This is a genomic window from Pseudarthrobacter phenanthrenivorans, assembly GCF_000813845.1.
In the GTDB taxonomy this organism is placed as follows: Bacteria; Actinomycetota; Actinomycetes; order Actinomycetales; family Micrococcaceae; genus Arthrobacter; species Arthrobacter phenanthrenivorans_B.
In genome coordinates this window covers 55,495-106,098 of record NZ_JWTB01000031.1, presented here as the reverse complement: position 1 = coordinate 106,098, position 50,604 = coordinate 55,495, and the positions used below count along the sequence as shown (strand labels likewise).

Here is a 50,604-nt window from a genome sequence, read left to right as displayed (position 1 = left end):
CTCGCCGGGGGCGGCGCCGCGCGCCGGGGTGGGCGCGGCCGGGTCGAAGAAGTGCGCCACCAACCCCGCGGCCCCGGCCGGTGTGAGGCCCTCGGTCTCGTCCGCCACAATGCGGGCGTGCTGCCAGGACAACTCACCGGCAGCCAGGGCGTCCAGGACCGGCGGCAGGGAGCAGACCCGGCGGGACTGCTCCACCAAACCGCCTGCGGCCGGGGAACTGATGGTCAGGACCCCGGCGATCTCCTCCACGGCCGACATCGCCGCAAAGGTCCGCTCATGCCCTGGGACGTCCGGGGCCAGCATCGCCTGCTGAAACTCAACAGCGTCGGCAACATCGCGCGCCTTCACCGCGGCGAGCCGGCCCTCCAGCCGCTTCACCACCTCCAGCCGTTCCAGCCGGAGCTCATACCGCCGCTGCAACACATCCACATCACTGCCAACATGGGCGCCGGAAGCCAAAGCAGCATCCTCCCGGTCCAGCGCGCGAAGGGCGGCGACAGAGGCAGAAATACCCTCCGTCACAACCCGAACACCGCTGCCGATTCCCATAACCACATCATCCAACGAGGCACTGACATTCAAAGCCGAGGATGCACCCGCAGGGAAGACGCCACGGTTAAACAGTGAGGGAAAACAAAGGAGGCAAGGTAAAAAACCTTGCCTCCTCTGTTCACTCGTGTGCCTAGCGGGAACCGTAGTTCGGCGCCTCGACGGTCATCTGGATATCGTGCGGGTGCGATTCCTTCAGGCCGGCGGAGGTGATCCGGACGAACTTGCCACGGGCCTTCAGCTCGGGAATGGTCGGCGCGCCGGTGTAGAACATGGTCTGGCGCAAGCCGCCCACCAGCTGGTACGCCACGGAGGACAGCGGGCCGCGGTAGGCCACCCGGCCTTCGATGCCTTCAGGGATCAGCTTGTCGTCACCCGATACGTCGGCCTGGAAGTAGCGGTCCTTGGAGTAGGAAGTGTTCTTGCCGCGCGACTGCATGGCGCCCAGCGAGCCCATGCCGCGGTAGGACTTGAACTGCTTGCCGTTGACGAAGATCAGTTCGCCCGGGGACTCGTCGCAGCCGGCGAGCAGGGAGCCGAGCATGACGGTGTCGGCTCCGGCCACCAGGGCCTTGCCGATGTCGCCGGAGTACTGCAGGCCGCCGTCGGCGATCAGCGGCACACCGGCCGGGATCGCCGCCTTGGCGGACTCGTAGATGGCGGTGATCTGCGGAACACCAACACCGGCAACCACGCGGGTGGTGCAGATGGAGCCGGGGCCGACGCCCACCTTGATGCCGTCGGCGCCGGCGTCGATCAGTGCCTGGGCCCCCTCACGGGTGGCAGCCTGGCCGCCGATAATGTCAACGTGCGCGGCAACCGGATCCGACTTCAGCCGGCGGATCATGTCCAGCACACCCTGGGAGTGGCCGTTGGCGGTGTCCACGAAGAGGGCGTCGACGCCGGCGTCCACCAGTGCCATGGCGCGTTCCCAGCCGTCACCGAAGAAGCCGATGGCGGCACCGACGCGGAGGCGGCCCTCGTCGTCCTTGGTGGCCAGCGGGTACTGCTCCGCCTTGGTGAAGTCCTTGGTGGTGATCAGGCCCTTGAGCCGGCCCTGCTCGTCCACGAGCGGAAGCTTTTCGATCTTGTTGGTGGCCAGCTTGTGCGAGGCTTCCTCGCGGCTGATGCCTACATGCCCGGTGACGAGGGGCATCTTGGTCATGACGTCGCTGACCAGCCGCAGCGGGAAGTCGGACTCCGGCACGAAGCGGGTGTCGCGGTTGGTGACGATGCCCAGGAGGCGATTGTCCTCATCCACCACGGGCAGGCCGGACACGCGGTAATGCGCGCAGAGGTCATCCAGTTCGCGCAGCGTGGCTTCGGGACGGATGGTCAGCGGGTTGGTGATCATCCCGGACTCGCTGCGCTTGACCCGGTCCACCTGGTCAGCCTGGTCGGCGATGGAGAGGTTGCGGTGCACCACGCCCAGGCCGCCCTGGCGTGCCATGGCGATGGCCATGCGGGATTCGGTCACGGTGTCCATGGCGGCGGAGAGCAGCGGGGTCTGCACGGTGATCCGCTTGGAGATCCGCGAAGAGGTGTCGGCCTCAGAGGGGATGACGTCGGTGTGGCCCGGCAGGAGCAGGACGTCGTCGTAGGTCAGGCCGATAAAGCCAAAGGGGTTGTGTTCGGGCTCGGTCATGAGTGCGCCTCTTACCTTGGTTGCTGGGTCACGGGTAGGGGTTGCAGCCGATGACCAGCCCGTTATTACGGAACTGGCCTGTGCAGATGATCCTGCGGGAACACCGTGCAGCACGGCGCTCCGGGGGCAGAAAGTGTTGAGTAAATATTAGAACCTCGGCGCCGATCCCCCTATTCCACGCCGCCAATGTGAGCAACCGCACTAGCTCCAGCCGGTTGCCGCCAGCAGCCTTTGTTCGAACATGGGGATCATCGTCTCCACATAGGTCCTGCTGAGGTGGTTGTCGTCCTTGTAGACATACACGTTGCCCACCACCGCCGGGCAGACACCGCGGGCACAGATGAAGTCGCTCATGTCCATCAGGTGCAGGCCCGGCAACCTGCCCCGGTAATTCTCCAGCGGCGACGGTTCCACCAGGGACTCGGCCAGCGGCGGATTGCAGGCCGGCGCCTGCGGGCCGTTCCGCTGGGCGCATTGGGGCATGTTGAAGGTGAACCGGGGGTTGTCCCGGATGCCCACGATCTCGATGCCGGCGTCCGCAAACGGTTTGACGCCGTCCAGGTATCCCGGTACCTCCGTTTCGAAGGGCGCTTCCTCGTGGGTCAGCGAGGCCACCGTGAACACGGCATCGGGCCGGTGTTCCAGGACGTAGGCGGAACTTGCCCGGTTGTAGGCGTTGCATTCGGCGTTCCTGGTGTCCGATTGAGCGCCGAAGCGGCAGGCGGGCATGAGCAGGGTGACCAGTTCCCACCCGCGGGCGGCTGCAACCGGCGCCAGGGCCGCCAGGTATTGCTGGGCGTGCGAGTCGCCCAGCACCACGATCCGCCGCGTGGCCGGTTCCTCCGGAAGCGCCTGCCGGCAGCCTTCCAGGATTGGATCGCCCGTGGCATTGGCGCCCGTGCAGGGAGTGTCGATGCCGGCCCAGTCGTTGTCCAGGGCGGTGGGCCCGGGGATGGTGCGGGCCGCAGGGGCGGGATTGTTCCCGTTCTCCGGGGTGAGTGCCAGCGCTCCCGGCGTGAGCTCGCGGGGCTGCGCCGCCGTCGCGCTTTCCTCCGCCGTGAGCGAGGTCTGCCAGACAGCGACGGGTCCTGCCAGGACGGCCCCGCAGGCAACAATGACGACGGCGGTGCGCCAGGCGCGGAGCTTGGGCCAATGCCACTCCCGCAGCGGCTTTTCGACAAAGCGCGTGGTCAGGATGGCCAGCACGACGGAGGCCCCAACGATGCCGAGCCCCTGTTTGATGTTGGGCGCCTCGACGCCGGTGGCGGCGAGCGCCAGGACCAGGACGGGCCAGTGCCAGAGGTACAGGGCGTAGGAGTTATCCCCCAGGGCGACGGCGGGCCGGCTGCTGAGGAGGCGGTCCACGCCGAACCGGCTGCCGCTCTGTCCCGCGAGGATGATGGCGGCCGCGGAGAGCGTCGGCCAGAGGGCCACATACCCCGGGAAGGAGCGGTCCACGGCGAGCAGAAGGCCGCAGGACACCATGCCCGCCAGCCCGGCCCAGCCCAGCAGCACGCGCAGCAGGCGGCCGGGCTTGAGGTATGGCAGCCCCAGTGCCAGCAGGGACCCGAGGGCAAATTCCCAGAGCCGTGCCCGGGTATCGAAGTAGGCGTACGCCTGGTTGGTGGCCGTCTGGTCGACGGAATAGGCCAGCGACACCGCAAACACTGCACCGAACACCACGGCCAGCAGGCCCGGATATGTCAGCCGCTCCAGGCCGCGGATCCTGCGGAGCGTGGACAGCAGGGCAGCCGAGGCGGCGAAGATCAGTGGCCAGAGGATGAAGACCTGGCCCTGGATGGACAGCGACCAGAAGTGCTGCAGCGGGCTGGCTCCGGCGTGGTCCTGCGCGTAATAGTCCACGGAGAGGTCGGCCAGGAGCCAGTTCTGGTTGTAGAAAAGGGAGGCCCATGCCTGGTTGAGCACCTGCGGCCAGCGGCCCTGCGGAAGGATGAGCCAGGTGCCGGCCAGTACTCCCAGGATCACCACGACAGCGGCAGGCAGCAGCCGCTTGAACAGGTGCAGCCAGTGCGCCAGGAGCCGGAAAGGCTGCCCCGACTCCGCTTTGCGGACGAACGACAACGTGAGCAGGAACGCCGAGATCAGCAGGAAGATGTCCACGCCGCCGGACACGCGGCCGAGCCAGACGTGGTAGGCAACGACCATGAGTACCGCAAGGGCGCGGAGCCCCTGGACTTCCGGACGGAAGGTGGGCTTTCGTGGCCGGCCGGCGCTGCTTCCGCCGGTGGCCGGTGCCTCCTTGGTTTCCAAAGTCGGCACGCAAACCCCTTTTCACCCGTGGCCGGTCAAAGGGTTAAGCGTACGCACCGGCCTCGAACGGGGCCAATCAAGAGAGCTGGGCCACGTCGCGTCCGGCTGTTGAGTCGGCGGAGAAGGCGCGGCCTGTGGCCTGGCACGGACTATGCTGGGCCCAACCATGGAAGGGAGTGGGCGTGGTTGTCCAGCTGCGGATTTGTGTGCCCGGTGAGCTGTCCGCCGTGACCCTGAAGACCTGCCGCGAACAGCGGGGAACGGCAGAAGTCGCCGTGGTCCCGCGCGCCTCCGTGGTGCCCGAGGGCGACGTCATTGAAGTCCTGGTTGCCCGGGAGTCGGTCGAGGAACTGCTCGAAAAGCTGGAGATCCTGAAGATCCGGGACGTGGGCTCCATTTCCATGTCCACACCGGAATTCGTCCTGTCCCGGAACGCGGACCAGGCGGAGCGCGCCGCCCCGGGTGAGGGCGCGGACGCCGTGATCTGGGAGGATGTCACGCGGCAAACGGGCGAGGACTCCCGGCTGACCTGGAACTTCCTTGCTTTCCTGGTGCTGGCCACCCAGCTCGCCGGAATCGGCATCGTGACGGACTCCCCCATTGCCATTGTGGGCGCCATGGCAGTGGGGCCTGAGTTCGGACCACTGGCCGCGCTCGCCGTCTCGATCGCCACCCGTAAGTGGAGGCTTGGCCGCCGGGCTGCGGTGGCCCTGGCTGTGGGCTTCCCGGTTGCGATGCTGCTGGCGGCTCTGACGGCGTGGCTGTCGATCCCGCTGGGCCTCTTCCCCCGCGATGCCCTGGACAAGGGTTCCGCAGTCGAGTTCATCTACCATCCGGGCCCGTATTCGTTGATCGTTGCCATTCTGGCCGGAATCGCCGGGATGCTTTCCATCATCGGCCGGCGCTCCGCGGCACTGATCGGCGTGTTCATCTCCGTGACCACCGTCCCGGCTGCCGGCTACGTGGCGGTGGCTTTGGTGCTGGGCGAATACCAAAAGGCCACGGGCTCTGCGCTCCAGCTGCTGCTCAACCTCGTCGGCATCGTGGTGGCCGCCGTCGCCGTCCTGCTCTTCTACCGCATGGTCGCCAGGCGCCTGCCGGATGGCGAAGCCCGGATCCTGAGACGCCAGCGCAGCGGAAGCCGCAACTGACGGAACACCGGGTCCCTACCGCTATGGGCGCAGCAGGGAGCGGAGGGTCTGGATGGTGTCCGCGTCGGCGGGTGCCTTGTCCTCCCGGTAGCGTTTGACGCGGGCGAACCTGAGGGCGATGCCGCCCGGGTAGCGCGGCGACTGCTGCACGCCGTCGATCGCTATTTCGACGACGGTGACCGGCTCCACCCAGACCGTGCCGGCCGTGCGCCGCACCTCAAGTTCCTGGAATCTCTCCGTCTGCCAGCGGAGCAGTTCGTCCGTGAGCCCCTTGAAGGTCTTGCCCACCATCACGTAGCCGCCCGCTTCGCCGAACTCGCCGGCAGGGTCCAGTGCGCCCAGGTGCAGGTTCGACAGCAGGCCGGTGCGGCGCCCCGATCCCCACTCGCAGGCGAGCACCACGAGGTCATAGGTGTGCACCGGCTTCACCTTGACCCAGTTGGAACCGCGACGGCCTGCGGCATAGGCCGACCCGATGGCCTTCACCACCACTCCCTCGTGCCCGGCGGCCAGCGCCTCCCGGGATATCCGCTCAGCCACGGCAGGGTCCGCAGTCACCTGCCCCGGGATCCGGTGCCCCGGCGCCACCTGCTCCAGCACCTCGAGGCGCGTGGACAACGGTTCATCGAGCAGGTCCCGCCCGTCAATGTGGAGCACATCGAAGAACCATGGATGAAGCAGGGTTTCCCGCACGGCGTCGGCACCGAACCGGGACATGGTTTCCTGGAACGGCCGCGGACCGCCCTCCTCATCCAGGGCGAGGGTTTCACCGTCCAGGATCACGTCCCGCAGCGGCAGCCCCCGGACCACCTCCACCACCTCGGGGAGCCGGTGGGTGACGTCGGCAAGGTTGCGGGTGTAGATGCTGACCTCGTCCGCGGCGCGGTGGACCTGGATCCGGGCGCCGTCCAGCTTGTATTCCACCGACGCTTCCCCTGTGGCTTCCAGGGCTGCTCCTACGCTGGCCGCCGTCGCGGCGAGCATAGGCTGCACGGGCCTTCCCACCCTCAAGCCGACCGCGTCAAGCTCGGTTTTGGTTCCCGTCAGGGCCAGCAGCGCGGTTCCGCCGAGGTCGCCGGAGAGCATCGCCGCACGCCGGACTGCTTCCACCGGTTGCTCCGAGGCGCGGGCGATGGCATCTGTCAGCACTCCTTCAAGGGCGCCTGTACGCAGTTCACCGAGCAGGACGCCGGCGATGAACGACTGCTCCGATGCGGTGGCGGCTGCCATCAGGTTGCCGAGCGTGGCCGCCCGCTCCGCCCCGGACCCTGTGCCTGCGGTGGCCAGCAGCCGGTCCAGCGCGGCATCAAGGTCGGCGACGGTAAGCCGCGCCTTCGTGGCCGGTGACGGCTTGGCCGCCGCAATGGCGGCCCATCCGACGCCCACCCGCCCCTGCCGTGGCCTGGCACTGAGCAGGCCAACCGCCGTCGGGATCTCCTCCGGTTCAAGCCGGCCCAGCAGGCCCGCCAGGGCAGCCACCTTCGCCAGCCGGGAGCGGGTCGAGGCGACGGCTTCCGAGGTTTCCACGAGCTCAAGGAGCAGCATGGCACCATCCTGCCACGGACACTGGACAGCACCCCGGCGCGGGTCCAAGATGGGCGCGTGGGCATCATCATGGCAAACCTGTTCATCACCCTCGACGGCGTGTACCAGGCGCCCGGCGGCCGGGAGGAGGACACCGAGGGTGCCTTCAACTTCGGCGGCTGGCAGGCGCCCGTGTCCGACGACAAGTCCGGCGCGGCAATAGCGGAAGGCATCGGCCGCATGGACGCCCTCCTTCTCGGCCGGAAGACCTATGACATCTTCGCCGGGTACTGGCCGCACCAGAGCGGTGACATCGCGGACACGCTGAACCGGGTCCCCAAGTTCGTGGTCTCCGGTTCCCTGGCCGATCCGGCCTGGGCGGGAACCACCGTGCTGCCGGATGCTGCGGCGGCAGGCAGGATCCGGGATGAGTACCAGCAGGTGCACATGTTCGGCAGCGGCGTCCTGATCCGTTCGCTGCTGGAAGCGGAGGTGCTTGACCGGCTGCACCTCTGGCTGTATCCGGTCGCGCTGGGGCAGGGCAAGCGGCTGTTCGATACCGGCACCCTGCCGGCCACCTTCCGTTTGGCGGAACCGGCGCGCAGCTTCCCCAAGGGTGCGGTGTCTCTGGTGTATGAGCCAGCCGGTGGCGTGGAGACGCAGGAGATGGCGGCAAGCTAGTCCCCTTAACCCCGCTACGTTCGGCGAGGGAACCCGGACGGCATGGGCCCGTTCAGGCATGCAAAAAACCGGCCCAGCGGATGCTGGACCGGTTTCCTGGCCTCAAAAGGGCCTACGCCGGCGAGGGCCCCACGTCGGGCGAAGCGAGACTTGGGAGCCGGCGGGGACCGCTAGTGGCTGTGGCCTGCGTGCTCGTCCTCTTCGGCCGGCTTCTCCACGACCAGGGTCTCGGTGGTGAGAACCAGGGCGGCGATGGAGGCCGCGTTGCGGAGGGCTGCACGGGTGACCTTGACGGGGTCGATGACGCCCGCACCAATCAGGTCCTCGTACTCGCCGGACTTGGCGTTGAAGCCGTTGTTGACCTCAAGGTCGGCCACCTTGGAGGTCACCACGTAGCCGTCGAAGCCTGCGTTCTGGGCGATCCAGCGCAGCGGCTGGACCAGCGCGCGGCGGACGATGCCCACTGCAGCGGCGGCGTCGCCTTCGAGGGCCTTGACCGAAGCGTCCTCATCCAGCGCCTTGAGGGCGTGGATCAGAGCGGAGCCGCCGCCGGCCACGATGCCTTCTTCGAGGGCAGCGCGGGTGGAGGAAACGGCGTCCTCGATACGGTGCTTCTTTTCCTTCAGCTCAACTTCGGTGGCTGCGCCGACCTTGATGACGCCAATGCCGCCGGCCAGCTTGGCCAGGCGCTCCTGGAGCTTCTCGCGGTCCCAGTCGGAGTCGGTGCGGGCGAGCTCAGCACGGAGCTGGGCAACGCGTGCCGCTACGTCCTCGGCCGTTCCGGCGCCGTCCACGATGGTGGTGTTGTCCTTGGTGACGGTGATGCGGCGGGCAGTACCCAGCACCTCCAGGCCAACGGAGTCCAGGCTCAGGCCCAGTTCCGGGGAGACAACCTGCGCGCCCGTGAGGGTGGCGATGTCCTGCAGCATGGCCTTGCGGCGGTCACCGAAGCCCGGAGCCTTGACGGCAACGACGTTCAGGGTGCCGCGGATCCGGTTGACGATCAGCGTGGACAGGGCCTCGCCCTCAACGTCCTCGGCGATGATGAACAGCGGCTTGGAAGCCTGCAGCGCCTTTTCGAGCAGCGGCAGGAACTCCTGGATGGAGGAGATCTTGCCCTGGTTGATCAGGATGAGGGCGTCCTCGAGGACTGCTTCCTGGCGCTCCGCGTCGGTGACGAAGTACGGGGAGAGGTAGCCCTTGTCGAACTGCATGCCCTCGGTGAGGACCAGTTCGGTCTGGGTGGTGGAGGACTCTTCGATGGTGATGACGCCATCCTTGCCCACCTTGCCAAAGGCCTCGGCGAGCAGCTCGCCGATTTCGTCGCTCTGCGCCGAAATGGCGGCAACGTTGGCCACCTGGCCGCCTTCGACCGGACGGGCGTTCTCCAGCAGGCGCGCTGCCACGGCCTCAACCGCGACCTCGATGCCGCGCTTGATCTGGCCCGGAGCGGCGCCGGCTGCCACGTTGCGCAGGCCTTCCTTGACCAGTGCCTGGGCCAGGACCGTTGCGGTGGTGGTGCCGTCACCGGCAACATCGTTGGTCTTGGTGGCTACTTCCTTGGCCAGCTGTGCGCCAAGGTTCTCGTAGGGGTCGTCCAGCTCGACTTCGCGGGCGATGGTGACGCCGTCGTTCGTGATGGTGGGGGCACCCCACTTCTTGTCCAGGACGACGTTGCGGCCGCGGGGGCCAAGCGTCACCTTGACGGTGTTCGCGAGCTTATCGATGCCGGCCTCGAGGGACCGGCGGGCAGCGTCGTTAAACGCAAGCTGCTTTGCCATGGTTTTGTCCTTTCAAAGACAGAACCCCGCACTGCCGGCCAGCAAGAGCGTGGCCGGCGGCACGGGGATCCGAAAGAGTTACTTAACGACGACAGCCAGGACGTCGCGGGCGGACAGCACGAGGTACTCGGTGCCGCCGGTCTTGACTTCGGTTCCGCCGTACTTGGAGTAGATGACGACGTCGCCAACTGCTACGTCAACGGGAACGCGGTTGCCGTCCTCGAAGCGGCCGGGGCCTACTGCAACAACTTCGCCTTCCTGCGGCTTCTCCTGTGCGGAGTCCGGGATGACCAGGCCGGAAGCCGTGGTCTGCTCGGCTTCGAGCGGGCGGACAACAATACGATCCTCAAGAGGCTTAATAGAGACCGACACTCGGACCTCTCCTTTTCGTCAGCAAATTCGTGGACTGGAAAGCTTTCCGCCGTAGCTGGCAAACCGTCGTCGCGGTGCCGGCAGCAGCCTGGCTGGCAGCTCTTCATGTGTTAGCACCCTCCTAGGGAGAGTGCTAATGAAGACTCTATGTAAGGGTTAGCACTCGGTCAAGGTGAGTGCCAACGTTTCGTCATGGGCGTACTGCTTTTCGCGGTTTCCGACGCCGTCCTTCCGGCATCACGGCGGACTCGCTACTGGCCCAGGTCCTCGAAGTGCACGTCCTCGCCGTCGGTGTCGCCGCCACCCTGCTGACGTTCGCGGTACAGCACCCAGCCGGCCGCCGCTGCCGCGAGCACCGCCGTGACCAGGAAGAAGATGCTCCCGGTCCGCGCGCCGTCGTACAGTCCGCGGATATCCCGCGATTCCTGGGTGTCGTCATGGATGTCGTGGCCGCCAACGGAGTAGACCGTGGCGTTGAAGGTGTCCAGCAGGAAGATGATGACCAGGAGGGCGATGCAGACCACGGCCACTATCGAGGCGGCGATCAGGACAGGGCGGGCGAACCTGGCAATGCCGCGGGACCCTGGCTCGTGGCTGCCGGTGGACCCGGGGGCTGCGCTCTCATCCATGGTTCAACAGTATCCGCATCCCCGTACGCGCTCCTCCACTAGGCTGGAACCCATGGCTCATGCTCCCCAAGACCAGATGGCACAGGACCACATTGCACCGCTGCTGACCCCTGAAGGCTGGGAGTTGCTGGCATCCCTGGGCCCCTACCGGGATGAGGACTCGTTCGAGCTCAACGCCGCGCTCCGGAAGGCAGGGCATCCGGCGGAACTGGTCACCGCCGTCCTGACCCAGTCCCGGCTCCGGACCAAAGCGCAGGCAAAGTTCGGCGAATTCGCCGGCCAGATGCTCTTCACGCAGGCCGGACTGGAGCAGGCTACGCGCCTGAACGTGGCCGCACACCACGCGCAGCGGTTCGCCGCCGCCGGGATCCGCAAGGTGGCCGACCTGGGCTGTGGGCTGGGTGCCGATTCCCTGGCCCTGGCGTCGCTGGACATCGACGTGACCGCGGTGGAAATGGATGAAACCACCGCGGCGTGCGCCACGGTGAACCTGATCCCGTTTCCCAACGCCACCGTGGTCCACGCCGACGCCGTGTCCGTCCCGTTGGAAGGGGTGGACGGCGTGTGGCTGGATCCGGCCCGCCGGACCACCTCCACTTCCGGCACCAAGCGGATCTGGGATCCTGAGGCATTTTCCCCGCCGTTGTCCTTCGTGGAGTCGCTGGCGGCGGACGGCAAGGCGGTGGGCGTGAAGATGGGTCCCGGCATGCCGCACGAGTCCGTGCCCGCCGGCTGCGAGGCGCAGTGGGTGTCCGTGTCCGGGGACGTCACCGAGGTGACCCTCTGGTTCAACGCGGTCCGCAGGCCCGGCGTCCGCCGTGCCGCCCTGGTCCTGGGTGCGCAGGGCCCCGCCGAACTGGGCAGCGCAGATGACTTCGGCGCCGGCCCCGCCGCCCCCGTGGGACCGGTGGACGGTTACCTTTATGAGCCCGACGGCGCCGTGATCCGCGCCGGCCTGGTGGCGGACGTGGCCCTGCAGCTGGGCGGCCACCTGGTGGACGAGCACATTGCCTATATCTGCGCCCCGGAACTGGTCCAGACCCCGTTCGCCAGGGCCTACAGGGTCCTGCAGGTGATGCCCTACAACGTGAAGGCGCTCAAGGCTTGGGTGAAGCAGGAGGGCATCACGGTGCTGGACATCAAGAAGCGCGGCACCGCCGTGACGCCGGAAGAGCTGCGGAAGCAGCTGCTCCCCGGCGCCAGGAATTCCGGCAAGAAGGGCACCGGAAAGACAGCCACCCTGGTCCTGACCCGCATCGGGGAGGACCGGGTGGCCATCGTGGTGGAACCCGTCCCGGCCGCGGCGGCGTAAGCCGGGCCGGCGCGGAAACCCAGCCGCTACTGGGCGCGCATGAACTCCTCGGCGGCGCGCACCTGCTCCGGCGTGGGCCGTACTCCGGTGTAGAGGACGAACTGCTCCAGGGCCTGGATGGTGGCCACCTCGGCGCCGGTGATCACGGGCTTACCCGCCGCGCGGGCGGCACGGATCAGCGGGGTTTCGGCGGGCAGCGCCACCACGTCGAACACCAGGCGGGCAGCGTCGATGGCCTCAGCCGGGAAGGACAGCGTTTCCGCGTCGGCGCCTCCGGCCATGCCCAGCGGCGTGACGTTGATGATCAGGTCCGCCGTGCCGCCGTCGAGTGCTGCCCGCCATTGGAACCCGTACTGGTCGGCGAGCGCGCGCCCGGCAGCCTCGTTCCGGGCGATGACGGTGACGTCCGTGAAGCCTGCGTCCCGGAGGGCAGCGACCGTGGCCTTGGCCATGCCGCCGGCCCCCTGGACCAGCACCGAATAGCCGGCGGGGACGTTGTTGGATGCCAGCAGTTGCTCGATGGCGGTGTAGTCGGTGTTGTAGGCCTTGAGGTGGCCGTCGGTGTTCACGATGGTGTTCACCGAGTCGATGGCCTTGGCGGAGGGGTCCATCTCGTCCACCAGCGCGATGACATCCTCCTTGTACGGCATGGAGATGGCGCAGCCGCGGATGCCCAGGCCCCGCACGCCGGCGATGGCCTGTTCGAGGTTGGTGGGCGCAAACGCCTTGTAGATCCAGTTCAGGTCCAGTTGCCCGTAGAGGTGGTTGTGGAACCTGGTCCCGTTGTTGCTGGGCCGGGCCGAGAGCGAGATGCAGAGGGTCATGTCTTTATTCAGAATGGGCACCTGACCATTAAAGCGGTCCCGCCCAGCCGGTAGCGCCATGTGCCGCTGAGACGCCTCCAAACAGCAGTTCGGGGTACTTGGCTGGGTCAGGGGCAGCCGGTTCCTGCGGGAAAGGGCCCGACGGCGGCGGGCAGCTTCCCGGGGGCGGCAGCCTTTCCGGCAAGGACGGCGGCGAGCGCGTCGAAGGCGGTGTCCGTGCGCCCGTACAGCGCCAGCTTGACCGGTGCGCTGGACCCCTGGAGCGGCCACGGAGCGTCGAGGGAAACGGCGATGTCCCCGCCGGCCGGTTTGCCGCCAAAACCGATGAGGTTCACCAGCGGCCCTGATCCCACACCGAGTCCGGCACGGGCGGCCGCGGCTTCGAAGCGCTCCCGGTCGCCCGGTCCCCCGCCGGCCACCCGCACCGAGCCCGGCACCAGCGGTCCGCCGCAGGGGCCGGCCAGGACCGTGACGGCTGACGCCGAGACCTGGGCGGACAGGGCTGCCCCGCTTCCGGCGGGCGCACCTGCGCCGGGTGTCCCCGCCGGTGGCGTGCTGCGGGCACGCCAGATCATCATGGTGGCCACCCGCTGCGCGGCCTCATCCAGGCGGGCAGCGGGAAGGGTCCCGGCCGCCAGCGCCTGGAGGATGGCGGCGTGCGCCTGTTCGACGTCGGCGGGCATCAGCAGCAGGTCCGCGCCGGCGGCCAGCGCTTTCACGGCGGCCGCGCCTGCCGGGTACTGGTTGTCCACGGCGCCCATGTTCAGAGCGTCCGTCACCGCCACGCCTTTGAATCCCAGGCTGCGCAGTGCGGCATAGCTTGGCGCCGAGAGCGACGCCGGGACGCCGGGTTCCAGCGCGGGCACGGCGATGTGCCCGGTCATGACGATGGGCAGCCCGGCGTCCACCGCGGCCTGGAAGGGCTTCCAGTCCCTGCCCCGCAATTGGTCGATGCCGGCTGGCTGGACGGGCAGGCTGAGGTGGGAGTCCGTGGTGACGGAGCCGTGGCCGGGGAAATGCTTCACGGTGGGAAGGACCCCAGCGTCCAGCATGCCCTGGGAGAAGGCCACCCCGTGGGCTGCGGCCGCCGCAGGATCCGCGGACATGGAGCGGGCACCGATGGTGGGGTCTCCGGGGCCGATCGTGACATCCGTATCCGGAGCGAAGTCGAGGTCGAAACCCAGGGGCACCAGCTCGGCAGCCAGGCCCTTGCCGGCCTCGCGCGTGAGCGCCGGGTTGTTGGCGGCGCCGTAGCTCATCGGGGTGGGCCACTCGGTGAGCGGGGCGCCGAGGCGTGCCACGGCCCCGCCTTCCTGGTCCACACCGATGATCCCCGGCCAGCTCCGGCCGTCGGCGGACGTGGCCTGCTGCAGCCGCTGGTTCACAGCGGCCATGGCCGCCACATCCACCCCGCCCTGCGGGCCGCGCGGAACGTTGTCGCCCATAATGATGCTGCCGGCCAGGTGCAGCCGCTGGATGAGAGCGGCATGGGCCTCCACCTGGCTGCCCTTGTAGAACGGAAGCAGGACCTGCCCGGCCTTCTCCTCAGGGGTCATGGCCTTGACCGCGGCGGCTGCGGCCTCCTGGTCCCGCTGCTCCGGTCCCCACCCAAGGGGCCGGGAACCCGCGTCAGGTGAGGGTGACGCCGCAGGAGGTGCCGGCGTCGTACTTTCCGGCGCGGAAGGGGAGGCGGTGCTGGCCGTCGTGGCGGCCGACGGCGGTGCGGACGTTGGGGAGGCCGTGCAGGAAGCCAGGGCAAGGGCCGACAGGGCCAGGAGGAGGGGGAAGGATTTGGCAGAACTGGTTTTGGCGGCGCTGTGACGCAGCAGGAACGGGGCCATCAATACGATGCTACCCCTGCACTAGACTTGAACCACCCGTTCGCCAGCCGGCGCAGCCTGTGAGCGGCATCAGCCAGCGGCAAACCGGACAGTAAGGAAGCGTGTGAAGATCGACTTCGCCCCATCGAGGCAGTCAACCCTCGGTGTTGAGTGGGAACTGGCACTGGTGGACGGAAAAACTGGCGAGCTCGCCTCCGTCGCCAACCAGGTCCTCCGCGGCGTGGCCTCCCGCCACCCGGAACTCAATGAGGACGACGAGCACCCGCACATCAAGCAGGAACTGTTGCTGAACACGGTGGAACTGGTCACCGGCATCTGCGAAACAGCCGCCGAAGCCAAGGAGGACCTCAGCCGCTCCGTGGCCGCGGTCCGCGAGATCACCGATCCCATGGGCGTGGAACTGTTCTGCGCCGGCAGCCACCCGTTCAGCCCGCCGCAGCTGCAGCCGGTGACGGACAAGGCCCGGTACGCGAAGCTCATCGACCGGACCCAGTGGTGGGGCCGGCAGATGGTCATTTACGGCGTCCATGTGCACGTCGGCCTGGACCGCCGCGACAAGGCCCTCCCGGTGCTGGACGGCCTGGTCAACTACTTCCCGCACTTCCAGGCGCTCTCCGCGTCAAGCCCGTTCTGGGGCGGCGAGGACACCGGCTACGCCTCGCAGCGGGCGCTGATGTTCCAGCAGCTCCCCACCGCCGGCCTGCCTTTCCAGTTCACGTCCTGGGCGGAGTACGAGTCCTACGTGCAGGACATGTTCACCACCGGGGTCATCGACACCATCTCGGAGATCCGGTGGGACATCCGGCCCGTGCCGGCCCTTGGCACCATTGAGATGCGGATCTGCGACGGTCTGGCCACGCTGGAGGAAGTGGGGGCGATCGCGGCCCTCACCCAGTGCCTGGTGGACGAGTTCTCCACCACCCTGGACAACGGCGGCACCATTCCCACCATGCCGCCATGGCACGTGCAGGAGAACAAGTGGCGCGCCGCCCGTTACGGCATGGACGCCATCATCATCCTGGACGCCGCGGGCCGGGAGCAGCTGGTCACGGACCACCTGCTGGAGACGCTGAACCGGCTGGAGCCGGTGGCGGCCAAGCTGCGCTGCGCTGACGAACTTGCCGACGTCGAGAAGATCATCCGCCGCGGCGCCGGATACCAGCGCCAGCGCCGTGTGGCCGCGGAGAACGGCGGGAACCTGCAGGCCGTGGTGCTGGACCTGGTCAAGCAGATGCGCAACGGCCCCACCGCCTGAGCGGTCCGCCCCGAAATTCGACGCAAAAACGGGGCACTTGGACGCGGACACGCCGGCCGCCGTCGTAAGGGACGACGGCGGCCCGCCAAAGTGCCCCGCGGCGGCCGGCCGGGGCCGCTGGTTTCAGGCCGGGATCGACACCGAGGTGACGGGCATGGACGAGTCCGGGGCGAAGCCGATCCCGCTGGGTTCCACGCCGGCCATCACCAGCTGGGCTCCGAGCGCGGCCACCATGGCGCCGTTGTCCGTGCACAGGTCCAGTGGCGGCACGTGCAGCCGGATGCCGGCGGACGCGCAGCGCTGCCCGGTCAGTTCCCGGAGCCTCGAGTTGGCCGCCACTCCCCCGCCCAGCAGGACGTCCTTGATGCCGTGTTCGCGGCAGGCCAGGACTGCCTTGGACGACACCACATCCACCACGGCCTCCTGGAAGGCCGCAGCGATGTCGGCCACGGGGATCTCCCCGCCGCGGGCCTCGAACTGCTCCACGCAGCGGGCCACCGCGGTCTTGAGCCCGCTGAAGGACCAGTCGTAGCGGTGCGGTCCGGGGGCATCCGCGGTGCCCATGTACTTGGGCTGCGTGAGGCCACGGGGAAAGCGGATTGCCTTGGGGTTGCCGCTGCGGGCCATCTTGTCGATGGCGGGGCCTCCGGGGTACCCCAGCCCCAGGATGCGGGCCACCTTGTCATAGGCTTCGCCGGCGGCGTCGTCGATGGTGGAGCCCAGCAGCTGAACGTCACTGGTGATGCTGTTGATCCGCAGGATTTCGGTGTGGCCGCCGGAGACCAGCAGGGCGCCGAGGTTTTCCGGCAGCTCCTGCTTCCGGCCGCTGGCCCGGTCATCCAGGAGCCCGACGCCCACGTGCGCCACCAGGTGGTTGATCGCGTAGAGCGGCTTGCCGGTGGCAACGGCGAGCGCCTTGGCAGCGCAGACACCCACCATGAGTGCGCCGGCCAGTCCGGGGCCGGAGGTGACGGCAATGGCGTCCACGTCGTCAAGGGTCACGCCGGCGTCGGCGAGTGCTTGCTCGAGGGTGGGGACGAAGGCGTCCAGGTGCGCCCTGGAGGCGATCTCCGGGATCACGCCGCCGAAGCGGACGTGCTCGTCCATGGAGGAGGACACCGTGTTGGTCAGGAGCGTGGTGCCGCGGACCACGCCCACGCCGGTTTCGTCGCAGGAGGATTCGATGCCCAGGACCAGGGGCTCTGTCCGGTTCATGGCTGGCCTGCTTCCGTTGCTTGGTCACCGTCGATGTCGGCAGCCGGTTCCACTCCCGCGAGCTGGAGCCGCATGATGAGGGCGTCCACGCCGTCGCGGTAGTAGCGGGGGCGGATGTGGATCTGCTCGAAGCCAAAGCGCCGGTAGAGCTGCTGTGCGCGCGGGTTGTCGGCCCGGACCTCGAGCAGGACATCCGCGGCGCCCCGGTGCCTGGCCTCGTCGATGAGCTGCGTGAGCAGCGTGGTGCCGATGCCCCGCCCTTCATAATCGGGGACGACGGCGATGGTCTGGACGTCCGCGATGGGCTCGATGCACATCAGGCCGGCATAGCCCACGATGCCGTCGCCGGCTTCCGCCACCAGGTAGCGGCGGGTGTCCGGCTGGGACAGCTCGTCCAGGAACATCTGCACAGGCCACGCATCAATGGGGAAGAGCTGGTGTTCCAGCAGGCCGACGGCGGGCACGTCGTCCAGCGTCATGTCGCGGATGGTGATTCCCGCCATCCGCGGATCCTCGGTGGCGCTCATAGGGCCCGCTTCCGTGGTCCGGGCACCTGGGCGTCCGATTCGCGCAGGTACAGGGGGGTGGAATCCAGCAGGGTGCCGCCGGAGGCCAGCCGGGCCAGGGCAAACTGGCCCAGGTACAGCGCGTCCGGCTGCTCCATGGCGAACTCCGGATGGGCCTTCAGCACGTCGGCGTACAGGCCGGCGCCTGCCCCGAAGGCCGGAAGGTCAGGCAGGTCGGCCGCGAAGCCAACGTGCGGGCCGTCCTCGAGCACGGGCAGCTGGCCGCCGCCCAGGCTGTAGCGGGCCCAGTAGACCTCCTTGCGGCGGGCATCGGTCACCACCAGGAACTCGGGCTCGGCGGCGGTGGATTCCGCCACCTCCAACGCCACGGCGTCCAGGCTCATCAGCCCGTGCAGGGGCTTGCCCCAGACGAAGGCCAGGGTACGGGCGGTGGCAATGCCGGAGCGGAGCCCGGTGAAGGGGCCGGGCCCAACCCCTACCACCAGGGCGTCCACATCCTGTCCGCGGACGCCTGCCGAGGCGAGCATGCAGTGGATTCCCGGGGCCAGGACCTCGGCGTGGCTGCGGGTGTCCTCGGTGGCGAAGCCGGCCACCACGCTTTCCGGGGCATCATCCGAGACCAGCGCTGCGCTGGCCACGGCAGAGGTGTCGATGGCGAGGATCAGCACGGGGCTTCCCCGTCCCTGCTGCCCAGTTCGGGAGCGGATGTCCACCGCGGCCCGTACCCGCGCATCACGATGGTGCGGGGCTCGTCGGTGTCTTCGGCGTCGAAGTCGAGGTCTCCCGGCAAGGCCTCCGGGGATCCGGCACCACGCGTGCCGGCATCCAGCCCGATGGCACGGTGCAGGTCGATTTCCAGCCGGCTCTCACTCAGGTGTTCCACCCGGTCGTGGCCCCATTCCACGACGGTCACGGATGAGTCCATGGTGTTTTCGAGGTCGATGTCGTCCACCTCCGCGGCCGAGCCCAGCCGGTACGCGTCAACATGCACCAGGTCCGGGCCGCCGGGGCGCGGGCCGTCCGGCAGGTTGGGGTGGATCCGCACCAGGACGAACGTGGGCGAGATGATGCCGTCGCGCACGCCTAGCCCCTCCCCCAGGCCCTGGGTGAAGGTCGTCTTCCCGGCACCCAGCTCGCCGGACAGCACCAGCAGGTCCCCGGCCCGAAGTACCTCCGCCAGGCGCCTGCCGAACGCGTGGGTCTGGTCCGCCGTCGTCGCCGTGAACGTCTTTTCCCAGTTGGCGGCCAACTGCTCCGGCGCGCTCATGCGGCCCCCGCCCTGCCCGGTGCGCCCACCAGGCCCTGGCCGTTGCCTGCCGGTGCGTCCTCGTTTATGAAGCGGCGCGGCACGCGGGGGCTGATCCGGGTGACGATCTCGTAGTTGATGGTCCCGGCGGCGCGTGCCCAGTCGTCAGCCGTGGGACCGCCGTCGGCACCGTTGCCGAACAGTTCGGCTTCCGCCCCGTGCAGGTCGGCGGCGGAAGCCTCCGGGCCAAGGTCGATGACCATCTGGTCCATGGCGATGCGCCCCACCACGGGGTAGGTCCTGCCGGCCACCCGGACGGGTCCGCCGGTGCCGATGCGGGGGACGCCGTCGGCATAGCCCATCGGAATCAACGCCAGGGTGCTCGCTTCCCTGGTGCGGTAGTGCAGTCCGTAGGACACGCCCTGCCCCTCGGGAACCTGCTTGCACTGCGAGACCAGGGTGCGCAGGGTCATGGCGGGGCGGAGCCCGAGTTCCGCGGAGGTCTGGCCGTCGAACGGCGAGAGCCCGTAGATGCCCAGGCCCACCCGGACCAGGTCGAAGTGGGTGTCTGGCCGCGACAGCGTGGCCGGGGTGTTGGCAAGGTGCCGGACCTCGGGGTCCACGCCCGCGTCCTCGGCGATGGCCAGGGCTTCACGGAACGCCGCCACCTGCTGGTCCGTCTCCGGCCGCTCCGGTTCATCGGCCACTGCCAGGTGGGAAAAGATGCCCACCACGCGCAGCAGGCCCTGGTCCTGGTACTCCACGGCTTCGCCTACCAGGCGGTCCCAGGTTTCGGGCGTCGCACCGTTGCGGCCCAGCCCGGTGTCCACCTTCAGATGCACCCGCGCCGGGCGCTCCTGCTCCCGGGCTGCGGCCACGATGCGTTCCAGTTCCCAGCCGGAGCAGCCAATGTCGACGCCGGCGGCCACGGCGGCGCCGAAGTTGCTGTCCGTGGTGTGCAGCCAGGCAAGGAGGGGCGCGTCGATGCCGGCGGCGCGCAACGCGAGGGCCTCGGAGATGTGCGCGACCCCCAGCCAGGAGGCGCCGGCCTGCAGGGCCGCGCGGGCCACCGGAACGGCGCCGTGCCCGTACGCGTCGGCTTTCACGACGGCCATGACTTTCGCGGGGGAAGCAGCGGCGGCGAGCCTGCGGACGTTGTGCCGGATGGCGTCCAGATCGATCACGGCGGACCGCTCATGGCGGGGGTCCGGCCCGGAGGCAGCGCTGAATTCACCTGTTTTTGCGGGGTAGGTCACCTAAGTGATTCTAGTGCGGGCACTTGGCGCCGAATAATCGGCGCCTCCACGGCTCCTCAGGCGTCCGAGAGGTGGGCGATGGTGGCGGCCGCCCTGCGCTGGGCTCCCGGCGGCACGTCCTCGATGATGTCTGCCAGGAAACGGAAGCGGCGCAGCCACTGGCTCATCTGCCGTTCGGGGCGGGCGTTGGCGCGTTTCCACCAGTCCGCGATGTCCCCCCAACCGGGCGCAGCCAGCGACCCTCCCACTTCCTGCACGGCAAGCGACGCGCACAGGTTGGCAAACCGCAGCCTGTCCCCCAGCGGCCAGCCTGCCAGGGTCCCGACAATGAACGCCGCGTCGAAGCAGTCGCCGGCACCGGTGGGGTCATGGGCCTTGACTGGAAGAGACGGTACCCACTCCTCCTCGCCGGTTTCCGAGTCCACCGCCATGGCACCCTGCGCGCCCAGCGTCACCACCGCCACGGGAACCCGGTCGGCCAGCGCGTACAGCGCGCTCCACGGATTGTCCTTGCCGGTAAAGGCCATGGCCTCCCGCTGGTTGGGCAGGAAGGCGTAGAAGTACTGCAGGTTGTCGAGCCTGACCGGCGCCCATTCCCCGCTCGGGTCCCATCCGATGTCGCCGAAGAGCTTTACTCCCGAGTCGCGGGCCGCCTTGGCCCAGGGCTCCATCTCCACGCCCACCTCCGCGATGCCGGCGAGCGCCTTGGGCGGTTCGCCAATGAGTTCGGAACTTGTCACCGGCGCGGAGTGCCCGTGGGTGACCATGGAGCGGTCCTGGTCAACGCAGAGCGAGACGGTCACCGGCGAGTGCCACCCGGGCACGCGGCGGGAAAGGCTGAGGTCAACATGTTCCTGGCCGGAGAGGATCTTCCAGTTGAAGTCCCCGTAGCCGTCGTCACCAAAGGCAGCCGCCAGCCCGGTGCGCAGCCCCAGCCTGGCAGCGGCGATGGCCTGGTTGGCCACCCCGCCGGGGCAGCTGCCCATCCCGTCGCTCCAGATTTCGGTTCCGGGTTCCGGCCCGTGGGGCAGGCCGGTGAAGATGATGTCCTGGAACACTGTCCCGGCCAGCAGCAGGTCGAATCCCGGCTCGCGGGCGGACCGGACGGCCGCCAGCGGATCGAAGGGGCGGGCTGGGGTGGCGTCCATAGTGCGCAGGATACGCCGTGGGGCTGGGCAGCGGTAGGGCCTTCGGGACGGCTTATGGGCAGTGTCGGGGGCGGGTCCTAGACTGCATTCATGCGGCTGTTGATTGCCGGCGGCGGGGGTTTTCGGGTGCCGCTGATATACCGGGCCCTGCTGTCCGGAACCTTTTCCGGGCTGGTCACCCGGCTGGTGTTGTACGACGTCGATCCCGCACGCCTCGCTGCGGTCGCCGCCGTGCTGAAGAGTATGCCCGGGGGCCAGGACGGGCGGGTGGCTGTTGAGTGCACCACCGATCCTGCTGCTGCCCTGGACGGCGCCGGCATGGTGTTTGCCGCCATCCGCCCCGGCGGGACGGCCGGCCGGGTGGCCGATGAGAAGGTGGCGCAGGATCTTGGGCTGCTGGGCCAGGAGACCACAGGCGCCGGTGGTATCTCCTACGCGCTCCGTACCATTCCGCGCATGCTGGACCTGGCCCGGCTGATGCGGGACCGGTGCCCGGACGCGTGGCTGATCAACTTCACCAACCCCGCAGGGATGGTGACCGAGGCCCTGCTCCCTGTCCTGGGGCACCGGGTGATCGGGATCTGCGACTCGGCCGGAGGTCTGGTTCACCGGGCGGCGCACGCTGCCGGCGTCCCCTTGGCGGAGGGACGGCTCGACGGCGTGGGCTACTACGGACTGAACCATTTGGGCTGGTTGTACCGGCTGGAGTCCGGCGGCCGCGACGTGTTGCCGGACCTGCTCGCGGATCCGGCGGCGCTGCAGCGGTTCGAGGAAGGCCGGTTGTTCCCGCAGCCGTTCCTGGCGGAGCTGGGCATGCTGCCCAACGAGTACCTGTATTACTACTACCGGAGCGAGGAAGCCCGGGCGGCGATGCAGGGCATGGCAGAGACCCGCGGCGAGACCATCGACGGCCAGCAGCGGGCGCTGTATCCGCGGCTGGCCGTCGCAGGGGACGACGCCTACCGGTTGTGGGAGGAGGCACGGCGGTCCCGCGAGGAGGGATACCTGGCCGAGGCCCGGCAGGATGGCGGGCACCGGGATGAGGAGGACCTGGCCGGTGGCGGCTACGAGCGGGTGGCGCTGGCGGCCATGCGGGCCTTGGCCGGCCGCGGAGACACGCAACTGATCCTCAACACCCGCAATACCCTGCCACCGGGCAGCGCGCCGGACCGGCAGGCACCCCTGCCCGCCATGGCAGACCCAAGCGCCGTCCGGCCGGCCATTCCCGGCCTTCCCGCGGACGCCGTCGTCGAAGTCCCCTGCGCGGTGACACGCAACGGCGCCGTACCGCTGCCCCAACAGGCACCGGCGGGCGCGCAGCTGGAACTGCTGCAGCGGGTCAAGGACGTGGAACGGCTCACCGTCCTGGCCGCGGCGACCGGCAACCGTGCAGCCGCCATCGAAGCCTTCGCCCGGCATCCGCTCGTGGACTCCCCGGAGCGTGCCGGGCGGCTTCTGGCCGGTTATGAGCACGCATTCCCGGATGTGGGGAAGATGTGGGAGGGCGGCGGGCGTTAAGGGAAGGAGTAATGTTTTATCGAATGCGCTTTGAACCGGCTCCCCTTGCACGCGCCGGCGGCCGGAAGGAGGTCCCGTGGCACTGATCCGCAGGGTCGCTTTGCTTTCCCTCCACACCTCACCCATGGAACAGCCCGGCTCCGGCGACGCCGGCGGCATGAACGTCTACATCCGCGAACTGGCGTCGGCGCTGGCCGAGGCAGGTGTGGAGGTGGAGATCTTTACGCGCGCCACCTCTGCCGACCAGCCCGCCGTCGAACACCCCGATCCCGGCGTATGTGTCCACAACGTCCTGGCCGGCCCGCCCCGCAAGATCCCCAAAGAGGAACTGCCCGGGTTGCTGCATGCCATGGTGGCCGAGATCGAGCAGATCCGCCGCCGCCAGCCGCACGGCCGGTACGACGTCATCCATTCGCATTACTGGGTGTCCGGGATCGCAGGGCTGGAGCTGTCCGAATTGTGGGGCGTGCCGCTGGTGCACACCATGCACACCATGGCCAAGGTCAAGAACCTGCTGCTCGAATCCGGTGAAAAGCCGGAACCCCGGCGGCGCGAACTGGGCGAACACCGCATCGTCGACGGCGCGGCCCGGCTCATTGCCAACACCAGCTCCGAGGCCGCAGAGCTTGTCTCGCACTACGGCGCCACCTACGACCGGATCGACATCGCACCGCCCGGGGTGGACCTGGCCACGTTCACTCCCGCGTTCCGGGCGCGTTCGAGGGCCGGGCGCGGCATCAGCCCGGATACCTTCCACCTGGTATTTGCGGGCCGGATCCAACGGCTGAAAGGCCCGCAGGTCCTGGTGAAGGCGGCTGCGCTGCTGCGGAAACGCCGGCCCGACATCGACCTGAAGGTCACCATCCTGGGCGCATTGAGCGGCAACAAGGAATTCAACCTGCGCTGCCTGGTGGCGGAGGCAGGAATGGACGACGTCGTCACGCAGCTTCCGCCGGTAAAGGCGCCCGAGCTGGCGGACTGGTTCCGCGCGGCCGACGTCGTGGTGATGCCGTCCTTCAGTGAGTCCTTCGGCCTGGTGGCACTCGAGGCGCAGGCCTGCGGCACGCCCGTGGTGGCCACCCGGGTCGGCGGCCTGTCCCGGGCCATCTTCCATGGCCGCACCGGGCTCCTGGTGGACGGCCACCACGCCGCGGACTGGGCCGATGCCCTGGAAGCCCTCTACGACGACCCCGCCACCCGCGAGGACCTGGGCCGCGCCGCCGCCATCCGTGCCCAGAACTCCGGCTGGCAGCGAACTGCCGCCATTACCCTTGAGAGCTACCACGCCGCCGTCGACAATTTCGTGGGCCGCCGCCTGGCTCCGGCGGTTCCCGCCTCCTGACCCTTTCCCGCGGAGCGCGCTTCTCCTGCTTTTCCTACGTCCCCTGCCGCCGGGCTGTTAGCTTTAGGACAGGTGCCGACGTTGGCCCGTGCAGGAAAGGACAAGGATGTCTGCTCTCCCTTCTGATCTTCAGATAGCCCGGGCTGCCCGGATCCGGCCGATCAACGACATCGCGGCTGCCGCAGGGATCAACCCGGAGGCGCTGGAGCCGTATGGGCGGTTCAAGGCCAAGGTGGACCCCGCCCGGCTGGACGCCCCGCCGCCTGCGGGCAAAGTAGTGCTCGTGTCTGCCATGTCCCCCACTCCGGCGGGCGAGGGAAAGTCGACCACCACGGTTGGGCTGGCGGATTCCCTGGCACGCGCCGGCCACAAGGTGATGATCGCTTTGCGGGAGCCGTCCTTGGGCCCGGTCCTGGGGATGAAGGGCGGGGCCACCGGCGGGGGCTACTCACAGGTGCTGCCGATGGACGAAATCAACCTGCACTTCACCGGCGATTTCCATGCCATCACCTCGGCCAACAATGCGCTGATGGCGCTGGTGGACAACCACATCTACCAGGGCAACGCCCTGAACATCGATCCGCGGCGGATGACCTTCAAGCGGGTGCTGGACATGAACGACCGTGCCCTGCGCGAAGTGGTGATCGGCCTGGGCGGACCCTCCCAGGGAGTTCCGCGGCAGGACGGGTTCGACATTACGGTGGCGTCCGAGATCATGGCCGTCTTCTGCCTGGCCACGGGCCTGTCCGACCTCCGTGAGCGACTGGGACGGATTACCTTCGGCTATACCTTCGACCGGGTTCCCGTCACCGTGGCCGACCTGGGTGTGCAGGGCGCCCTGACCCTGCTGCTGAAGGAAGCCATCAAGCCGAACCTGGTGCAGACCATCGCCGGGACCCCCGCACTGGTGCACGGCGGCCCGTTCGCCAACATCGCCCACGGCTGCAACTCCCTGATTGCCACCCAGACGGCCCGGCGGCTGGCGGACATCGTGGTCACGGAGGCTGGCTTCGGGGCGGACCTGGGCGCGGAGAAGTTCATGGACATCAAGGCCCGGGTCGGTGGCCTGGCTCCCTCCGCCGTCGTGGTGGTGGCGACGGTGCGGGCGCTGAAGATGCAGGGCGGGGTGGCCAAGGGCGAACTGACCCGGCCGGACCTTGCCGCCCTGGAAGCCGGCGTGGAGAACCTGCGCCGGCATGTCCGCAACGTGGAGAAATTCGGTGTGACACCCGTGGTGGCCATCAACAGGTTCTCGTCGGATTCGGCCGAGGAACTCGACTGGCTGCTCGCCTGGTGCGCGGCCCAGGGCGTGCCGGCTGCTGTGGCCGACGTGTGGGGACGGGGCGGCGGCGGGGACGGTGGGGATGAACTCGCAGCATTGGTGGCGCAGGTGCTGGCGGGGCCCAACAGCTTCCGGCACCTCTACTCGCTGGGGTTGTCGGTGGAGGACAAGATCCGCACCATTGCACAGGAAATCTACGGGGCGGACGGCGTGGACTTCTCGGTCCCGGCACTGAAGCGGCTCGCCGATATCGAGCGCAACGGCTGGTCCGGGCTGCCGGTCTGCATGGCCAAGACGCAGTACTCGTTCACGGACGACGCCTCCCGGCTGGGGGCGCCCAAGGGCTTCAGCATCCACGTCCGCGACCTCCTGCCAAAGACCGGTGCAGGCTTCATCGTGGCCTTGACGGGGGCGGTGATGACCATGCCCGGCCTCCCGGCGGTTCCCGCGGCCCTGCGCATGGATGTCGACGCCGACGGCAACCCGGTGGGCCTCACCTAGCCCAACGCCCCATCACATCCTGCCTACCATTCAAGAATCCCCCATCAGATTCCGCCCCAATTCACCAACCCGCCATCAGATTCCGCCCCCAATTCACCAACCCGCCATCAGATTCCGCCCCCAATTCACCAACGCGCCATCACCTTCCACCCCGAATAAACCGACCCGCCATCACCTTCCACCCCCAATTCACCAACGCGCCATCACCTTGGAACCATCGAGGGCGGTTGCTGTGGATAACTCCTGCAGTGGTCTAGCCTTCTACGCCAGAATGCCAGCATGCATAAGCGCGCTGATTTACCGTCGAACCTGGCAAGCTGTCCGTTCACATACGACTCGGCGGTGACTGCCGGTGTGTCAGCGAAGCGGCTGCGGAAGGATGACGTGGTCCACGTCAGCAGGCGGTTGTACCGCCCGTCGACTTGGAACTTCGAATTGGAAGCCGCGGCACGGGTCCTCTCCGAAGTTTCGCCAGGCGCGTGGATTTCACACGTCACGGCTGCACGTTTGCACTGTCAGCTGCTCCCCGCGTGGCTGTCGGATTCAACTGAACTGCACATGAGCAAACCAAAGCATTTGCCGCAGGTTCGCCGGAAAGGTGTCATTGCCCATAAGGTCATGGCCAGTGCCGACGAAATCGAAACTGTCGACGGCATCCCCATCACCACCCGTTCCCGAACCTGGCTCGACTTGGCACGGCGGCTGTCGCTGGCTGAGCTGGTCTGCCTTGGAGACCAAATCATTCGCATCCCTCGAGCGGAGTTTGAAGCCAGGTCACAGCCCTTTGACACATTGGAGGGTCTCAGCGCTTTAGTCGGCCGGCACCCCAATCTTCAGGGGGTCGTGCGTGCACGGGAAGCCTTGGAGCTGATGCGGGTCGGCGCTGATTCCGCACCGGAATCGATGCTGCGGCTGGCCATGATTGACGCGAACTTGCCAGAACCTGACCTGCAAATAGCACTTCGACCGAATGATGCGGCTTCCCCTACGGCCGACTTGGGCTACCGTCACCGGCGCCTTGCAGTCCAGTACGACGGCGGCCACCATCTTCTTGAGGCCCAGCGATTGAGTGATCGACGGCGCGACAAAGCCTTCGAGTCGGCCGGGTGGACGGTTCTGGTATTCACCAAGGACGATGCCACGGACGGTTTCCGACGAGCTGTAGCGGCAATCAAACGGCACCTTCGCACGGCGTGGAGTGACCATTCCTACTCGGCCGGTTTTGCCGGAAGCGGGTGAAACAAAACCCCACCGCTATCTCCAGAATCGCAGCCCGCCGCGTTTACGCTCCCGAGGGGACGGGAAGTGATGGCGCGTGTCGGGAGAATACGCAGGAAGTGATGGCGCGTCGCGGAAAAGCCGGCAAAAAGTGATGGCGCGTTTCGGGAGAAAACGCAGGAAGTGATGGCGCGTCGCGGAAAAGCCGGCAAAAAGTGATGGCGCGTCCCGGAAAAGCCGGCAAAAAGTGATGGCGCGTCGCGAAAAAGCCGGCAAAAAGTGATGGAGCGTGTTAACGCAGGACGCTCCCCCACCCGGTGAGGGCGAGGGAGCGTTCAGGCAAGGAGGACGCGGTTAGCGGTCCAGGTCGCCGCGGATGAAGGCTTCGACCTTTTCGCGGGCGAGGTCGTCGTTGAACTGCTCCGGCGGGGACTTCATGAAGTAGCTCGACGCCGACAGCAGCGGGCCGCCGATGCCGCGGTCCAGGCCGATCTTGGCCGCACGGATAGCATCGATGATCACACCTGCGGAGTTCGGGGAGTCCCAGACCTCCAGCTTGTACTCCAGCGACACCGGGGCGTCACCGAAGTTCCGGCCCTCCAGGCGCACGAACGCCCACTTGCGGTCATCGAGCCACTGCACGTAGTCGGACGGGCCAATGTGGACATCCTTCGCCGCGAGTTCAGCCTCGACGTTGGAGGTCACGGCCTGGGTCTTGGAAATCTTCTTGGACTCCAGCCGGTCCCGCTCCAGCATGTTCTTGAAGTCCATGTTGCCGCCGACATTCAGCTGGTACGTCCGGTCCAGGGTCACGCCGCGGTCCTCGAACAGCTTGGCCATGACGCGGTGCGTGATGGTGGCGCCGATCTGGCTCTTGATGTCATCGCCCACGATCGGAACACCTGCGGCAGTGAACTTGTCAGCCCACTCTTTGGTCCCGGCGATGAACACGGGCAGCGCGTTGACGAACGCCACGCCGGCGTCGATGGCTGCCTGGGCGTAGAACTCCGCGGCCTGCTGCGACCCGACCGGCAGGTAGCAGACCAGGACGTCAACCTTGGCGTCCTTCAGGGCCTGGACCACGTCCACGGGCTCTTCGGTGGATTCCTCGATGGTCTCGAGGTAGTACTTGCCCAGCCCGTCCAAGGTGTGGCCGCGCTGGACCGTGACACCGGTGGGCGGGACGTCGGCGATCTTGATGGTGTTGTTTTCGCTGGCCAGGATCGCATCAGCCAGGTCAACGCCGACCTTCTTGCCATCAACGTCGAACGCGGCGACGAACTCAACGTCACCCACGTGGTAGCGGCCAAACTCAACGTGCATCAAGCCCGGAATAGTGGACTGCGGGTCAGCGTCCTTGTAGTACTGGACGCCCTGCACCAGCGAGGCGGCGCAGTTACCCACGCCAACGATTGCAACACGGATCGGATGTGAAGACACAGAACTCCTTTGGGGACAAACGTTCGCCCGCCGGAGGGGCCTTCGCAGGAATAACGACGGCGGCCGGCTGGCACGGCGCCGCGCGGCGCCTTTTCATACTACCCAACAGGCCGGGGCCGGGGATTGTTCCCCCGGCCCCGGCCGGTTGGGTAACGAAACATTCAGTCTCAGGCGTTCTGCTTCCAGAGGTTGATGTCCGACTCCACCGCGAATTCATCAATGGCGGTCAGCTCCTCATCGGTGAAGCTAAGGTTGTTGATGGAGGACAGGGTGTCTTCGAGCTGGCGGACGCTGGAGGCACCGACCAACGCTGAGGTCACGGGTGAGCCCTTGGGCTGGTCCCGCAGGATCCAGGCGATGGCCATCTGCGCCAGGGACTGCCCGCGGCCTTCGGCAATCTTCCGCAGCCCGCGGACCCGGTCCAGCTTCTCCTCCGTGATGGATTCCTCGGAGAGGAAACGGGCCTTGGCGGCCCGGGAGTCGGCGGGGATCCCATGGAGGTACCGGTCGGTGAGCATCCCCTGCGCCAGGGGCGAGAAGGCGATGGAGCCGGCACCCACCTGGTCCAGGACCTCGTACAGGTTGGGTGAGCCGTCCTCTGTCCACCGGTTGAGCATGGAGTAGCTGGGCTGGTGGATCAGCAGCGGCGTGCCCAGTTCCCTGAGGATGCGGGCCGCCTCGAGCGTCTGCTCGGGGGTGTAGGAGGAGATGCCGGCGTACAGGGCCTTGCCGGACCGGACGGCGTAGTCCAGGGCGCCCATGGTTTCTTCCATCGGCGTTTCGGGGTCGGGCCGGTGGCTGTAGAAGATGTCCACGTAGTCCAGGCCCATGCGCTGCAGCGACTGGTCCAGGCTGGAGATCAGGTACTTGCGGGATCCCCATTCACCGTACGGGCCGGGCCACATGTAGTAGCCGGCCTTGGTGGAGATGACCAGTTCGTCGCGGTAGGGCTTGAAGTCGTCGCGCAGGTGCCGGCCGAAATTGGTTTCAGCGGAGCCGTCCGGCGGGCCGTAGTTGTTGGCAAGGTCGAAGTGGTTGACCCCAAGGTCGAAAGCCCGCCGCAGGATGTCGCGCTGCTCTTCGAACCGCTTGTCGTCGCCGAAATTGTGCCACAGGCCCAGGGAGATGGCCGGAAGCTTCAGGCCGCTGCGGCCCACCCGGCGGTAGGGCATGGATTCGTAGCGGTTGTCCGCTGCTGCATAAGTCATGGGTCAATCCTGCCAGCTGTGACCCACGCTACACGTCACGTGTTAGCGCTCAGCAGAAAAGTTACGCCGCGGGCCTGCCCGCGGCGTAACCTCCCCTGCCTAGGGCTTCAGGACCGCCGCACTCCATGGCGCCAGGTCCAGCGAGCCGCTGGCCAGACCGGTTCCTTCGTCCGTGGCCAGGAGGACCGTGCTGGCAGCCCCGTCCAGCCGGACCTTGGAGTCCGAAAGGTTGAGCAGCACCTCGATGGATCCGCGCCGGAACCGCAGCCAGCCGGCGTCGTCGTCGAACGAAACCTCCGTCTCGCCAAAGCCGCCCGCCGCCAGGTCTGGGTGCTCCCGCCGCAGGGCCGTCAACGAGCGGTACAGCTCCAGGAGCCGCGCGTGGTCGCCCGTTGCGGCCTGGGACCAGTCCAGCTTGGACCGGCGGAAGGTCTCCGGGTCCTGCGGGTCGGGCACGACGGCGGGATCCCACCCCATGCGCTCGAATTCCTTGATGCGCCCTTCCGCGGTGGCCTTTCCGAGCTCCGGTTCGGGATGGGAGGTGAAGAACTGCCACGGGGTGGTGGCCCCGTACTCCTCGCCCATGAACAACATGGGCGTAAAGGGCCCGGTCAGGGTGAGGACGGCAGCCACGGCCAGCTGCCCGTAGGACAGGGACTGCGAGAGCCTGTCTCCGGTTGCGCGGTTGCCGATCTGGTCGTGGTTCTGGTTGCAGACCACCAGTGCCGCCGGGTGCGCCAGGGAGGCGTTGATGGGGCGGCCGTGATGCCTGCCGCGGAAGCTGGAGTAGCTGCCGTCATGCAGGAAGCCGTCCTTCAGCACCTTGGCCAGGACCCCCAGGGACTCGAAGTCCGAGTAGTAGCCGGTGGTTTCACCGCTGACGCTGACGTGCACCGCATGGTGGAAGTCGTCGCTCCACTGTCCGGCCAGGCCGTAGCCGTTAACGTCCCGGGGGTAGATCAGGCGCGGATTGTTGAGGTCCGATTCCGCGATCAGCGTCTTGGGCAGCCCGGTTTCGGCCGAGACGGCATCGCCCAGGGCACCCAGCTCCTCCAGGATGTGCACCGCGCGCTCGTCGCGCAGGGCGTGGACGGCGTCGAGCCGGAGCCCGTCCACGTGGTAGTCCCGCAGCCAGAGGGCGGCGTTGTCCAGGATGTACTCGCGGACCACGTCGGAGCCGGGCCCGTCCAGGTTCACCGAGTCACCCCACGTGTTGGCATCGCCCTGCTTGAGGTACGGGCCGAACCGGGGCAGGTAGTTCCCGCTGGGCCCCAGGTGGTTGTAAACCACGTCCTGGATGACGCCCAGCCCTGCGGCGTGGGCGGCGTCGACGAACCGCTGGTAGGCGGCAGGTCCACCGTAGCCTTCATGCACGGTGTACCACTGGACGCCGTCGTAGCCCCAGTTGTGCGTGCCGTTGAAACCGTTGACCGGCAGCAGTTCCACGAAGTCGATGCCCAGCTCCATCAGGTAGCCCAGCTTCCCGGCGGCAGCATCGAGGGTGCCTTCGGGGGTGAAGGTTCCCACGTGGAGTTCGTAAATGACCGACCCCTGCAGTTCCTTGCCGCGCCAGCCGGCATCCTGCCAGGCGTAGGAGGCGGGATCGTAGGTGCGGGACTGTTCATGCACCCCCGCGGGAAGGCGGCGGGAGCGCGGGTCCGGGACGGGCCTGGTGTCCGCGTCCAGCAGGTAGCCGTAGTCCACGTCGCCGTCCGCGGGGGCGTCCGGTGCAGTCCACCACCCTTCAGAGCCCGGCGCCGTCTCCTTCTTCCGCATGGGGTATTGCAGGCCGTCGGCCACCAGAACCACCGATGATGCATCCGGCGCCCACACGTCGAAGCGTTCGGGTCCAGCGTTGACCAGGGTCATGCGTTTTCTCCATCCACGGGTACCAGCAGGGCCACGGGGTAGGTACCCAGGACCTCGGCCAGCGAAACCCGGCCGGGGCCGTAGGCGGCTCCGGTCAGTTCGTCGCGCATGGCAACGGGAAGGTCGACGGCGGTGTCCCGCCAGCCGCCGCCGGCGTCCAGTCCTGCGGGGAGCCGGGTGGCCAGCGTCAGGGCGCCGGAGGAGGCATCGGTTCCGCGGGAGAACGCGAGCAGGTGGCCCGCGGCGGCACCGGTGGCGTCCACCGGCACGTATCCCTGGAAGAGCTCCGGCCGGTCGCGCCGCAGCCGCAGCGCCCTGGAGGTGACCAGCAGCTTGCTGGCCTCCGTGCCTGCATCCGGCAACGTGCCGGCGTCGAGCTTGCCAAGTTCGGCCCGCCGCGCGTTGAAGTCCACGGGGCGCCGGTTGTCCGGGTCCGTCAGCGAACGCTCCCAGAACTCGCTGCCCTGGTATACGTCCGGCACGCCCGGCATGGTCAGCTGCACCAGCTTGGCCGAAACCGAGTTGGCGGCGGAGAATGCATCAATCCGGGAGACGAAGTCCTCAACCACCCTGGTCACCCGGGCGTCGTCGAAGACGGCGTCCACGGCCGCCTTCACCTTGTCCTCGAAGTCCTCGTTGGGGTCCGTCCACTTGGTGGAGTTGCCGGCCTCACGTGCCGCTTTTTCCGCGTACCCCTGCAGCCGTTCCCGGCTGGCCGGCCAGGCTCCGACGATGGCCTGCCACAGCAGGTTCTCGTAGGGGCCGTCCGGGATTGGCGCCAGGCCCCGCAGCGTCTCCAACGTATCCGCCCATTCCTGCGGCAGCTCGGCGATGACGGAGATCCGGGCCCGGGCGTCCTCGCTGCGTTTGGTGTCGTGCGTGGACAGGGTGGTCATGGACAGCGGCAGGTCCTGCTGGCGCCGCTGCATCCGGTGGTGGAATTCCTCCGGGGTCACCGCGAACTCGGTGGGCTCGGCGCCGACTTCGGTCAGGGTGCCCAGCCGGGTGTAGCGGTAGAACGCGGTGTCCTCCACGCCCTTGGCCATGACCATGCCGGAGGTCTGCTGGAACCGGATGGCGATGGGGTTCGCGGGATCCAGCAGCAGCGGAAGGAGGGTGCCCACCGCCACGTCCAGGTCCGGCCGGTGCGCCGCGGCGGACTCGCACGCCTCTTTGAGGACGTCGGCACCCACGGGCAGGTACGACCGGTAGACCGGGAAGGATGCGATGATCTCGGCGATGGCATCGGCTGCCTGCTCGACGGACAGCCCGCGGGATTCGGGAACCAGCCGGGCCAGCCGCAGCACCTCGGACCGCAGGATGCCGTCCGCGATCATGCGCTTGGTGCCGCGGATCATCTCCGCGTAGTTGGCGGGCTCTGAGGCTCCCCGCAACGAAGCGTCCAGCGCGTCCAGCGCCTGCTCCCCCGAGGGGTCCACAAAGACCCGGTCCACGTCCGCCAGCGCGTCGTATCCGGTGGTGCCTTCGCAGGCGAAGTCCTGCGGCAGCACTTCGCCGGGTTCCAGGATCTTCTCCACCAGCACGTAGGCGCCGCCGCTGAGGTCCTTGAGCCACCGGAGGTAGCCTGCGGGATCGGCCAGGCCGTCCGGGTGGTCCACGCGGAGCCCGTCAACCAGCCCCTCGGTAAACCAGCGGCCCACCTCGGCATGGGCCTCTTCAAACACGGACGGTACTTCCACCCGGATGCCGGCCAGGGTGGTGACCGCGAAGAAGCGCCGGTAGTTCAACTCGGCGTCGGCCCGGTGCCAGTCCATCAGCTGGTAGTGCTGCCGGCTGTGCACGTCCTGCGGGGAGTCGCCGTCGGTGTACGTGCCCTCGGCCAACGGGAACCGGTGCTCGTAGTAGCGGAGTTCGCCGTCCTTGACCTCCAGCTTGTCCAGGTCCGCGTCCGAGCCCAGCATGGGAAGCCGGACCTTTCCGCCGCCAAGGTCCCAGTCGACGTCGAACGCTTCGGCGTAGGGTGATTCGCGGCCCTCCTTGAGCAGGGACCACCACCACGGGTTCTGCGCCGGCGTGGCAACGCCCACGTGGTTGGGAACGATGTCCACGAGGACGCCCATGCCGTGTTCGCGGGCTGCCTTGGACAGGGCCAACAAACCTTCGGGCCCGCCCCGGTCCGGATCCACGGCGGAAGGATCGGTCACGTCATAACCGTGGTCCGAGCCCTGCTCCGCGGTGAGGATGGGTGACAGGTACACCCAGTCCACGCCAAGGTCCTTCAGGTAGGGAACCGTGGCGGCGGCGTCGAAGAGGGTGAAGCTGCTCCTGATCTGCAGCCGATAGGTGGAGACCGGCGTCCTCATGCTTCGGTGGCCCTTGCCTCGCTTGCTTCCGCTGCCTTGGTCTGGGCTTCCACCATCTCCTCCTGGGCTTCCTCGTGTTCCGCCCTCGATGCCAGGGAGGCGGCTGCGGAGGTGTCCACTTCGGCTTCCGGGCCGGAGTAGGCGCGCAGGACCACCATGGACTTGGCGTCCAGGGTCAGGGTGGCCTTCGCCTTGAGCGGCTCGTATGCGTCTGCCTGGGCGGCGGTGTCGATCAGGACCTCCCAGTACTGCGAGTATTCCTCGTCCGGAAGGCAGAACTCCACCGTGTCGTCGTGGGCGTTGAAGGCCATGATGAAGCTGTCATCGGTGATGCGCCGGCCGCGTGCGTCCTGTTCCTGGATGCCGTCGCCGTTGTAGAAGACGCCGATGGTCCGGCCGAAGCCGCTCCCCCAGTCCTCGGGCAGCATTTCCGTGCCGTCGGTCTTCAGCCAGACGATGTCCGGCAGCTTTTCGCCCTGGCCACGGCGTACCGGGCGGCCGTCGAAGAAGCGGCTGCGGCGGAAGGTGGGGTGGTCGTGCCGGAGCTTGTTCACAAAGGCCGTGAACTCCACCAGCGGCTGGTCCATGGCCTCCCAGTGGATCCAGCTGAGCTCGGAGTCCTGGCAGTAGGTGTTGTTGTTGCCCTGCTGGGTGCGGCCGAGTTCGTCGCCGTGGAGCAGCATGGGCACGCCCTGGGAGAGCAGCAGGGTGGCGATGAAGTTCCGCTGCTGGCGGGCGCGCAGGGTCAGCACCTTGTCGTCGTCGGTCTCGCCTTCCACGCCGCAGTTCCAGGAGCGGTTGTGCGATTCGCCGTCGTTGTTGCCTTCGCCGTTGGCCTCGTTGTGCTTTTCGTTGTAGGAGACCAGGTCCCGCATGGTGAAGCCGTCGTGCGCGGTGACGAAGTTGATGGAGGCCACCGGACGGCGGGCCGAGCTTTCGTAAAGATCGGCAGAGCCGGTCAGGCGGGACGCGAATTCGCCCAGGGTGGAGGGCTCGCCGCGCCAGAAGTCCCGGACGGTGTCGCGGTACTTTCCGTTCCATTCGGTCCATTGCGGCGGGAAGTTGCCCACCTGGTAGCCGCCGGGACCCACGTCCCACGGCTCGGCGATGAGCTTGACCTGCGAGACTACCGGGTCCTGCTGGATGAGTTCGAAGAAGGTGGAGAGCTTGTCCACGTCGTAGAACTCGCGGGCCAGCGTGGAGGCGAGGTCGAAGCGGAAACCGTCCACGTGCATCTCGGTGACCCAGTAGCGCAGGGAATCCATGAGCAGCTGCAGCGAGTGCGGGTGCCGGACGTTCAGGGAGTTGCCGGTGCCGGTGTAGTCCATGTAGTGCTTGAGGTCGCCGTCCACCAGGCGGTAGTAGGCCTGGTTGTCGATGCCCTTGAAGGACAGCGTGGGGCCGAGGTGGTTGCCTTCGGCGGTGTGGTTGTAGACGACGTCGAGGATGACCTCGATGCCGGCCCGGTGGAGGTCGCGGACCATGGCCTTGAATTCCTGCACCTGGTGCCCCACGTCGCCGGTGGCGCTGTAGGTGTTCTGGGGGGCGAAGAAGCCAATGGTGTTGTAGCCCCAGTAGTTGCTGAGGCCCTTGTCCACGAGGGTGCCGTCGTTGACGAACTGGTGGACGGGCATGAGCTCGATGGCGGTGACGCCGAGCTTCTTCAGGTGCTCGATGACGGCCGGGTGCGCCACGCCGGCGTAGGTGCCGCGCTGCTCTTCGGGGATCTCGGGGTGCAGCTCGGTGAGGCCCTTGACGTGGGCTTCGTAGATCACGGACTCGTGGTAAGGGATCTTCAGCTGGCGGTCGCCGTCCCACTCAAAGAAGGGGTTGATGACCACGCCGTGCATGGTGTGCGGTGCGGAATCGGCGTCGTTGCGGGAATCGGGATCGCCGAAGTTGTACGAGAACAGCGCCGGGTCCCAGTCGATCTGGCCCTGGATGGCTTTGGCGTAGGGGTCCATCAGCAGCTTGTTCGGGTTGAAACGGTTTCCGCTCGCGGGATCGTAGGGTCCGTGGACCCGGTAGCCGTACTTCTGGCCGGGCTGGATGTGCGGCAGGTAGCAGTGCCACACGTAGCCGTCCACTTCGGTCAATTCGATCCGGGTTTCGGTCAGGTCATCGGCCAGGAGGCAGAGTTCGACACGCTCGGCCCGCTCGCTGAACAGGGCGAAGTTGGTGCCGGTGCCGTCAAAGGTAGCTCCCAGCGGGTAGGCATTTCCAGGCCAGACTTCCATCGTGCTCCTCATTTATTGGTCAGCAGCAGAGGGCATCGGGACGCCCCTGCTGCTGGTGCGAACTAATGCCTACCGTAGTGGTTGGCTGTGACTATTACGTTTCCGCGCTCCATAGTTACTAAGCATGCTGACTTTACCCCAAACTTCGGGTAGGGCATCCGCAATTCCGCCAGCGGCGATCGGCCCGCCAAAAACTGCCTCCGACGCCGCCCTCCCGGCCCGGCCATGCAAGGCGGCACCCAGCGCGGCCAGGGCGGCCCACCGCGCGTCCTCGCCGATGCCCACTTCACTGAAGCGGCCGACGTCGGGCCCGGCCTGGGCGAGCAGCGCTCCGATGACGCCGGCCAGGACGTCGCCGCTGCCGGCCGTGGCGAGCCACGGCGTCCCGTCCGCCTGGCTGAACGTGCTGCCCGAGGGCGCGGCCACGAGGGTGGTGGCCCCCTTCAGGAGGACGGTTGCGCCGGTGCGGGCGGCCGCCTGCCGGACGGCGCCGAGCGTGGCGGCTTCCACGGCTTCCCGGTCTTCGCCGCCGCCCAGTCGCTGGAAGAGCGACGCGAGCTCGCCGGCGTGCGGCGTCAGCACCATGTGCGGGGCCAGCGAGTCGGGAAGTGCCGGCAGCGCGCCGGCGTCGGCCACCACCGGAAGGCCGGAATCAATGGCATCCCGTGCGCGGGCCAGCTGTTCGTGGTCCTGCGGTCCCATGCCGGAGCCCACCAGCCAGGCCTGGACCCGGTTGTCGGCCACTCTTCCCGTGCTGCAGACCACCTCGGGGCAGGACTGCCGGACCAGGTCTGCCACGGAGGACGGGCCCAGGTACCGGACCATGCCGACTCCGGCGGCGAGCGCGCCACGGCAGGCCAGGACGGCCGCGCCCGGGTAGTCCTCGGATCCGGCCACAACGCCCAGCACGCCGCGGGAGTATTTTTGCGCCCGCCGTTGAGGGTGCGGCAGGAGGTGCGCCAGGTCGGCGTCCTCCAGCCGGTGCAGCGGCGCCTGCGGCAGGTGCAGCGGCGCCTGCGGCAGGTGCTCCTCGATCCCGATCGGCACCACCAGGACCCGCCCGGCGTAGTCCGCGCCGGGGTCGGCCAGAAGCCCGGCTTTCGCTCCACCAAACGTGACGGTCACGTCAGCGGGCAGGACCGGGGCGCTGGCCTCGCCCGTATCGGCATCGACGCCGCTGGGAAGGTCGCAGGCCACCACCACGCCGCGCCTGTCCGCGTCGCTCACCGCCTCGACCAGGCCGGCGGCACTCCCCCGCAGCCCGCCCTTGGCACCGGTCCCCAGCACGGCGTCAATGACGACGTCGGCCCGGGCCGTTTCCGCCACTAGTTCCGGACGTGCCGCGTCCGTGAGCCTGTGGACCCGCCCGCCGGCCCGCTCAAATGCGGCCAGGCCGGCCGGATGGGCGGCATCGCCGGTGAGTACCGCCGTCGTACGCATGCCGCGGCCAGCGAGGAAGGCGCCCGCGTACAGGCCGTCGCCGCCGTTGTTGCCCTTGCCGGCCAGCACCACCACGCGGGCACCGTTCAGACGGGTTCCGCGGGCAGTGAGTTCATGGACGACGGCGGTGGCCAGCCCGTGCGCGGCGCGCTGCATGAGCACGTCCCCGAGCCCGTCGGCGAGGAGCGGTTCTTCGGCTGTGCGGACCTGCGTTCCGGTGTAGGCGCTGATCATGCGGCCGCCGGGTCAGCCTTCGGCCAGGACCGTGGCGGTGGCGATGCCGCCGTCGTGGCTGATGGACAGGTGCCACCGCTTGACGCCCTTGGCCTCTGCAACCGCAAGGACCGTCCCCTTGACCTGGACGGTGGGCCCGTTGTGGTCCAGGCCGATCCAGCAGTCCTGCCAGTTCATGCCGGCGGGGGCACCCAGCACCTTGGCCACGGCTTCCTTGGCGGCAAAGCGGGCAGCCAGGGAGCGGGTATTCAGTTCCCGTTCCGCGGGCACGAAGAGCCGGTCCCTCAGGCCCGGCGTCCGCTCCAGCTGGCGGCCGAACCGCTCGATGTCTACTACGTCTACCCCGATGCCAACGATCATGCGGTTCATTCTACGGTGGGGCTTCCGGCTACAAGGGGGCTTCCACCCCGGTTTCAGGCGGATCTTGCCGTTGTCCGCCATCAGCGCAAAGGCGTGTCTTTTGGACAGGGCACCCGACGCGCACCCTGACATTCCGGGGCTTCGTGGCCGAGGCGTGCCAAAAGTTACGCAATCGCGTTCGGCTCCAAAGTTAAAGCAGAAGCCCCGGGCCTGCATGGCCCGGGGCTTCCTTTGTCAATGCCTGACTAGCTACTCGACGGTGACGCTCTTGGCGAGGTTGCGGGGCTGGTCCACGTCGTAGCCCTTGGCTGCTGCCAGTTCCGCGGCGAAGATCTGCAGCGGCACGGTGGTCAGCAGGGGCATGAGCAGGGTGGGGGTTTCCGGGACGTAGAAGACGTACTCGGCGTAGGCCTTGACGGCTTCGTCGCCTTCCTCGGCGATGACCAGGGTCCGGGCGCCGCGGGCGCGGACTTCCTGGATGTTGGAGACCACCTTGGAGTGCAGCGAGTCGCGGCCGCGTGGGGACGGGACCACCACGAACACCGGCTGGCCTTCGTCGATCAGCGCGATGGGGCCGTGCTTGAGCTCACCGGCGGCAAAGCCTTCGGCGTGGATGTACGCGATCTCCTTGAGCTTGAGCGCACCTTCCAGGGCTACGGGGAAGCCCACGTGCCGGCCCAGGAACAGCACGGACTTTTCGTCCGCCATGGACCGGGCCAGTTCGCGGAGCGGCCCGGCGTTGTCCAGGATGGTCTGGATCTTGGCGGGGATCTTGTTCAGGTCCGCCAGGACGTCCTTGATCTGGCCGGAGAAGATGTTCCCGCGCAGCTGTGCCAGGTATAGGCCCAGCAGGTACGCGGCGGTGATCTGGGCCAGGAACGCCTTGGTGGACGCCACCGCGATTTCCGGGCCGGCGTGCGTGTAGAGCACGGCGTCGGATTCACGCGGGATGGTGGAGCCGTTGGTGTTGCAGATGGAGATGGTCTTGGCGCCCTGCTCGCGGGCGTACCGGACTGCCATCAGGGTGTCCATGGTCTCGCCGGACTGGCTGATGGACACCACCAGGGTCTTCTCGTCCAGGATCGGGTCGCGGTAGCGGAACTCGTGCGCCAGCTCCACCTCCGTGGGGATGCGGCACCAGTTCTCGATGGCGTACTTGGCCACCATGCCGGCGTAGGCGGCCGTGCCGCAGGCCAGCACGATGATCTTGTTAACCTGCTTCAGCAGCTCCGGGTCGATCCGCAGCTCATCCAGGGTCAGCTTGCCCTTGATGTCCGAGCGGCCCAGCAGGGTCTGCGCCACGGCGTCGGGCTGGTCATGGATTTCCTTCTCCATGAAGGAGGAGAAGCCGCCCTTTTCCGCCGAGGCCGGGTCCCAGTCAACGTGGTATTCCTTGCCCTGGGCCGGGTTGCCGTAGAAATCGGTGATCTCCACCGAGTCCGCGGTGATGGTGACGATCTGGTCCTGGCCCAGCTCCACGGCGCGGCGGGTGTAGTCGATGAACCCGGAGACGTCCGAGCCCAGGAAGTTCTCGCCCTCGCCCAGGCCCACCACCAGCGGGGAGTTGCGGCGGGCGGCCACGACGACGTCGGGCTGGTCCGCGTGCACGGCCAGGAGCGTGAAGGCGCCCTCGAGGCGCTGGCAGGCCAGCTCCATCGCGTGGGTCAGGCCGCCGTTGGCCGGGTCACCGCCCAGCTTGTTCCGCAGGATGTCGGCCAGCAGCGCGGCAGCAACTTCGGTGTCCGTCTCGGACAGGAAGGTCACGCCCTTTTCCAGCAGCTCAAGCTTGAGCTCGGCGAAGTTTTCAATGATGCCGTTGTGGATCACGGCGAGCTTGCCGCCGTCGGCCAGGTGCGGGTGGGCGTTGCGGTCCGTCGGGCCGCCGTGCGTGGCCCAGCGGGTGTGGCCGATGCCGGTCACTGCCTCAGGAAGCGGGCGCGCCTCGAGCTCGCCAATCAGGTTGCTCAGCTTCCCGGACTTCTTCCGCGACTCGATGGTCCCCTGGGACACCACGGCCACACCGGCAGAGTCATAACCGCGGTACTCCAGGCGGCGCAGTCCCTCAAGGACAACGTCCAGCGCACTGTGACCGTTAATTGCACCGTCAGTCGAACGGCCTACGTATCCCACGATTCCACACATAGCCACAAGACTATCGGCAGCGGGCCGGTTGCTCTAAACCGGCCGGCCGGCGTGTGGGGCTGCCGGCGGGGCGTCCGTGACGGGTGCCGCCGCGCTGAGCAGGGGCGTCATTTCGCGATGTGCCGGGAGCGGGGCAGAATCTTTAGCGTGACTTCGCAACGCAATGAAGCGAACGGGGAGGGTGCCTCGCCGTTCGTGGAGCTGGACCGGCATACCTGGTCCCGGCTCGCAGCCCAGATGGAACAGCCCCTTAATGAAGAGGATGTGCTGCGCCTTCGCGGGCTTGGCGACCCCTTGGACATCAAGGAAGTCAGGGATGTCTACCTGCCGCTGTCCCGGCTCCTGCACCTGTACGTCGAGGCGGCCGGGCAGCTGCATGCGGCCACCACCACGTTCCTGGGCGAGCAGACCCAGCGCACCCCGTTCGTAATCGGCGTCGCCGGGTCAGTTGCGGTGGGCAAGTCCACCATCGCCCGTGTCCTGCGCGAAATGCTCCGCCGCTGGCCGGGCACCCCCAATGTGGAGCTCATCACCACGGATGGTTTCCTCTATCCGCTGGCCGAGCTGAAGCGGCGGCAGCTGCTGGACCGGAAGGGTTTCCCTGAGTCCTACGATCGCCGGGCTCTGCTGCGTTTCGTGAGCGAGATCAAGGGCGGCGCCGAGGAAGTGCGCGCACCGTGGTACTCCCACGTCACCTACGACATCGTGCCCGGCAAGGAAGTGGTGGTCCGCCGCCCGGACGTGCTGATCGTGGAGGGCCTGAACGTGCTGGCCCCGGCGCGGCCGCGGCATGACGGCAGGCAGGGCCTGGCGCTGAGTGACTTCTTCGACTTCTCCATCTACGTCGACGCCAAGACCTCCTACATCGAGGAGTGGTACGTGGATCGGTTCCGGAAGCTGCGGAGCACGGCGTTCGCGCAGCCGGAGTCCTACTTCCACCGCTACGCCACCCTCTCGGATGAGGAGGCGGAGAGCACCGCACGGGACATCTGGAAGCGGATCAATGAGCCCAACCTGGAGGAGAATGTGCTGCCCACCCGGGGCCGGGCGCAGCTGGTGCTGACCAAAGAGGCCGACCATTCCATCCGCCGCATGCTGCTCCGGAAGGTGTAGCACAGGTGTGCTACCACTGCGGTTCCCCGAGCCGGCGCAGCTTCGGCCGCTTCCTTGCAGCGGGGGCCGGGCTGACTGTCCTGGCTGGCTGCACGCCGGAGGCACCCAAGGCCGTGGCGCCGTCGTCCGCTGCTCCTTCCGCGTCCCCCTCCCCCGCAGCCGCCACCGTCCCAGCAGGCCCGACGGCGGAAGCGGCCACGGTGGGCCAGCCGCCTGAGCCGCCGTCCCCCACACCGTCCCCGTCGGCAACCCTGGCGCGGCAGTTTTCGCTTGACGACCCGGCCAGCCAGTGGGTCATCGTGAACAAGCACCGGCCGCTGAAGCCGGCCGACTATGTGCCGGCCGATTTGGTGCGCCCCGCCGTCGCCATTTCCGCGGCCGGCGAGGCTGCCCTGCTGAACAGCACGACGGCGGCCGCCGCCGAGGCGATGTTCGCTGCGGCGGCGCGGGACGGCGTGGAGATCGTCCTGGCCAGCGGCTACCGCTCGTACACCACCCAGGTGACCACCTACAACGGGTACGTCGCGGCCCGCGGGCAGGCCGACGCCGACACGGCCAGCGCGCGCCCGGGCCATTCGGAGCACCAGACGGGGTGGGCGTTCGACATCGCGGACGGCGGCGGCGCCTGCAGCTTCCAGCCGTGTTTCGCGGACCAGCCGTCGGCGGCATGGGCGAAGGCCAACGGGCACCGGTTCGGGTTCGTGGTGCGGTACCAGTGGATGCTGCACCCCATCACGGGGTACTTCTACGAGCCGTGGCACATGCGGTTCGTGGGCGTGGAAGCCGCGACGGACATGCTGAACCGCGGCATTGCCACACTGGAGGAATACTTCGGCCTCGAAGCGGCGCCAACCTACCTGTAACACGGGTGCGCTAGGTTGGTTTCCATGCTTAGTGGATTCAAGAACTTCATCATGAAGGGCAACGTCGTTGACCTTGCCGTGGCTGTTGTCATGGGTACTGCCTTCGGAGCCGTCGTCACGGCGCTGGTGAACAAGGTGCTCATGCCGTTCGTCTCCGGCCTGGTGGGCGCACCCAACTTTGACAGCTTTGCGCGCGTGGAGCTGAACGGGAACGCCATCGAGTTCGGGGTGCTGCTGACGGCGGTGGTGAACTTCCTGTTGATCGCGGCTGCCATCTACTTCGTGGTGGTGATGCCGATGAACATGATGATCGAGCGCCGCAACCGCCGGCTGGGGATCAACAAGGACGTCAAGAAGGATGCCGCCGAGGATCCGCAGGTTGCGTTGCTGACCGAGATCCGGGATGCGCTGAAGGACCGCGTTTAGGCCGCCTGTTCAACCGCCAGTGGCCCGCCTCCTGTTGGAGGCGGGCCACTTTTGTTTAGCTGTGGAAATGCCATTGACATTTCTTCTTTCCGCACCAAATGATTGCGCAATGGGGGAAATGATCGCCAATCAAGCGGGAGCGTCATCAATATTTCGGGGCCCGAGGACTCCGCCGCTAGTCACGCTCCTGCTCGTCGTCGTAGCCCTTGTCGCACGGCTCTTCCTTATGCCGTATGAGAGCGAAGATGCGGCCACTTTCCTCTTGCCTTGGATGGAGCAGTTTCGCGACCGCGGTGTCTGGGCGCTCGGGGGGGACTTCTCGAATTACAACTTCCCGTATTTGTTCCTTTTGTTCTTGGTCAGCCTTTTGCCCGTTGAGCCCCTCTTCGCAATAAAGGCTGTATCCGTTGGGGGCGATGTCCTACTCGCCCTTGCGGTAGCGGCGCTCGCAAAGCAGCTTGGCCCATCGCAGCTGGCACCCCGAACCATAGCGGTCATAGCACTGCTGGCCCCGACGGTTCTCCTCAATGCCGCGATGTGGGGACAGTGCGATTCCATTTACACTGCGTTCCTTTTGTTGTCGGCACGAAGCCTGCTTCGGGACAACTACAACTGTGCTTGGTCATGGTGGGGGGTTGCAGTCGCGTTCAAGCTACAGTCAGTGTTTTTTCTACCCGCGTTGGCAGCGGTCTCGCTTCGGAACCGTCGCGGCTTCAAAGGTCCGTTCCTGGCCACCTGCGTTTGGTTAGCACTCAGCTTGCCGCCTGTAATCTTCGGGCGGTCTTGGGAAAGTACGCTCACTATCTATGTAAGGCAAACCACGGACGGTCGATTGGTTTCTGGGGCTGCCAACATCTTTGCCTGGTTCCCGGAAATGGATGCCGCTCAGGGAAGATGGTGGGGTATCCTACTATGCGCGCTCGCCCTAGCCGTTGCCACGGCCGCCTATTGGCGCGGTGCGGATACTTTGGTCCGTCGCCTCTATATGTGCATTACGGTCGTAGCCGTATGCCCACTGTTGCTCCCGCAAATGCACGACCGTTACTTCTTTGCGGCTGAAGTGATGTCGTTGCTTCTCTTTAACTGGGCAGGGTTACGCATAGTTCCTTGCCTACTGGCCACAACAGGAGCGTTTGTTTACTTCTTGTATTTTGCAAGGAACAGCTACGCGATGCCTCTTGCGATCGCATTCTCATTCCAAGCCGTAGCCGTCATCCTGATGTACCGAGCCCTTATGCGGGGCAGCGGCAAAACACTTCCGGGCTCCGCTATTCACTAACAAGTTCCAGCGCGAGCTCGGTCCGGACCACCTGGGCCAGGTGTTCGGCGATGGACTGCGCGGTCTCTTCGTCCGCGGCTTCCACCATTACCCGGACCACAGGCTCGGTACCTGAGGGGCGGAGCAGGACGCGGCCGGTTTCCCCGAGTGCCGCTTCCGCTGCCGCCACGGCCTGGGCGAGGACGTCGCTGCTGCCCACCCGGCTCCGGTCCACGCCCTTGACGTTGATCAGCACCTGCGGGAGTTTGGTCATGACGGTGGCCAGCTCCTTGAGCGGCTTGCCGGTCAGGGCTACCTGCGCTGCGAGCTGGAGGCCGGTGAGGAGGCCATCGCCGGTGGTCGCGTGGTCGGCGAAGATGACGTGGCCTGACTGTTCGCCACCGAGGTTGTAGCCGCCGTCGCGCATGCCTTCCAGGACGTAGCGGTCCCCCACGGCGGTTTCCACGATGGTGATGCCGGCGTTGCGGAGGGCGATCTTGAGGCCGAGGTTGCTCATGACGGTGGCCACCAGGACGTCGTCCTTGAGCTTGCCAGACTTTTGCAGGGCGATGGCCAGGATGGCCATGATCTGGTCGCCGTCCACTTCGTTGCCCTCGTGGTCCACGGCGAGGCAGCGGTCGGCGTCGCCGTCGTGGGCGATGCCAAGGTTGGCGCCGTTCTTGACCACAGCTTCCTTGAGCGGGCCGAGGTGGGTGGAGCCGACGCCGTCATTGATGTTCAGGCCGTCCGGATCGGCGCCGATGACGATGACGTCAGCGCCGGCGTCCTTGAAGAGCTGGGGCGAGCAGCCGCTGGCGGCGCCGTTGGCGCAGTCGAGGACCACGGTGAGCCCGTCGAGCCGGTGTGGGAGGGTGCGGAGCAGGTGGACGATGTAGCGGTCCTCGGCGTCCGAGAAGCGCTGGATGCGTCCGACGTCGGCGCCCGTGGGGCGGACGGCTTCCTTGCCCATCTGGGCCTCGATGGCGTCCTCCACCTCATCCGGCAGCTTCTGGCCGCCGCGGGCGAAGAACTTGATGCCGTTGTCCGGCGCCGGGTTGTGGGAAGCGGAGATCATGACGCCGAAGTCGGCGTCGAGGTCCGCCACCAGGTACGCGGCGGCGGGAGTGGGCAGGACCCCAGCGTCATAGACGTCGATGCCGGAGCTGGAAAGGCCGGCCTCGACGGCGGCGGCGATGAACTCGCCGCTGGCGCGCGGGTCACGGGCCAGCACAGCGCGGGGCCGGGAGCCGTTGGAGTTGCGGTCATGACCAAGCACGACGGCGGCCGCCTGGGCCAGCTGCAGGGCCAGCTCTGCTGTCAGCAGACCATTGGCCAGCCCCCGGACACCATCAGTTCCAAATAATCTAGACACCGGTCAAGTGTAGAGGATGGGGCGCAGGGCGGTGACGGAGTGGCCGAGCTTCAGGAGTGCGAGGTTCGGGTTCCCGAAGGGCAGCTGGAAGGTTGACGATATCTTGAGCCTGGAATCGCGGCTTCTTCGATAAGCTCACCGCAGCAAGCTGGATCGAGCGAATTAATCGGGGGCGGGACGATGCCGGCATCTGAACGAAGGTTGACCAGCCTGACAGGGCTCCGTTTTTTTGCAGCTCTAGCTGTGGTGCTTTACCACCTAAGGATTTACTTCTCGCCAATTGGGGACGGCCTTGCGGTGTTCGGCTACGGTTTCACGGCTGTCAGCTTCTTCTTTGTGCTTTCAGGCTTCGTGCTGACGTGGTCCCAAAAGAGCGACGTAAAAACAAGGCGCTTCTACCTCAACCGCATCGCCAGGATCTGGCCGCTTCATCTAGTCACCATGTTCTTGGCTATCTGGGCACCTGCACTGCCGACCTCGTCCGGCGCATCCTTGCCAGGCGCACTGTTTGTGGCCACACTCACACAGTCGTGGATTCCCGCCAGTCCGTTCCTAAACGCCTTCAATGGTGTCTCCTGGTCGCTCTCCTGCGAAGCGTTCTTTTACTTGATGTTTCCGTTGTTGTTCAACAGGATCATGCACATGAGCCCCAACTACCGCGTCTTCATCATCTTTCCAATCGCTGGAACAGTTCTATTCGGGGTCCTAGCGTCAGTCACATCCATACCCACGGCTGATTATCTGCTGATCGCCATGCCACTGTTTCGGCTGGGAGAATTTGTGCTTGGAATTTGCCTCGCAAGACTTATGAAGGCCGGATGGCGACCAAGATTCTCTGTGCTGATGTCGCTTGGGTTGCTGGCAATCCTAACTGCCGGCCTTTTCGCCGCTTCGTTTATCCTGAACAAAAATGAAGGCCCAATCCCGATGACACTCGCCAATTTGGTTATGATTCCCGGGTTCCTGACAGTCATAGCAGCGTGTGCCAAGCAAGACATTGAAGGTAGAACAGGGATGTTGGGTTCTCCACTCCTTACCAAACTTGGACAATGGTCGTTTGCACTGTACCTAGTTCACGAGGTGGTGCTTCGCGTGTTCAGGCCGTGGACTCAGTCAGCGTCCATCCTGGAAGTCTCAGCTATGGCAGCCGCTGTGTTTGTCATATCCGTCGCAGCCGCTGGAGCACTTCATGAGTTCGTGGAGCAACCGGTCGAAAAGAAGTTGCGGTCCTTGACGGCGCCAATCGTGAACCTCAACAAGTACTCCACTCAGAGAAGCAGGTAGTGACTGCCTCAGCAGGCAATCTCAGCTAACGACTACTTGAATTTGAGGGATAAGTACCTGTCTTTCCTCAAAGGCCTCGCTCCAACCGTTCAGGCGCTCCTACGATCCATGCATGACACCTAGCTATGGGGGCTTGGCGCTCGAAATTGTAGTACCGGTCTTCAACGAGGAAGCCGTACTCGAACACAGCATCTCAAGGCTCTCCGAATACCTCACACAGGAAATGCCGTCGACGTGGAAGATCACCATTGCCGACAATGCGAGCACGGACAGGACTCCAGCGATCGCTGCCCGGCTGAGCCAACAACTGCCGAATGTTGAGTATCGCCGCCTTGAAGTCAAAGGACGCGGGTACGCACTTCGCGATGCATGGAGCGTTTCGGATGCAAAGGTCTTGGCTTACTTGGACGTTGACCTCTCCACTGATCTTGCGGCGCTCCCACCGCTGGTGGCTCCCTTGCTGTCCGGTCATTCCGATGTTTCCATTGGCACACGGCTCGGCCAGAGTTCACGCGTGAGCCGCGGCCCGAAACGGGAATTTATTTCCCGCTCCTATAACTTCCTGCTCCGCCGCACGATGCAGGTCCGGTTCTCTGATGCTCAGTGCGGATTCAAGGCAATAAGGGCCGACGTCGCCAAGCGTCTGCTCCCGCACGTTGAGGACAATGGCTGGTTCTTCGATACGGAATTGTTGATCATTGCCGAACGCTCCGGGCTGCGGATCCACGAAATCCCCGTCGACTGGATTGATGACCCCGATAGCCGCGTCAATATTAGGCAAACGGCGCTTGACGATCTTCGCGGGATGATTCGCGTAGGCGGGTCCCTGGTGAAGGGCTCAATTCCCGTCCAAGCCATCTACGCCGAACTCGGCCGCGGGCCAATAGTCCCGCCTGGGCGCCCGAGTTTCTTCGGCCAGGTCATTCGGTTTGGGCTCGTCGGTGTTGTTTCAACTCTCGCGTTCGCGTTCCTCTATTTGGTACTCCAGGGACCTTTCGGTGCACAGCAGGCCAATTTCCTTGCTCTGCTCCTGACAGCTGTGGGCAACACAGCTGTAAACAGGAGGTTCACCTTCGGTATTCGCGGTCCCTCGAAGCTGTTCACGCACCAGTTTCAGGGCCTCGTTGTCTTCCTGCTTGCCTGGGCATTAACGTCCTCGGCCCTCGTGGTGCTCCATGCTGTGAATCTCGACCCGGCTCCAAGCACAGAACTTTTGGTGCTGACCACCGCCAACATCCTCGCTACTTTGCTGCGGTTTGTGCTTCTTCGTCTCTGGGTATTCCGGGTTCGCTCCGCGGACGAGCGTTCGGCTGTTCTCCCCTTCCGGCCCGCGGGACAGTCCGTCCGTTGAACATCGAAAGGGCGCACAAAGTCCCCGCCGCCGACAACCCGTTGGCCGGAATACCCCGGTGTCGAGTAGGCGCATCGCCATTTATTACCTGTCAACAAAGCATTGACGAATTGTTCCCTGCGGGAATGCTATCGCTGTCACGGATCGAGTTCAGTCGAATTTCAAGGAGGCGGGAGCGTTGACGGCTTCACTAATTACGACCTTCGGTGGTGACTACAGAGCGGCGGCCAAGCGGTCTCTTCGAGGGCTGATAAGGGGACGCGCTCAGGATCCTGCGTGGGAGCGGCCGATTCTAATGCTCCTCTTGGCCCTCAATGCCACTCTAAACTTCTGGAATCTCGGGATCAACGGATGGGGCAACTACTTTTACAGCGCCGCCGTCCAGTCCGGCACCCAGAATTTGGTATCTGCATTTTTTGGCTCCTCCGATTGGGGCAATTCCATTACAGTTGACAAGCCGCCACTTAGCTTGTGGGTCATGGAGATTTCTACCAAAATCTTCGGCTTAACGCCCATTGGAGTATTAGCACCACAAGGACTTATGGGCGTCGCATCAACACTGCTCATTTACCTAATCATCCGCCAGCATTTCGCAGCAGTACCTGCACTTTTTGCCGCGGCCATTTTCTTTACGACTCCAATCGTGGTTCTGATGTCGCGATACAACAACCCTGACCCACTCATGCTTTTGCTGATGCTCGTCTCTGTATATGCCGTCCAGCATGCGATTGAATCCGACCGGCTGAGGTACCTGATTCTCGCGGGGGCAGCAGTTGGCTTGGCATTCATGACCAAGCAACTTCAAGGGCTCCTAGTGTTGCCGAGCATCAGTATCGCGTATCTGCTCTGGAGTAACACGGAATGGACTAGGAAACTGAAGTATGCCAGCATTTCAGGCTCAGTGATGGTGTTCACCGCCGGCATTTGGATGACCGTGGTAGACCTGATACCGGCAGAAGCGCGGCCCTTCGTGGGAGGATCGCATTCCAATAGTGTGTTGGAACTGACCTTGGGCTACAACGGCTTGGACCGGATAGTCGGGACCGAGGAAGATCCGGTTGCTAACCTCATCCCTGCACAATTCAGGCAGGTGGACTCGGACGCCGGCTTTCTGCGACTTCTGAATGCGAACTACGGACAGGAGATCGGCTGGACACTGCCCGTTGCCATCATCTGCACGCTCCTGGTTTGCCTCGGATGGAAGTTGCTGCCCCCAGCACGGGGTGCAAGAGCCCTGGCCTTCGTGGCGGTCACGTGGTTTCTCGGAACCTACCTCGTGCTGAGCTTCATGGGCAATCAAATCCATACCTATTACACGGAGACACTCTCCGCACCGCTGGCCCTCACCGTAGGTGTGGCCAGCGCACTCTATATCCGGCACCGACGGCTGTTGGCTGTGAGAGTGTGTGCTGCGCTTGGCATCCTGTCGACCGCAGTTTGCTCATGGCTTATTCTGAGCAGCGTGATCGGCTGGCCGGAATGGCTGGGCAGCGGAATCCTGCTGCTGGGAACTCTTGGAGCAGCACTGTCGGTGGTTACGCCGCCGGCGCGGTGGCTTGAGGTGTGCGCCGCAATCATGGCGATTGCAGCCATACTGGCCGGGCCGCTCGTCACATCTGCGCTCACGACAACGATCCCGCAAAACGGTTCCAACCCTGTATCCGGTCAACTGACCAAAAGCCCGGCCAGCATTAATCGCTTCCTCGACGATATGAAGCACGGAAACCCAGCATGGGCTTACGACATTGCCTTCGGCCAGACGCCGAACGACGCTATCCTCAGCAAATTGGCGACCTCAAAAACATGTCTATGGGCGGCTGCCACTTCCGCTTCGCAGACTGCTGCAAGACTGCAAATCGGGGCCAGCCGGCCGATCATGCCACTCGGTGGATTCGCTGGATCAGATCCCTCCCCCACACTCCAAGCCTTCAAAGACAGGGTCGCCGCCGGACAAATTTGCTACTTCCTTCCCCAGGATGAATTCATGGCGACCCAGCCTAAGGCAAGCACCTTCGCTGAAATTTGCGACTGGGTAAAGAGCCATTTTCAGCTCGAGATGGTCGGTGGGCAAGGCATCTATGACTTATCAAAACCGATTGCGTGAGCACCCAGGAGGCGCCCACTACTAGCACCCAAATAGGAAATATCAGACGCCTATCGCCGAATCCCCTCAAAGAATTCCCGCACGCAAAAGCCCGCCCCACCAACTGGCGGGACGGGCTTCCGTGCAAGCGGATTTAGCGCTTGGAGTACTGCTGAGCCTTACGGGCCTTCTTAAGACCAGCCTTCTTACGCTCGATGACACGGGCGTCACGGGACAGGTAACCGGCCTTCTTCAGGGTCGGACGGTTGTTTTCGACGTCGATCTCGTTCAAGGAACGGGCGATGCCGAGGCGCAGTGCGCCCGCCTGGCCGGAAATGCCACCACCGTGGATACGGGCGATGACGTCGTAGGCGCCTTCGAGATCAAGGATCTTGAAGGGCTCATTGACGTCCTGCTGGTGCAGTTTGTTCGGGAAGTAGTTCGCCAGCTCGCGGCCGTTGATGGTCCACTTGCCGGAGCCGGGCACAACGCGGACGCGTGCAACGGCTTCC

39 protein-coding genes and 1 pseudogene (1 of these 40 only partly in view) are annotated in these 50,604 nt (G+C 66.5%); 15 read left to right on the top strand and 25 right to left on the bottom strand.

Annotation, left to right across the window (positions count from 1 at the left end; all coding sequences use genetic code 11):
- The 3 genes and pseudogenes from RM50_RS16060 to RM50_RS16050 form a co-directional block, all read right to left on the bottom strand.
- Positions 1 to 549: pseudogene (locus RM50_RS16060) on the bottom strand (HNH endonuclease signature motif containing protein); the annotation flags it as partial.
- Positions 550 to 682: 133 nt separating this feature from the next.
- Positions 683 to 2,194: an IMP dehydrogenase gene (gene guaB, locus RM50_RS16055; RefSeq protein ID WP_043454750.1), complete on the bottom strand. Its 1,512-nt coding sequence runs from the start codon at positions 2,192 to 2,194 to the stop codon at positions 683 to 685.
- Between the two features lie 201 nt (positions 2,195 to 2,395).
- On the bottom strand, positions 2,396 to 4,465 hold the full coding sequence (locus tag RM50_RS16050; RefSeq protein WP_052260283.1) for an acyltransferase family protein: 2,070 nt from the start codon (positions 4,463 to 4,465) through the stop codon (positions 2,396 to 2,398).
- A gap of 182 nt (positions 4,466 to 4,647) precedes the next feature.
- On the opposite strand from RM50_RS16050, the gene RM50_RS16045 reads away from it, so the two are divergent.
- Positions 4,648 to 5,616, top strand: a complete 969-nt coding sequence (locus tag RM50_RS16045) for a DUF389 domain-containing protein (protein WP_043454754.1) — start codon at positions 4,648 to 4,650, stop codon at positions 5,614 to 5,616.
- Positions 5,617 to 5,637: 21 nt separating this feature from the next.
- Here RM50_RS16045 and RM50_RS16040 read toward each other — a convergent pair whose 3' ends face one another.
- Entirely contained in the window at positions 5,638 to 7,161 is a 1,524-nt protein-coding gene (locus tag RM50_RS16040) for an ATP-dependent DNA ligase (protein WP_043454749.1), read from the bottom strand.
- Between the two features lie 57 nt (positions 7,162 to 7,218).
- Between RM50_RS16040 and RM50_RS16035 the strand changes: the two genes are divergently transcribed.
- Entirely contained in the window at positions 7,219 to 7,821 is a 603-nt protein-coding gene (locus RM50_RS16035; protein WP_043454748.1) for a dihydrofolate reductase family protein, read from the top strand.
- Between the two features lie 170 nt (positions 7,822 to 7,991).
- Here the strand turns inward: RM50_RS16035 and groL are convergent, their stop codons facing one another.
- From groL to RM50_RS16020, 3 genes are all read right to left on the bottom strand, one after another.
- Positions 7,992 to 9,602, bottom strand: coding sequence for a chaperonin GroEL (groL, locus tag RM50_RS16030; RefSeq protein ID WP_043454747.1), 1,611 nt, complete (start codon positions 9,600 to 9,602; stop codon positions 7,992 to 7,994).
- 78 nt (positions 9,603 to 9,680) lie between these two features.
- Positions 9,681 to 9,974 (bottom strand): co-chaperone GroES, encoded by a 294-nt coding sequence (gene groES / locus RM50_RS16025; RefSeq protein ID WP_043454746.1) that lies wholly within the window; start codon positions 9,972 to 9,974, stop codon positions 9,681 to 9,683.
- Between the two features lie 251 nt (positions 9,975 to 10,225).
- Positions 10,226 to 10,603 carry a hypothetical protein gene (locus tag RM50_RS16020; RefSeq protein WP_043454745.1) on the bottom strand — a complete coding sequence of 126 codons (378 nt, stop codon included), beginning with the start codon at positions 10,601 to 10,603 and terminating at the stop codon, positions 10,226 to 10,228.
- 52 nt (positions 10,604 to 10,655) lie between these two features.
- On the opposite strand from RM50_RS16020, the gene RM50_RS16015 reads away from it, so the two are divergent.
- Entirely contained in the window at positions 10,656 to 11,915 is a 1,260-nt protein-coding gene (locus tag RM50_RS16015; protein WP_043454744.1) for a class I SAM-dependent methyltransferase, read from the top strand.
- A gap of 26 nt (positions 11,916 to 11,941) precedes the next feature.
- On the opposite strand, the gene RM50_RS16010 is transcribed toward RM50_RS16015, so the two are convergent.
- Both RM50_RS16010 and RM50_RS16005 read right to left on the bottom strand, forming a co-directional pair.
- The gene (locus RM50_RS16010) at positions 11,942 to 12,760 is read right to left on the bottom strand and encodes a shikimate 5-dehydrogenase (protein WP_276202739.1); all 819 of its coding nucleotides are present in this window, start codon (positions 12,758 to 12,760) and stop codon (positions 11,942 to 11,944) included.
- Positions 12,761 to 12,846: 86 nt separating this feature from the next.
- Positions 12,847 to 14,295, bottom strand: coding sequence for a glycoside hydrolase family 3 N-terminal domain-containing protein (locus tag RM50_RS16005; protein ID WP_043454741.1), 1,449 nt, complete (start codon positions 14,293 to 14,295; stop codon positions 12,847 to 12,849).
- Positions 14,296 to 14,683: 388 nt separating this feature from the next.
- On the opposite strand from RM50_RS16005, the gene RM50_RS15995 reads away from it, so the two are divergent.
- Complete coding sequence (locus RM50_RS15995) at positions 14,684 to 15,835, top strand: glutamate--cysteine ligase (RefSeq protein WP_043454738.1); 1,152 nt, start codon at positions 14,684 to 14,686, stop codon at positions 15,833 to 15,835.
- A 123-nt stretch (positions 15,836 to 15,958) separates the two neighbouring features.
- Here the strand turns inward: RM50_RS15995 and tsaD are convergent, their stop codons facing one another.
- From tsaD to RM50_RS15965, 6 genes are read right to left on the bottom strand one after another with little or no spacing between them, the layout of a single operon-like run.
- On the bottom strand, positions 15,959 to 17,050 hold the full coding sequence (tsaD, locus tag RM50_RS15990; RefSeq protein WP_043454737.1) for a tRNA (adenosine(37)-N6)-threonylcarbamoyltransferase complex transferase subunit TsaD: 1,092 nt from the start codon (positions 17,048 to 17,050) through the stop codon (positions 15,959 to 15,961).
- Positions 17,047 to 17,577 carry a ribosomal protein S18-alanine N-acetyltransferase gene (gene rimI / locus RM50_RS15985; RefSeq protein ID WP_043454736.1) on the bottom strand — a complete coding sequence of 177 codons (531 nt, stop codon included), beginning with the start codon at positions 17,575 to 17,577 and terminating at the stop codon, positions 17,047 to 17,049. The genes tsaD and rimI overlap by 4 nt, the downstream gene beginning before the upstream one ends.
- Positions 17,574 to 18,245, bottom strand: a complete 672-nt coding sequence (gene tsaB / locus RM50_RS15980) for a tRNA (adenosine(37)-N6)-threonylcarbamoyltransferase complex dimerization subunit type 1 TsaB (protein WP_043454734.1) — start codon at positions 18,243 to 18,245, stop codon at positions 17,574 to 17,576. Before tsaB ends, rimI begins: the two co-directional genes overlap by 4 nt.
- Positions 18,239 to 18,844 (bottom strand): tRNA (adenosine(37)-N6)-threonylcarbamoyltransferase complex ATPase subunit type 1 TsaE, encoded by a 606-nt coding sequence (gene tsaE / locus RM50_RS15975; RefSeq protein WP_043454733.1) that lies wholly within the window; start codon positions 18,842 to 18,844, stop codon positions 18,239 to 18,241. The genes tsaB and tsaE overlap by 7 nt, the downstream gene beginning before the upstream one ends.
- Positions 18,841 to 20,079 carry an alanine racemase gene (gene alr, locus RM50_RS15970; RefSeq protein WP_043454732.1) on the bottom strand — a complete coding sequence of 413 codons (1,239 nt, stop codon included), beginning with the start codon at positions 20,077 to 20,079 and terminating at the stop codon, positions 18,841 to 18,843. The genes tsaE and alr overlap by 4 nt, the downstream gene beginning before the upstream one ends.
- A gap of 56 nt (positions 20,080 to 20,135) precedes the next feature.
- A complete protein-coding gene (locus RM50_RS15965; RefSeq protein WP_043454731.1) occupies positions 20,136 to 21,227 on the bottom strand; it encodes a carbohydrate kinase family protein in 1,092 nt (363 codons plus the stop codon).
- A gap of 90 nt (positions 21,228 to 21,317) precedes the next feature.
- On the opposite strand from RM50_RS15965, the gene RM50_RS15960 reads away from it, so the two are divergent.
- The 4 genes from RM50_RS15960 to RM50_RS15945 all read left to right on the top strand — a co-directional run bounded on the left by RM50_RS15960 (position 21,318) and on the right by RM50_RS15945 (position 27,109).
- Complete coding sequence (locus tag RM50_RS15960; protein ID WP_043454730.1) at positions 21,318 to 22,745, top strand: glycoside hydrolase; 1,428 nt, start codon at positions 21,318 to 21,320, stop codon at positions 22,743 to 22,745.
- Between the two features lie 76 nt (positions 22,746 to 22,821).
- Positions 22,822 to 24,087 (top strand): D-inositol-3-phosphate glycosyltransferase, encoded by a 1,266-nt coding sequence (gene mshA, locus RM50_RS15955; protein ID WP_043454729.1) that lies wholly within the window; start codon positions 22,822 to 22,824, stop codon positions 24,085 to 24,087.
- 106 nt (positions 24,088 to 24,193) lie between these two features.
- The gene (locus RM50_RS15950) at positions 24,194 to 25,870 is read left to right on the top strand and encodes a formate--tetrahydrofolate ligase (protein ID WP_043454728.1); all 1,677 of its coding nucleotides are present in this window, start codon (positions 24,194 to 24,196) and stop codon (positions 25,868 to 25,870) included.
- A gap of 279 nt (positions 25,871 to 26,149) precedes the next feature.
- On the top strand, positions 26,150 to 27,109 hold the full coding sequence (locus RM50_RS15945) for a DUF559 domain-containing protein (RefSeq protein WP_043454727.1): 960 nt from the start codon (positions 26,150 to 26,152) through the stop codon (positions 27,107 to 27,109).
- Positions 27,110 to 27,442: 333 nt separating this feature from the next.
- Here RM50_RS15945 and RM50_RS15940 read toward each other — a convergent pair whose 3' ends face one another.
- From RM50_RS15940 to glmS, 8 genes are all read right to left on the bottom strand, one after another.
- On the bottom strand, positions 27,443 to 28,528 hold the full coding sequence (locus tag RM50_RS15940; protein WP_043454726.1) for an inositol-3-phosphate synthase: 1,086 nt from the start codon (positions 28,526 to 28,528) through the stop codon (positions 27,443 to 27,445).
- A 167-nt stretch (positions 28,529 to 28,695) separates the two neighbouring features.
- Positions 28,696 to 29,736: an L-glyceraldehyde 3-phosphate reductase gene (mgrA, locus tag RM50_RS15935; RefSeq protein WP_043454725.1), complete on the bottom strand. Its 1,041-nt coding sequence runs from the start codon at positions 29,734 to 29,736 to the stop codon at positions 28,696 to 28,698.
- A 99-nt stretch (positions 29,737 to 29,835) separates the two neighbouring features.
- Positions 29,836 to 31,605 (bottom strand): malto-oligosyltrehalose trehalohydrolase, encoded by a 1,770-nt coding sequence (gene treZ / locus RM50_RS15930; protein WP_043454724.1) that lies wholly within the window; start codon positions 31,603 to 31,605, stop codon positions 29,836 to 29,838.
- Positions 31,602 to 33,929 (bottom strand): malto-oligosyltrehalose synthase, encoded by a 2,328-nt coding sequence (treY, locus tag RM50_RS15925; protein ID WP_043454723.1) that lies wholly within the window; start codon positions 33,927 to 33,929, stop codon positions 31,602 to 31,604. The genes treZ and treY overlap by 4 nt, the downstream gene beginning before the upstream one ends.
- The gene (gene glgX / locus RM50_RS15920) at positions 33,926 to 36,166 is read right to left on the bottom strand and encodes a glycogen debranching protein GlgX (RefSeq protein ID WP_043454722.1); all 2,241 of its coding nucleotides are present in this window, start codon (positions 36,164 to 36,166) and stop codon (positions 33,926 to 33,928) included. Before glgX ends, treY begins: the two co-directional genes overlap by 4 nt.
- A gap of 69 nt (positions 36,167 to 36,235) precedes the next feature.
- Complete coding sequence (locus tag RM50_RS15915; RefSeq protein WP_043454721.1) at positions 36,236 to 37,840, bottom strand: NAD(P)H-hydrate dehydratase; 1,605 nt, start codon at positions 37,838 to 37,840, stop codon at positions 36,236 to 36,238.
- A gap of 12 nt (positions 37,841 to 37,852) precedes the next feature.
- On the bottom strand, positions 37,853 to 38,200 hold the full coding sequence (locus tag RM50_RS15910; protein WP_013601780.1) for a holo-ACP synthase: 348 nt from the start codon (positions 38,198 to 38,200) through the stop codon (positions 37,853 to 37,855).
- Positions 38,201 to 38,449: 249 nt separating this feature from the next.
- Positions 38,450 to 40,342: a glutamine--fructose-6-phosphate transaminase (isomerizing) gene (glmS, locus tag RM50_RS15905; RefSeq protein ID WP_043454719.1), complete on the bottom strand. Its 1,893-nt coding sequence runs from the start codon at positions 40,340 to 40,342 to the stop codon at positions 38,450 to 38,452.
- Positions 40,343 to 40,459: 117 nt separating this feature from the next.
- Between glmS and coaA the strand changes: the two genes are divergently transcribed.
- From coaA to RM50_RS15885, 4 genes are all read left to right on the top strand, one after another.
- Positions 40,460 to 41,455, top strand: a complete 996-nt coding sequence (gene coaA, locus RM50_RS15900) for a type I pantothenate kinase (protein ID WP_205622285.1) — start codon at positions 40,460 to 40,462, stop codon at positions 41,453 to 41,455.
- Positions 41,456 to 41,460: 5 nt separating this feature from the next.
- Positions 41,461 to 42,318 carry a M15 family metallopeptidase gene (locus RM50_RS15895; protein ID WP_043454713.1) on the top strand — a complete coding sequence of 286 codons (858 nt, stop codon included), beginning with the start codon at positions 41,461 to 41,463 and terminating at the stop codon, positions 42,316 to 42,318.
- 24 nt (positions 42,319 to 42,342) lie between these two features.
- Positions 42,343 to 42,744 carry a large conductance mechanosensitive channel protein MscL gene (gene mscL, locus RM50_RS15890; RefSeq protein ID WP_043454711.1) on the top strand — a complete coding sequence of 134 codons (402 nt, stop codon included), beginning with the start codon at positions 42,343 to 42,345 and terminating at the stop codon, positions 42,742 to 42,744.
- Positions 42,745 to 42,853: 109 nt separating this feature from the next.
- A complete protein-coding gene (locus RM50_RS15885) occupies positions 42,854 to 44,023 on the top strand; it encodes a hypothetical protein (RefSeq protein ID WP_043454708.1) in 1,170 nt (389 codons plus the stop codon).
- On the opposite strand, the gene glmM is transcribed toward RM50_RS15885, so the two are convergent.
- Positions 44,013 to 45,374, bottom strand: coding sequence for a phosphoglucosamine mutase (gene glmM / locus RM50_RS15880; protein ID WP_043454706.1), 1,362 nt, complete (start codon positions 45,372 to 45,374; stop codon positions 44,013 to 44,015). The two genes, RM50_RS15885 and glmM, sit on opposite strands and share 11 nt — an antisense overlap.
- A 201-nt stretch (positions 45,375 to 45,575) precedes the next feature.
- Between glmM and RM50_RS15875 the strand changes: the two genes are divergently transcribed.
- The 3 genes from RM50_RS15875 (at position 45,576) to RM50_RS15865 (ending at position 50,113) form a co-directional block, all read left to right on the top strand.
- The gene (locus RM50_RS15875; RefSeq protein WP_240471977.1) at positions 45,576 to 46,658 is read left to right on the top strand and encodes an acyltransferase family protein; all 1,083 of its coding nucleotides are present in this window, start codon (positions 45,576 to 45,578) and stop codon (positions 46,656 to 46,658) included.
- Between the two features lie 112 nt (positions 46,659 to 46,770).
- Positions 46,771 to 48,009, top strand: a complete 1,239-nt coding sequence (locus RM50_RS15870; RefSeq protein ID WP_043454703.1) for a bifunctional glycosyltransferase family 2/GtrA family protein — start codon at positions 46,771 to 46,773, stop codon at positions 48,007 to 48,009.
- Between the two features lie 304 nt (positions 48,010 to 48,313).
- Complete coding sequence (locus tag RM50_RS15865; protein WP_167562178.1) at positions 48,314 to 50,113, top strand: ArnT family glycosyltransferase; 1,800 nt, start codon at positions 48,314 to 48,316, stop codon at positions 50,111 to 50,113.
- 133 nt (positions 50,114 to 50,246) lie between these two features.
- On the opposite strand, the gene rpsI is transcribed toward RM50_RS15865, so the two are convergent.
- Positions 50,247 to 50,604, bottom strand: partial view of a 30S ribosomal protein S9 gene (gene rpsI / locus RM50_RS15860; RefSeq protein ID WP_043454698.1) — the 3' portion only. It continues 149 nt past the right edge of the window; the window shows 358 of its 507 coding nt (coding positions 150-507); the start codon falls outside the window, past its right edge; the stop codon is at positions 50,247 to 50,249.

Excerpts from the sequence above, each read along its gene's own strand:
- RM50_RS15915 (WP_043454721.1), bottom strand. The coding sequence starts at position 37,840 with ATGATCAGCGCCTACACCGGAACGCAGGTCCGCACAGCCGAAGAACCG.
- RM50_RS15885 (WP_043454708.1), top strand. The coding sequence starts at position 42,854 with ATGGGGGAAATGATCGCCAATCAAGCGGGAGCGTCATCAATATTTCGG.
- RM50_RS16005 (WP_043454741.1), bottom strand. The coding sequence starts at position 14,295 with ATGACCCCTGAGGAGAAGGCCGGGCAGGTCCTGCTTCCGTTCTACAAG.
- RM50_RS15945 (WP_043454727.1), top strand. The coding sequence starts at position 26,150 with ATGCATAAGCGCGCTGATTTACCGTCGAACCTGGCAAGCTGTCCGTTC.
- coaA (WP_205622285.1), top strand. The coding sequence starts at position 40,460 with ATGTGCCGGGAGCGGGGCAGAATCTTTAGCGTGACTTCGCAACGCAAT.
- glmS (WP_043454719.1), bottom strand. The coding sequence starts at position 40,342 with ATGTGTGGAATCGTGGGATACGTAGGCCGTTCGACTGACGGTGCAATT.
- mgrA (WP_043454725.1), bottom strand. The coding sequence starts at position 29,736 with ATGACTTATGCAGCAGCGGACAACCGCTACGAATCCATGCCCTACCGC.
- RM50_RS16015 (WP_043454744.1), top strand. The coding sequence starts at position 10,656 with ATGGCTCATGCTCCCCAAGACCAGATGGCACAGGACCACATTGCACCG.
- glgX (WP_043454722.1), bottom strand. The coding sequence starts at position 36,166 with ATGGAAGTCTGGCCTGGAAATGCCTACCCGCTGGGAGCTACCTTTGAC.
- guaB (WP_043454750.1), bottom strand. The coding sequence starts at position 2,194 with ATGACCGAGCCCGAACACAACCCCTTTGGCTTTATCGGCCTGACCTAC.
- RM50_RS15870 (WP_043454703.1), top strand. The coding sequence starts at position 46,771 with ATGACACCTAGCTATGGGGGCTTGGCGCTCGAAATTGTAGTACCGGTC.
- RM50_RS16040 (WP_043454749.1), bottom strand. The coding sequence starts at position 7,161 with ATGCTGCTCCTTGAGCTCGTGGAAACCTCGGAAGCCGTCGCCTCGACC.
- RM50_RS15960 (WP_043454730.1), top strand. The coding sequence starts at position 21,318 with ATGCGGCTGTTGATTGCCGGCGGCGGGGGTTTTCGGGTGCCGCTGATA.
- RM50_RS15950 (WP_043454728.1), top strand. The coding sequence starts at position 24,194 with ATGTCTGCTCTCCCTTCTGATCTTCAGATAGCCCGGGCTGCCCGGATC.
- RM50_RS15910 (WP_013601780.1), bottom strand. The coding sequence starts at position 38,200 with ATGATCGTTGGCATCGGGGTAGACGTAGTAGACATCGAGCGGTTCGGC.
- treY (WP_043454723.1), bottom strand. The coding sequence starts at position 33,929 with ATGAGGACGCCGGTCTCCACCTATCGGCTGCAGATCAGGAGCAGCTTC.
- groL (WP_043454747.1), bottom strand. The coding sequence starts at position 9,602 with ATGGCAAAGCAGCTTGCGTTTAACGACGCTGCCCGCCGGTCCCTCGAG.
- rimI (WP_043454736.1), bottom strand. The coding sequence starts at position 17,577 with ATGAGCGCCACCGAGGATCCGCGGATGGCGGGAATCACCATCCGCGAC.
- tsaE (WP_043454733.1), bottom strand. The coding sequence starts at position 18,844 with ATGAGCGCGCCGGAGCAGTTGGCCGCCAACTGGGAAAAGACGTTCACG.
- treZ (WP_043454724.1), bottom strand. The coding sequence starts at position 31,605 with ATGACCCTGGTCAACGCTGGACCCGAACGCTTCGACGTGTGGGCGCCG.
- RM50_RS15965 (WP_043454731.1), bottom strand. The coding sequence starts at position 21,227 with ATGGACGCCACCCCAGCCCGCCCCTTCGATCCGCTGGCGGCCGTCCGG.
- mscL (WP_043454711.1), top strand. The coding sequence starts at position 42,343 with ATGCTTAGTGGATTCAAGAACTTCATCATGAAGGGCAACGTCGTTGAC.
- RM50_RS16020 (WP_043454745.1), bottom strand. The coding sequence starts at position 10,603 with ATGGATGAGAGCGCAGCCCCCGGGTCCACCGGCAGCCACGAGCCAGGG.
- tsaD (WP_043454737.1), bottom strand. The coding sequence starts at position 17,050 with ATGAACCGGACAGAGCCCCTGGTCCTGGGCATCGAATCCTCCTGCGAC.